General features: G+C 65.7%; 53 protein-coding genes, 10 tRNA genes and 1 other RNA gene (1 of these 64 running past the window's edge). 18 read left to right on the top strand and 46 right to left on the bottom strand.

The features are described from left to right. Positions 1-68 precede the first annotated feature (68 nt). From fabG to QRM89_RS02325, 5 genes are all read right to left on the bottom strand, one after another. Entirely contained in the window at positions 69-812 is a 744-nt protein-coding gene (gene fabG / locus QRM89_RS02345) for a 3-oxoacyl-ACP reductase FabG (protein ID WP_225041682.1), read from the bottom strand. A 78-nt stretch (positions 813-890) separates the two neighbouring features. Then, positions 891-1,835, bottom strand: a complete 945-nt coding sequence (gene fabD / locus QRM89_RS02340) for an ACP S-malonyltransferase (protein WP_285447184.1) — start codon at positions 1,833-1,835, stop codon at positions 891-893. A gap of 642 nt (positions 1,836-2,477) precedes the next feature. Further along, positions 2,478-3,455: a beta-ketoacyl-ACP synthase III gene (locus QRM89_RS02335; RefSeq protein WP_042595038.1), complete on the bottom strand. Its 978-nt coding sequence runs from the start codon at positions 3,453-3,455 to the stop codon at positions 2,478-2,480. 89 nt (positions 3,456-3,544) lie between these two features. Then, positions 3,545-3,739, bottom strand: coding sequence for a 50S ribosomal protein L32 (gene rpmF / locus QRM89_RS02330; RefSeq protein ID WP_010368401.1), 195 nt, complete (start codon positions 3,737-3,739; stop codon positions 3,545-3,547). Between the two features lie 96 nt (positions 3,740-3,835). Further along, positions 3,836-4,345 (bottom strand): YceD family protein, encoded by a 510-nt coding sequence (locus tag QRM89_RS02325; RefSeq protein WP_011036217.1) that lies wholly within the window; start codon positions 4,343-4,345, stop codon positions 3,836-3,838. 111 nt (positions 4,346-4,456) lie between these two features. Here QRM89_RS02325 and QRM89_RS02320 point away from each other — a divergent pair, with 111 nt between their 5' ends. Further along, positions 4,457-5,035 carry a nucleoside triphosphate pyrophosphatase gene (locus QRM89_RS02320; protein ID WP_076036262.1) on the top strand — a complete coding sequence of 193 codons (579 nt, stop codon included), beginning with the start codon at positions 4,457-4,459 and terminating at the stop codon, positions 5,033-5,035. A 7-nt stretch (positions 5,036-5,042) separates the two neighbouring features. On the opposite strand, the gene QRM89_RS02315 is transcribed toward QRM89_RS02320, so the two are convergent. Together QRM89_RS02315 and QRM89_RS02310 are read right to left on the bottom strand one after the other, a co-directional pair. Next, positions 5,043-6,314: a hypothetical protein gene (locus tag QRM89_RS02315; RefSeq protein WP_285447183.1), complete on the bottom strand. Its 1,272-nt coding sequence runs from the start codon at positions 6,312-6,314 to the stop codon at positions 5,043-5,045. A gap of 30 nt (positions 6,315-6,344) precedes the next feature. Continuing rightward, positions 6,345-8,189 (bottom strand): glycosyltransferase family 39 protein, encoded by a 1,845-nt coding sequence (locus QRM89_RS02310; RefSeq protein WP_285447182.1) that lies wholly within the window; start codon positions 8,187-8,189, stop codon positions 6,345-6,347. 36 nt (positions 8,190-8,225) lie between these two features. On the opposite strand from QRM89_RS02310, the gene QRM89_RS02305 reads away from it, so the two are divergent. The 4 genes from QRM89_RS02305 to QRM89_RS02290 are packed head-to-tail and all read left to right on the top strand — an operon-like array spanning position 8,226 to position 12,615. Next, positions 8,226-9,179, top strand: a complete 954-nt coding sequence (locus tag QRM89_RS02305) for a MoxR family ATPase (protein ID WP_285447181.1) — start codon at positions 8,226-8,228, stop codon at positions 9,177-9,179. A gap of 4 nt (positions 9,180-9,183) precedes the next feature. Then, on the top strand, positions 9,184-10,140 hold the full coding sequence (locus tag QRM89_RS02300) for a DUF58 domain-containing protein (RefSeq protein WP_042595035.1): 957 nt from the start codon (positions 9,184-9,186) through the stop codon (positions 10,138-10,140). Continuing rightward, the gene (locus QRM89_RS02295) at positions 10,133-12,082 is read left to right on the top strand and encodes a DUF3488 and transglutaminase-like domain-containing protein (RefSeq protein WP_285447180.1); all 1,950 of its coding nucleotides are present in this window, start codon (positions 10,133-10,135) and stop codon (positions 12,080-12,082) included. The genes QRM89_RS02300 and QRM89_RS02295 overlap by 8 nt, the downstream gene beginning before the upstream one ends. Beyond that, on the top strand, positions 12,079-12,615 hold the full coding sequence (locus QRM89_RS02290; protein ID WP_042595033.1) for a Slp family lipoprotein: 537 nt from the start codon (positions 12,079-12,081) through the stop codon (positions 12,613-12,615). The genes QRM89_RS02295 and QRM89_RS02290 overlap by 4 nt, the downstream gene beginning before the upstream one ends. Before the next feature lie 103 nt (positions 12,616-12,718). Here QRM89_RS02290 and QRM89_RS02285 read toward each other — a convergent pair whose 3' ends face one another. The 13 genes from QRM89_RS02285 to QRM89_RS02225 form a co-directional block, all read right to left on the bottom strand. Then, the gene (locus QRM89_RS02285; protein WP_042595032.1) at positions 12,719-13,069 is read right to left on the bottom strand and encodes a histidine triad nucleotide-binding protein; all 351 of its coding nucleotides are present in this window, start codon (positions 13,067-13,069) and stop codon (positions 12,719-12,721) included. 105 nt (positions 13,070-13,174) lie between these two features. Continuing rightward, positions 13,175-13,768: a recombination mediator RecR gene (gene recR, locus QRM89_RS02280; RefSeq protein ID WP_076036268.1), complete on the bottom strand. Its 594-nt coding sequence runs from the start codon at positions 13,766-13,768 to the stop codon at positions 13,175-13,177. A gap of 97 nt (positions 13,769-13,865) precedes the next feature. After that, positions 13,866-14,186, bottom strand: a complete 321-nt coding sequence (locus QRM89_RS02275; RefSeq protein ID WP_285447179.1) for a YbaB/EbfC family nucleoid-associated protein — start codon at positions 14,184-14,186, stop codon at positions 13,866-13,868. Between the two features lie 6 nt (positions 14,187-14,192). Then, complete coding sequence (dnaX, locus tag QRM89_RS02270; protein ID WP_285447178.1) at positions 14,193-16,154, bottom strand: DNA polymerase III subunit gamma/tau; 1,962 nt, start codon at positions 16,152-16,154, stop codon at positions 14,193-14,195. A 178-nt stretch (positions 16,155-16,332) separates the two neighbouring features. After that, positions 16,333-16,429, bottom strand: an RNA gene (ffs, locus tag QRM89_RS02265) — signal recognition particle sRNA small type. Positions 16,430-16,510: 81 nt separating this feature from the next. Further along, positions 16,511-16,603: transfer RNA gene (locus QRM89_RS02260), tRNA-Ser, on the bottom strand. A gap of 200 nt (positions 16,604-16,803) precedes the next feature. Beyond that, positions 16,804-17,247: a molybdenum cofactor biosynthesis protein MoaE gene (locus tag QRM89_RS02255; RefSeq protein ID WP_285447177.1), complete on the bottom strand. Its 444-nt coding sequence runs from the start codon at positions 17,245-17,247 to the stop codon at positions 16,804-16,806. Further along, positions 17,244-17,489: a MoaD/ThiS family protein gene (locus tag QRM89_RS02250; RefSeq protein ID WP_012439072.1), complete on the bottom strand. Its 246-nt coding sequence runs from the start codon at positions 17,487-17,489 to the stop codon at positions 17,244-17,246. Before QRM89_RS02250 ends, QRM89_RS02255 begins: the two co-directional genes overlap by 4 nt. Beyond that, complete coding sequence (moaC, locus tag QRM89_RS02245; protein WP_042595029.1) at positions 17,486-17,983, bottom strand: cyclic pyranopterin monophosphate synthase MoaC; 498 nt, start codon at positions 17,981-17,983, stop codon at positions 17,486-17,488. Before moaC ends, QRM89_RS02250 begins: the two co-directional genes overlap by 4 nt. Positions 17,984-18,007: 24 nt before the next feature. Then, complete coding sequence (locus QRM89_RS02240; RefSeq protein ID WP_285447176.1) at positions 18,008-18,388, bottom strand: nuclear transport factor 2 family protein; 381 nt, start codon at positions 18,386-18,388, stop codon at positions 18,008-18,010. After that, entirely contained in the window at positions 18,385-19,416 is a 1,032-nt protein-coding gene (gene moaA, locus QRM89_RS02235) for a GTP 3',8-cyclase MoaA (protein WP_274339868.1), read from the bottom strand. Before moaA ends, QRM89_RS02240 begins: the two co-directional genes overlap by 4 nt. Further along, positions 19,416-20,168, bottom strand: coding sequence for an MBL fold metallo-hydrolase (locus QRM89_RS02230; RefSeq protein ID WP_011036198.1), 753 nt, complete (start codon positions 20,166-20,168; stop codon positions 19,416-19,418). The genes moaA and QRM89_RS02230 overlap by 1 nt, the downstream gene beginning before the upstream one ends. Further along, complete coding sequence (locus tag QRM89_RS02225) at positions 20,168-20,917, bottom strand: 3-deoxy-D-manno-octulosonic acid kinase (protein WP_011036197.1); 750 nt, start codon at positions 20,915-20,917, stop codon at positions 20,168-20,170. Before QRM89_RS02225 ends, QRM89_RS02230 begins: the two co-directional genes overlap by 1 nt. 20 nt (positions 20,918-20,937) lie before the next feature. Between QRM89_RS02225 and QRM89_RS02220 the strand changes: the two genes are divergently transcribed. Next, entirely contained in the window at positions 20,938-21,984 is a 1,047-nt protein-coding gene (locus QRM89_RS02220) for a glycosyltransferase family 9 protein (RefSeq protein ID WP_103699578.1), read from the top strand. Between the two features lie 52 nt (positions 21,985-22,036). On the opposite strand, the gene QRM89_RS02215 is transcribed toward QRM89_RS02220, so the two are convergent. Beyond that, positions 22,037-22,441: a DUF6165 family protein gene (locus QRM89_RS02215; protein ID WP_011036195.1), complete on the bottom strand. Its 405-nt coding sequence runs from the start codon at positions 22,439-22,441 to the stop codon at positions 22,037-22,039. Between the two features lie 310 nt (positions 22,442-22,751). After that, positions 22,752-22,842, bottom strand: a tRNA-Ser gene (locus tag QRM89_RS02210). Between the two features lie 197 nt (positions 22,843-23,039). On the opposite strand from QRM89_RS02210, the gene QRM89_RS02205 reads away from it, so the two are divergent. Beyond that, positions 23,040-23,744, top strand: coding sequence for a PP2C family serine/threonine-protein phosphatase (locus tag QRM89_RS02205; RefSeq protein WP_014506874.1), 705 nt, complete (start codon positions 23,040-23,042; stop codon positions 23,742-23,744). A gap of 31 nt (positions 23,745-23,775) precedes the next feature. On the opposite strand, the gene dnaQ is transcribed toward QRM89_RS02205, so the two are convergent. The 3 genes from dnaQ to QRM89_RS02190 are packed head-to-tail and all read right to left on the bottom strand — an operon-like array spanning position 23,776 to position 25,656. Beyond that, the gene (dnaQ, locus tag QRM89_RS02200; protein WP_285447175.1) at positions 23,776-24,513 is read right to left on the bottom strand and encodes a DNA polymerase III subunit epsilon; all 738 of its coding nucleotides are present in this window, start codon (positions 24,511-24,513) and stop codon (positions 23,776-23,778) included. An 8-nt stretch (positions 24,514-24,521) separates the two neighbouring features. After that, entirely contained in the window at positions 24,522-24,974 is a 453-nt protein-coding gene (gene rnhA, locus QRM89_RS02195; protein ID WP_011036192.1) for a ribonuclease HI, read from the bottom strand. Between the two features lie 25 nt (positions 24,975-24,999). After that, on the bottom strand, positions 25,000-25,656 hold the full coding sequence (locus QRM89_RS02190; RefSeq protein WP_285447174.1) for a hypothetical protein: 657 nt from the start codon (positions 25,654-25,656) through the stop codon (positions 25,000-25,002). Between the two features lie 12 nt (positions 25,657-25,668). On the opposite strand from QRM89_RS02190, the gene gloB reads away from it, so the two are divergent. After that, the gene (gene gloB / locus QRM89_RS02185) at positions 25,669-26,436 is read left to right on the top strand and encodes a hydroxyacylglutathione hydrolase (RefSeq protein ID WP_103699575.1); all 768 of its coding nucleotides are present in this window, start codon (positions 25,669-25,671) and stop codon (positions 26,434-26,436) included. Then, positions 26,433-27,599, top strand: a complete 1,167-nt coding sequence (locus QRM89_RS02180; RefSeq protein WP_285447173.1) for a lytic transglycosylase domain-containing protein — start codon at positions 26,433-26,435, stop codon at positions 27,597-27,599. Before gloB ends, QRM89_RS02180 begins: the two co-directional genes overlap by 4 nt. A gap of 1,473 nt (positions 27,600-29,072) precedes the next feature. Here the strand turns inward: QRM89_RS02180 and QRM89_RS02175 are convergent. The 14 genes from QRM89_RS02175 to QRM89_RS02110 form a co-directional block, all read right to left on the bottom strand. After that, positions 29,073-31,043: a peptidyl-prolyl cis-trans isomerase gene (locus QRM89_RS02175; RefSeq protein ID WP_285447172.1), complete on the bottom strand. Its 1,971-nt coding sequence runs from the start codon at positions 31,041-31,043 to the stop codon at positions 29,073-29,075. 165 nt (positions 31,044-31,208) lie between these two features. After that, positions 31,209-31,285: transfer RNA gene (locus QRM89_RS02170), tRNA-Asp, on the bottom strand. 96 nt (positions 31,286-31,381) lie between these two features. After that, a tRNA-Asp gene (locus QRM89_RS02165) sits at positions 31,382-31,458 on the bottom strand. Between the two features lie 29 nt (positions 31,459-31,487). Further along, positions 31,488-31,562: transfer RNA gene (locus tag QRM89_RS02160), tRNA-Val, on the bottom strand. Positions 31,563-31,573: 11 nt separating this feature from the next. Further along, entirely contained in the window at positions 31,574-31,846 is a 273-nt protein-coding gene (locus QRM89_RS02155) for an HU family DNA-binding protein (protein ID WP_002806049.1), read from the bottom strand. A gap of 214 nt (positions 31,847-32,060) precedes the next feature. Continuing rightward, the gene (gene lon / locus QRM89_RS02150; RefSeq protein ID WP_042595020.1) at positions 32,061-34,532 is read right to left on the bottom strand and encodes an endopeptidase La; all 2,472 of its coding nucleotides are present in this window, start codon (positions 34,530-34,532) and stop codon (positions 32,061-32,063) included. Positions 34,533-34,676: 144 nt separating this feature from the next. Beyond that, positions 34,677-35,963 carry an ATP-dependent Clp protease ATP-binding subunit ClpX gene (gene clpX, locus QRM89_RS02145; protein WP_042595019.1) on the bottom strand — a complete coding sequence of 429 codons (1,287 nt, stop codon included), beginning with the start codon at positions 35,961-35,963 and terminating at the stop codon, positions 34,677-34,679. Between the two features lie 125 nt (positions 35,964-36,088). Then, positions 36,089-36,715: an ATP-dependent Clp endopeptidase proteolytic subunit ClpP gene (gene clpP, locus QRM89_RS02140; protein ID WP_002806026.1), complete on the bottom strand. Its 627-nt coding sequence runs from the start codon at positions 36,713-36,715 to the stop codon at positions 36,089-36,091. Positions 36,716-36,809: 94 nt separating this feature from the next. Further along, a complete protein-coding gene (gene tig, locus QRM89_RS02135; protein ID WP_014506865.1) occupies positions 36,810-38,102 on the bottom strand; it encodes a trigger factor in 1,293 nt (430 codons plus the stop codon). Positions 38,103-38,288: 186 nt separating this feature from the next. Next, positions 38,289-38,373, bottom strand: a tRNA-Leu gene (locus tag QRM89_RS02130). Positions 38,374-38,450: 77 nt separating this feature from the next. After that, positions 38,451-38,526: transfer RNA gene (locus tag QRM89_RS02125), tRNA-Lys, on the bottom strand. A gap of 83 nt (positions 38,527-38,609) precedes the next feature. Next, positions 38,610-38,686 (bottom strand) — tRNA-His (locus QRM89_RS02120). 32 nt (positions 38,687-38,718) lie between these two features. Next, positions 38,719-38,795: transfer RNA gene (locus QRM89_RS02115), tRNA-Arg, on the bottom strand. Positions 38,796-38,838: 43 nt separating this feature from the next. Then, positions 38,839-38,915 (bottom strand) — tRNA-Pro (locus tag QRM89_RS02110). A gap of 163 nt (positions 38,916-39,078) precedes the next feature. Between QRM89_RS02110 and QRM89_RS02105 the strand changes: the two genes are divergently transcribed. Beyond that, on the top strand, positions 39,079-39,840 hold the full coding sequence (locus tag QRM89_RS02105) for a Bax inhibitor-1/YccA family protein (protein ID WP_115005529.1): 762 nt from the start codon (positions 39,079-39,081) through the stop codon (positions 39,838-39,840). A 144-nt stretch (positions 39,841-39,984) separates the two neighbouring features. On the opposite strand, the gene QRM89_RS02100 is transcribed toward QRM89_RS02105, so the two are convergent. The 3 genes from QRM89_RS02100 to grxC all read right to left on the bottom strand — a co-directional run bounded on the left by QRM89_RS02100 (position 39,985) and on the right by grxC (position 41,996). Next, positions 39,985-40,992 (bottom strand): isocitrate dehydrogenase, encoded by a 1,008-nt coding sequence (locus QRM89_RS02100; RefSeq protein ID WP_011036181.1) that lies wholly within the window; start codon positions 40,990-40,992, stop codon positions 39,985-39,987. A gap of 306 nt (positions 40,993-41,298) precedes the next feature. Beyond that, positions 41,299-41,694: a carboxymuconolactone decarboxylase family protein gene (locus tag QRM89_RS02095; protein ID WP_285447171.1), complete on the bottom strand. Its 396-nt coding sequence runs from the start codon at positions 41,692-41,694 to the stop codon at positions 41,299-41,301. Beyond that, positions 41,691-41,996: a glutaredoxin 3 gene (grxC, locus tag QRM89_RS02090; RefSeq protein ID WP_014506861.1), complete on the bottom strand. Its 306-nt coding sequence runs from the start codon at positions 41,994-41,996 to the stop codon at positions 41,691-41,693. Before grxC ends, QRM89_RS02095 begins: the two co-directional genes overlap by 4 nt. 150 nt (positions 41,997-42,146) lie before the next feature. On the opposite strand from grxC, the gene QRM89_RS02085 reads away from it, so the two are divergent. The 8 genes from QRM89_RS02085 (at position 42,147) to lpxH (ending at position 52,484) form a co-directional block, all read left to right on the top strand. Next, positions 42,147-43,793, top strand: a complete 1,647-nt coding sequence (locus QRM89_RS02085) for a M48 family metalloprotease (RefSeq protein ID WP_103699532.1) — start codon at positions 42,147-42,149, stop codon at positions 43,791-43,793. Positions 43,794-43,862: 69 nt separating this feature from the next. After that, a complete protein-coding gene (phoB, locus tag QRM89_RS02080; protein ID WP_011036177.1) occupies positions 43,863-44,552 on the top strand; it encodes a phosphate regulon transcriptional regulator PhoB in 690 nt (229 codons plus the stop codon). Between the two features lie 61 nt (positions 44,553-44,613). Next, positions 44,614-45,942, top strand: coding sequence for a phosphate regulon sensor histidine kinase PhoR (phoR, locus tag QRM89_RS02075; RefSeq protein ID WP_161960501.1), 1,329 nt, complete (start codon positions 44,614-44,616; stop codon positions 45,940-45,942). A gap of 130 nt (positions 45,943-46,072) precedes the next feature. Continuing rightward, complete coding sequence (ppk1, locus tag QRM89_RS02070; protein ID WP_011036175.1) at positions 46,073-48,175, top strand: polyphosphate kinase 1; 2,103 nt, start codon at positions 46,073-46,075, stop codon at positions 48,173-48,175. Between the two features lie 63 nt (positions 48,176-48,238). Next, a complete protein-coding gene (gene ppx, locus QRM89_RS02065; RefSeq protein ID WP_172666277.1) occupies positions 48,239-49,759 on the top strand; it encodes an exopolyphosphatase in 1,521 nt (506 codons plus the stop codon). 206 nt (positions 49,760-49,965) lie between these two features. After that, positions 49,966-51,102: a glycosyltransferase family 1 protein gene (locus QRM89_RS02060; protein WP_075286094.1), complete on the top strand. Its 1,137-nt coding sequence runs from the start codon at positions 49,966-49,968 to the stop codon at positions 51,100-51,102. Continuing rightward, complete coding sequence (locus tag QRM89_RS02055) at positions 51,083-51,631, top strand: phosphatase PAP2 family protein (protein ID WP_011036172.1); 549 nt, start codon at positions 51,083-51,085, stop codon at positions 51,629-51,631. Before QRM89_RS02060 ends, QRM89_RS02055 begins: the two co-directional genes overlap by 20 nt. Positions 51,632-51,740: 109 nt before the next feature. Further along, a complete protein-coding gene (gene lpxH, locus QRM89_RS02050) occupies positions 51,741-52,484 on the top strand; it encodes a UDP-2,3-diacylglucosamine diphosphatase (RefSeq protein WP_285447170.1) in 744 nt (247 codons plus the stop codon). 99 nt (positions 52,485-52,583) lie between these two features. Here lpxH and QRM89_RS02045 read toward each other — a convergent pair whose 3' ends face one another. The 4 genes from QRM89_RS02045 to purF form a co-directional block, all read right to left on the bottom strand. Further along, the gene (locus tag QRM89_RS02045; protein ID WP_259173435.1) at positions 52,584-53,012 is read right to left on the bottom strand and encodes a hypothetical protein; all 429 of its coding nucleotides are present in this window, start codon (positions 53,010-53,012) and stop codon (positions 52,584-52,586) included. 123 nt (positions 53,013-53,135) lie between these two features. After that, positions 53,136-54,389, bottom strand: a complete 1,254-nt coding sequence (locus tag QRM89_RS02040) for a zinc-dependent metalloprotease (protein ID WP_285447169.1) — start codon at positions 54,387-54,389, stop codon at positions 53,136-53,138. Between the two features lie 608 nt (positions 54,390-54,997). Beyond that, the gene (locus QRM89_RS02035) at positions 54,998-55,798 is read right to left on the bottom strand and encodes a ferritin-like domain-containing protein (RefSeq protein ID WP_285447168.1); all 801 of its coding nucleotides are present in this window, start codon (positions 55,796-55,798) and stop codon (positions 54,998-55,000) included. Between the two features lie 79 nt (positions 55,799-55,877). Beyond that, on the bottom strand, positions 55,878-56,000 hold the end of the coding sequence (purF, locus tag QRM89_RS02030) for an amidophosphoribosyltransferase (protein ID WP_011036167.1). 1,344 nt of this gene lie beyond the right edge of the window; 123 of the gene's 1,467 nt are visible here — the last part of the coding sequence; the start codon falls outside the window, past its right edge — the gene reads right to left on this strand; it ends in the stop codon at positions 55,878-55,880.

The raw sequence follows: 56,000 nt of genomic DNA, 5'->3' as shown, positions 1-56,000 counted from the left end.
GACCGGGCCTTGCATTGCATCACAAATCTCGGCCGATCAGCCACTTAGCGCCTCCCGGCGCCGCACGCTCACGGCATGTACATGCCGCCGTTGACGTGCAGGGTCTCACCAGTGATGTAACGGGCGGTCGGGCCAGCCAGGAATGCCACCGCATTGGCGATGTCGTCCGGCTGCCCCAGATGGCCCAGCGCGATCTGCTGCAGCAACGCCGTCTTGGCATCCTCCGGCAGCGCCTTGGTCATGTCGGTATCGATGAAGCCGGGCGCGACCACATTGACAGTGACCCCGCGCGAGCCGATTTCCTTGGCCAGCGACTTGGAGAACGCAATGATGCCGGCCTTGGCCGCCGCGTAGTTGGTCTGCCCCGGATTACCGGTCACACCCACCACCGAGGCGATGTTGATGATGCGGCCCTTGCGCGCTTTCATCATGCCGCGCATCACCGCCTTGGATGTCCGGAAGACACTGGTCAGGTTGGTGTCGATGATCGCCTGCCAATCGTCTTCCTTCATCCGCATCAGCAGGTTGTCGCGGGTGATGCCGGCGTTGTTGACCAGGATCGAGACCGCACCGAACTCCTTGCCGATCGCATCGATCAAGGCATCGACCGCGGCTGCATCGGTGACATTGAGCTCCCGGCCGTGGCCGCCGTTGGGAGCCAGGCGCTCGCCGATGGCAGCGGCCCCGGAGGCGGAGGTGGCCGTGCCGATCACCGTGGCGCCCTGGGCGGCCAGCGTATCGGCGATGGCCGCGCCAATGCCGCGGCTGGCACCGGTGACCAGAGCGATCTCGCCCTGCAATGGCTTGCTCATGTTGCTGTTCCTCGAGAGGGGACGTCGCAACCGCGGTTGCGAGCGTCGAGGGCCGGCATCACCGGCAAATCGGTCAACTCAGTGCGCCCACGCATCCAGCGCGCCGGCATAATCGGCCGGGGTCGCGAGCGAACGGGCATCCAGGCTCTTGTCGATACGCTTGATCAGCCCGCTCAGCACCTTGCCCGGGCCGCATTCGGCGATCCGGGTAATGCCCTGCGCGGCCAGCGCCTGCACGCAGCCGGTCCACTGCACCGGCAGATACAGCTGCTCGACCAGGGCCTGGCGGATCGCCTCGTGGCCGGCGTGCACCTGCGCGTCGACGTTCTGCACCACCGAAATCTGCGGCGTGTGCCAGGTCAACCCGGCCATCGCTTCACCCAACTGGTTGGCCGCCTCGCGCATCAGCGGGGTGTGCGACGGCACGCTCACCGCCAGCTTGACCGCCTTGCGCACGCCGCGCTCGGCCAGCAACGCCAGCGCGCGATCCACCGCCGCCGCATCGCCACCGATCACGATCTGACCGGGCGAATTGAAGTTGGCCGGCACCACCACCTGACTGCCCGAGGCCTCGACACAGACCTCGCGCACCAACGCGTCCTCGGCGCCCAATACCGCGGCCATCGCGCCGACGCCGGCGGGCGCCGCGGCCTGCATGAACTGCCCGCGCAGCCGCACCAGGTGGGCACCGTCGTGCAGCGACAAGGCGCCGGCAGCGACCAGCGCGGTGTACTCGCCAAGGCTATGGCCGGCCAGCACCGCCGGTCGTTCGCCGCGCTGCGCGTTCCACAGGCGCCACACCGCCACACCGGCGGCCAGCAACGCCGGCTGGGTGTATTCGGTGCGGTTGAGCATCTCTTCCGGGCCGCCCTGCGACAGGGCCCACAGATCGACGCCGGCGCCATCGGAGGCCTCGACGAAGGTCTCGCGGATCTGCGGATGCAGTTCGGCAAGTTCAGCCAGCATGCCCAGGGACTGCGAGCCCTGGCCGGGAAACACGAAAGCGAGCGTAGATTCGGTCACGCGTTGCTGCCTACAAAAATCGAGCCGGGATGATACGTGCGAAATCGCCCGGCCGTCTGTACTGACGCGTATGCAAGACGCCAACGGCCGCGCCGCACAGGCGTCTGGCGGTAGGGTCTGAGCAGGTCAATGTCGCCGTTGAGGAGCCAGTCCAGGCACGGCATCGACAGCTTCAACGCGGTGGTCGCGTAGATCGCCGGGCGCGCTCTGGCGCGTCAGCTGGGCGTGGAGGAGAGGCGGGTCAGATGCGCGAAACGCGCGGTTACTTGACCAGCGGGCGCAGGCAGTCCGCACACGAACGCGCTGTCGCTAAGCACCAGTGGCGTGCCCCTGACAACGCTCTACCGCGCCTGCCCGCAGGCCGTCACCCGCAACACCTTGACCGCCTGAGCCCGCAGCGCGCTGCGCCGGCTACATTCCTCGCAGGCACCGCATCACCGCCACGCCGCGGCGGTGGAGGCAGGACATCCAGGCCCCAGTGGCGTGCGAGAACGTTGCGTGTGTCGATCAAGACTGCGCGGCGGCTGCACTGCGTCAGGGAGACTCACTGACACATCAGCCCGCAATGGCAAGGCTCTTTGCACCAACAGAACCTCAAGCGCAAAAAGACACCGCCGGCAAACGCGGCAGTGCCTGCGCAGATCAGTAGCGCAGCAGCGCCGAGCCCCAGGTAAATCCGCCACCGAAGGCTTCCAGCAGTAGCAACTGCCCACGCTGCACGCGACCGGAGCGAACCGCTTCGTCCAGCGCGAGCGGCACCGAAGCCGACGAAGTATTGCCATGCCGGTCGACGGTGACCACCACCTGCTCCATCGGCAGATCCAGCCGCTTGGCGGTGGCTTCGATGATGCGCAGATTGGCCTGATGCGGGATCAGCCAGTCCAGGTCGTGCTTGTCCAGGCCATTGGCGGCGAGGGTTTCATCGACCACCGAGTCCAGCGCCTTGACGGCGTACTTGAACACGTCGTTGCCCTTCATCAGCAACGCGCCACCGCCGTTCTTGCCTTCGCCGAAGCCAACCGACACACCGACCGGATCCCACAGCAATTCCTTCTTGCTGCCATCGGCATGCAGATGGGTGCTGAGGATGCCGGTGTCTTCGTCGGCCTTGAGCACGACCGCGCCCGCACCGTCGCCAAACAGCACGCAGGTGGTGCGATCGGTCCAGTCGACGATCCGGGTCAGCGTTTCGGCGCCAACCACCAGCACGGTCTTGGCGTCGCCACTGCGAACGAACTTGTCGGCCACGCTGAGCGCGTAGACGAAGCCCGAGCAGGCCGCGTTGACGTCGAATGCACCGCAGCCGACATTGCCCAGCCGCGCCTGCAACAGGCACGCAGTGGACGGGAAAATCAGGTCCGGGGTGGTAGTGCCGACAACGATCAGGTCGATCTCGTCGGCGGTGACACCGGCCGCTTCCATCGCCTTCAGCGAGGCGAAGTACGCCAGATCGCTGGTGGTCTGGTCGTCGGCAACGATGTGACGTTCACGGATGCCGGTACGCGAGCGGATCCATTCATCGCTGGTGTCGACGATCTTGGACATATCGTCGTTGGTCAACACCTTTTCGGGCAAATAGCTACCCGTGCCCGCGATTCTGGAGTAGATCCGCTTGCTCATACTGTTCCTTGGTGCAAGAGCCGCGGTGATTGGCGGCTCCGGAAGTATCGAGGGTCACCCGCCTGCAAAACTGCGGCGGGTGCCACGGATCAATCTTCTTGGACGGCCGACGACTTGGTCGTGATCACCTTCTTGCCGCGGTAGTAACCGTCAGCGGTGATGTGGTGGCGCAGATGGATCTCGCCGCTGGTCGGGTCGGTCGACAGCTGCTTGGCGGTCAGGGCATCGTGCGAACGACGCTGGCCGCGGCGGGACGGGGTGACTCGGGATTTCTGCACAGCCATGGGATTGCTCCAAACTTAAGTTCGATAACTTTTCTGTTGAGTCGAACAGGACTGTACGCCCGCGCCGACCTGTGTTTCCGCCCTTAACAGCGGCGGTTACTGTTTCTTCAACGCCGCCAGCGCCGCGAACGGACTGGCCTTGTCTTGCTCTTCCTGGGTCGGAACCCACTCGGCCTCGACTGCCTCGCTCCCCGGCGCCATCGGCACCACGGGAACCGCCAGCACCAGCTCGTCCTCCACCAGGTCCACTGCCCGCAGCATGCCGTCGTCGGGCACCAGCAAAGCTTCGTAGTCGGGCGGCAACGCGGCCTCATCGGCCTCGTCGCGGATCAAGCCGAGTCGCTGCCTGATCTGCACCGGATACAGAAAACGCTGCAGGCTGCGCTGGCATTCCAGCGGCAGCGCGACATCGATACTGAGTTCGACATAGGCGACCTTCAACAGATCGTCCTGATCGAACTGAAGCGAATAGACACATTCGCCCTCGGTATCAACCAGGCTTCCCTGAAGACGGGTCATCGCAGATAGCGGGATGCGGCCGTCGAAGCGCCTGCGCGCTGCGACCATCCGCCAAGCATCCAGCATTTCGGGCACGTTCGCGGACATAAGCCGCAGAATGTTAAAGACCCGCCGGGGCCATGTCAAATCTGCCGCCACTGGGATTGTGGCCCGGCGCCTGGGCCGGCAGACTCCCCTGCCTTCCCTCGCGGTGCGCCCATGATGCCACGCCTACTCCTGGCCTCCACGTCTGCCTACCGTCGCGAGCTGCTGGGCCGCCTGCACCTGGACTTCGACACCGCCCGCCCCGAGGTGGACGAGCACGCCCTGCCCGGCGAAACGCCGCAGGCGCTTGCGACCCGGCTGGCCAGCGAGAAGGCGCGCGCCGTGGCGGTGCGCTTCCCGGATGCCTGGGTGATCGGCTCGGACCAGGTCGCCGACCTGGACGGCGAGGCACTTGGCAAGCCGGGCACGCTGGAGCAGGCGCGCGCCCAGCTGACGCGCATGTCCGGCCGCACGGTGCGCTTCCAGACCGCCGTCAGCCTGATCGGCCCTGACGGGTTTGCCGCGCACGCGCTGGACCTTACCGACGTCCAGGTGCGGATCCTGCAGCCGCAGGAGATCGAACATTACCTGGCTGCCGAACCGGCGCTGGATTGTGCCGGCAGCTTCAAATGCGAGGGCCTGGGCATCACCTTGTTCGACGCAATCCGCAGCAACGACCCTACCGCCCTGGTCGGCCTGCCGCTGATCGCAGTGGCGCGGTTGCTGCGGCAGGCGGGATTTTCGCTGCCTTGAAGCTGCCTCAGCCCGCCTGGCGCAGCGTGCAAAACTGATACGGATAGACGGTTTGCCCAATGCGTGAGAGCAACGTGCGGCACTGCGCCGGATCCAGCGTCAGCCCGTACGCAACCAGGCGCTGCTGCGCCGCGTCGCGAATGGCCCGATCGGCCGCCGCGATATCCAGCTCCCTGGCCTTGGGCACGACCAACAGGCAGCGGCCGGGCGTGGAAGCAGCCAGCTCGGCGCGCAGACCCCGGGCGATCAGCCAACGCAGGCGTGCGCAGTCCGACTGCGCATCCCACCCGAACTGCTGCGCCCAGCGATTCATGCGATCCACTCGCATCTGCTGTTTGTCGCGCGCCGCACCGAGCATCGCGTAAACCTGCGGGCGTTCGGCCACCAGGGTGCGCACGCGCGCCCGATACGCATCGGTCTCGCTGATGTTGGTTGCGACCCCGATGTAACGGGCCTGCTGCGGCAATAGGGTGACGCGCCATGACTGCGGCTCATCGCCGACCAGCAAGACCGTTGCCCGTGCCGGATCGATGATCTGCGGTTGCGTGACCTCAAACGCAGCGCGCGCCCAGGGCTCGTGCCCCCAATCCTTCCAGCCGGCCACCGCCACCAGCGCGCACAGCCCGATCAACCACGCAGCCTTGTGATCGGCACGTTGCGCAAACGCATGCCGGCAACAGATCCACAGCACCACCGGCGCCAGCAATTCCAGCACAACCAGATAGCGGTGGATGCTGAAGATGGCCTGCCACAACACATAGGCCGTGGCCACGAACACCAGCACCACAGTGGCCGAGCGGTCCAGCCCAACCCCGGCAACCCGGCGACGCAGCACAGCGCGCGCAGCCACGATCAGTACCAGCGCATACAGCACGGCCCACAGTGCCTGCACCAATCCCAGGTCGCCGATACGTTGCGGCTTCAACGTAAACAGCAGCGGCCAGAGCAGGTGTTCGCCGAGATTGCGCGGCAGCCAGCGCGTGTCGGCGATCGACACAGGCGCGGCCAACGGGGATTTGAACAGCCCGTTGAACTGCGGGAATAACGGGTTGCCCAGGTGTTGCCAGACCTGCCAGTACCACGGCCCGGCCACCAGCACGAACACACCGCCCGCGACGACGATCACGATGCCCAGCGCCAGCAGCCGTGCCCGCAGGCGCGCGCCATCGCACATCAGCGCGGGCACCAGCGCGAGGGCGTAGAGCGCATTGGTCAACTTGAACGCGACCGCCAGACCCAGCAACGCGCCCGCACACGCCCATAGAAGGTGTCGGGACAATCGGTACTCATCGCGTAGGCCAGTATCCGGTCAGGGGGCGGGAACGGTGAATGGCTGCTCCCACCAGTCCTCGACGCTGCCGTCGTGGCCGTGCAGGCGCAAACCCAACCAATGCGTGCCGGGCGTCAGCGCGCGCGCGTCCAACGTGGCAGTGAAGCCGACGCGGGGATGTTGCGGGTCGGTGGAGATTTTCCAGTACGGGCGCACATCCAGGGTGGCGCCGTAGTCGGCGCGTCCAGCGGGGCGACCATCGACCAGCAGCTCGACACGTGACAGGCCCACGCCGTCCTTGAAGGCCCAGCCACGCACCTGGATGGTGGCCGTGGCGGCAACGCCAGGCAGCGGCGTATCGATCCACGCCATCGCAGGCGCGATGCAGGGGCCGGGCTGGCGTTGCGCCGGCAGTGCGAACAGCAGGAAGCGCTGGTAGCCGTGGTCGGTGGAGACCACCTTGGGCGGCGGCAGCGGCCCGACCATGGCGCAGATGGCGTGGTAACGCGTGAGCAGATCGCGGTAGCGCTGATCGCTGGGCGAGAGCACCAGCAGGCGCGGGCCGCTGCGTTCGCCATGGCTGAGCAGCCCCCACTGGGCCAGTTGCGCCGAGCGGCCATGTTTGTCGTTCAGATCAGCCTGCAGCACTTCGATCTGTGCATCGTGCAATTGGAAGCCGAGCTCGGCGCCTACCTTGAAGTTTTCCGCCAGCACGCGGGTGCCGGGCGGCAGCTGCGCGAGTTCGGTCTTGACCGCGCGCGCCAGGTCTTTCCAGCCGGCAAAATTGCGCGGGTAGTATTTTTCGCCCGCCGCTTGCGCACGGATCGCCGGCACCGACACCGCCAGGTAATAGCTGTAGGCGCCCAACATGCCGAGCAGCGCGATCAGCCAGGTGGCACGCCGCAGCGGGCGTGGCCAGCGCATCAGGATCACCGGCGCGGCGACCAGCAGGGCGAGATAGCCCGGCAACGGCCAGTGGAAGCTGATCCGCTCGGCATCGCTGAAGAACCCCAGCACGAAGATCGCCAGCGTGGAAATGCCGCCCAGCAGGCCGAAGTAGCGCCACTGCGCACGCGAGCCGCCACTCCCGGCACGGGTGCCGGCCAGGCTGACCTTGACCATCGCCCAAGCCAGCAATGGCGTCACCAGCGCGGCCTGGATCAGCAAAAACCACAGCCCGGTGATCTGGAATGTCCACGGATGCCGGTCTACCAGCTGAAAGCGCAGGCCCGCCTCGTCATGGTCGGTGTTCCAGAACAACAGCGGCAGCCAGCTCATGGCGCCTACCGTCAGCGCCATCCAGATGCGTGGGTCGCGCAAGACCGCACGCCCCTGCGGAATGCACAGCAATGCAATGCAGCCCACCCCGATCACACCGACAAAGCGGTAGTGGCTCAGTGCACCGATGACCAGGCCGATGGCGAGCTCCAGCGCGCTGGTGGCATCGACCTCGCGCAACAGCCGCGCGCCCGCATCCATGCACAGCACCGCTGCCAATGCCATGGGCACGTCGGGCACCGCCAGGATGCCAAGCGTGGCCGACAGCGGCATCAGCAAGGTCAGGCTGCCGGCCTGCCAGCCCAGTGTGGAGCCGAACCAGCGCGTGGCGATGTGCGCAACCAGCCACGGCAGCAGCGCAGCGATGGCCAGAAACGGCAACCGCAGCGCCAGTAAATGGTGCCCGCCAAGTTCCACGCCCAGGCGCGTCAGCCACGCGGTCATGCCCGGCAGATCCGAGTACGCCGCCGCCAGATGCTGGCCTTCCTGCCAGTAAAACGCCTCGTCCACGAACAGCGGCAGACGCGCGGCAATCAATAGCTTGACGGCCGTCGCCAGTGTCCACAGGATCACGAAGGTGCGATGTGCGCGTTGGTCCCCTGGCATTGCCCTGTGCACTCTTCTTCCACCTACGGATTTGTGATGTCGACACCGCTGCGTTCCACGGAAATGCTAACCGATGCGCTGCGCCAATCGCTGCGGCGCGCACAGGACCAGGTCAATTCGCTGTTGCTAGGCAAGGCGCAGGAAGTGCGGCTGGCGTTCGTGGCGCTGCTGTCCGGGGGACATCTGTTGATCGAGGACCTGCCCGGCCTGGGCAAGACCACCCTCGCCCACGCCATGGCGTCCAGCCTGGGCCTGGGGTTCCAGCGCGTGCAGTTCACCTCCGACCTATTGCCGGCCGATGTGCTGGGCGTGTCGGTCTACGACGCAGCCTCGCGGCAGTTCCAGTTTCATCCCGGCCCGGTGTTCACCAACGTGCTGCTGGCCGACGAGATCAACCGCGCGCCGCCGCGCACGCAGAGCTCGCTGCTCGAAGCAATGGCCGAGCAGCAGGTCACCCTGGACGGGGTGACACATGCGCTGCCGGAGCCGTTCTTCGTGATCGCCACGCAAAACCCGGTTGATCTGTCGGGCACCTTCCCGCTACCGGATTCGCAACTGGACCGCTTCCTGCTGCGGCTCAGCCTGGGCTACCCCAGTGCCGATGCCGAACGGGCGCTGCTGTCGGGTGTGGATCGCCGCGAGTTGATCGCCCAGGCCGCACCGCAGTTGAGCGATGCCGATGTCGTGGCGCTGCGCGCGGGGGTCAACCACATCCATACCAGCGACGCCTTGATCACCTATGTGCAGGCGCTGCTGCTGCGTAGCCGTCAGCACGCCGGCGTGCGCGTGGGCCTGTCGCCGCGTGCGGGGATTGCGCTGTTGCGCGCAGCCAAGGCCTACGCCCTGCTGCTGGGGCGCGAGCATGTGCTGCCGGAAGACGTGCAGGCGCTGTTCGTGGCGGTCGCCGGGCACCGCCTGGTGCCGGAAGCTGAATCATCGTCCGGGCCGGCGCTGTCCAAGGCGTTGCTGCACAGCGTGCCGGTGGACTGAGCACGTGCGTGCGCACCTGCGTGGCATGGGCCGACGGCTCAGCCTGCTGGCCCGCCCGCGCGGGCCGGAAGCCTTGCCGATCGTGCTGGATCGGCGCCGGATCTATGTGTTGCCCACGCGGTTTGGCCTGTTTCTGGCGGCCTTGCTGATGGCCATGCTGCTCGGCGCGCTGAACTACAACAACAACCCGGCGTTGTTGCTGGCGCTGCTGCTGGCCACCGCCGGCATCGCCAGCAGCATCGTGGCGCACCTGCAATTGTCGGCACTGCGGATCGAAGCGGTCTCCGCCGAACCGGTGGTGGCCGGCGAGCCGCTGCGCATGCGGGTGTCGTTGGCCCGCCGCGACACCCGCGCCCGCCGCGGATTGCGCCTGGATCATCTGGAGCACAGCGGTTTTTGCTCGCTCACCGACTACGACAACGCGGACGTGGATCTGCTGGTGCCCACCGTGCGTCGCGGCTGGCAGGACATCGAGCGCATTCGGCTCTCCAGCACCCAACCGCTGGGGCTGGTGCGCGCCTGGTCATGGGTCTGGCCGGAAACACCGCTGCTGGCCTACCCGGCCCCGGAAGCGCACGGCCCGGCGCTGCCCGATGGCGCCGGCTCGCCCAATCAGACCCGTCTGCATGCACAAGGCGAGGAACTGCACCAACTGCGTCCGTACCGGGCCGGCGACGCACCTCGGACGATTTCGTGGAAGCACTCGGCGCGCCGCGATGCGCTGCTGGTGCGCGAATACGAGCAGCCGCTGGGCGTGGAAGTCACCCTCGACTGGCGCAGCCTCAGCGCGCTGCCCTACGAACGCCGCATCGCGCGGCTGACGCGCTGGGTCAACCTTGCCGAACGCGATGGCCGCCGCTATCGGCTGCTGCTGCCGGGCCAGCCGCCGCTCGGTCCTGCGCACGGCCCGTCGCACCATCATCTGTGCCTGCGTGCGTTGGCGCTACTACCGCATGACTGAGCCTACCGCCCCGATCACCCAGGCCAGCCGCGGCTGGGTACTGGCCACCACCTGGCTGGCGCTGGCGCCACTGCTGCTGCAGTTGCCCGGCCTGCTCGCCGGCACCATCGCCGTCGCCGCGCTGCTGGTTGGCGTGATGAGCTGGCGCGGCAGCCTGATGGCACCGGTCCGGTTGCTGTTGGTCATCGCAATGCTGGCGGCGGTGTACTGGCAGATCGGAATGCGCTTCGGGCGCGACACCGGCTGCGCGGTGCTGGCGGCGATGCTGGCGATCAAGGCCTCCGAATTACGCACCCTGCGCGATGCGCGCAGCCTGCTCGGCTTTGCGTTGTTCGCACCGTTTGCCGCATTCCTGCTGGACCAGGGCCCGGCCACCATGGGCCTGGCGTTGCTCGCGGTGCTGAGTGCGCTGCTGTGCATGCAGCGCCTGGCCGACGAGGAACACCGCACCGGCACGCCAGGGCTGCGCCTGCAATTGCGCAGCATCGGCAAGCTGGTGGCCATTGGCGTGCCGCTGGCCCTGGCCACGTTCTGGCTGCTACCACGTTTGAGCTCGCCGCTATGGGGCGTGCCGGAGCGGGCGCTGTCGCGGCCCGGCCTGTCGGACAACATGTCCCCGGGTGAGTGGATCGACCTGATGGCCGATGACAGCCCCGCCCTGCGCGTGCAATTCAACGGCAAGGCGCCGCCACCGGAGCAGCGGTACTGGCGCGGCCCGGTGATGTGGGACTTCGATGGCCGCACCTGGCAGCGCGCGCGCTGGACCGGCCGCGCGCAACCGGCCGCCTTCGCCGCCGGGCCGGCAACGTATCGCTACCGCCTGGACTACGAGCCCACCGACCGCCGCCAGCTGGTCGCGCTGGATCTGCCGGTGCAAGGCGTTGCGAACGCCGAGCTGTCGCCCGATTACGAATTGTTCGCGCAACGGCCGTTGAGTGCCCTCACCCGCTGGGACCTGCAGTCCGCACCACCGGCACGCTTCGACACCGATCTACCGGCGCCGCTGCGCGCACGCGCATTGGCGCTGCCACCCGGCTTCAATCCACGCACCATCGCCCTGGCCCGCCAGTGGCGTGCCGAAGCGGGTCGTGACGATGCCGCAGTGGTGCAGCGCGCGCTGCAATGGATCACGCGCGAATTCGCCTACACGCTCGACACCCCGCTGCTCGGGCGCAACAGCGTCGATGAGTTTCTGTTCCAGCAGAAGGCCGGTTTCTGCGAACACTTCAGCTCGTCGTTTGTGGTGCTGATGCGCGCGGCCGGCATCCCTGCACGCGTGGTCACCGGCTATGCCGGCGGCACCTACAACGGGCTGGGCAATTACTGGGTCGTGCGGCGCATGGATGCGCATGCGTGGAGCGAGGTGTGGCTGGCCGGCCGTGGCTGGGTGCGCGTGGATCCCACCGCCGGCGTGGCACCGGAACGCATCTACGACACGCTGGAGGATCGCCTGCAGGCCGATGGCGGCGGTGGTGGCCAGCTGGGCACCTGGGACAGGCTGGGCGAGGTCAGCGACTGGCTGCGTCGCGGCTGGAACGAGCTGGTGCTGTCCTTCGATGCCGACCGCCAGCAGCGGCTGCTGCAACCGTTCGGCATCGACCGCCTGGACACCAACCAGCTCGCGGCCATTTTCGGCGTATTCGCGGTCAGCGCACTGGCCTGGATGGGGTGGCTGCTGGCGCGCGGCGAACGCGAACGCGACCCGCTGCTGCGCGCCTGGCACCGGCTCGGGCGCCGTTACCGCAAGCTCGGCCTAGCCCGCGAACCGCACGAACCGGCCACCACCTGGGCGCAACGTGTGGCACAGCACGATCCCCACACGACACTGTTGGCACTCAGCCAACGTTTCGCTGCGGCGCGCTACGCTGGCGCTGATTCGGACAGCGCCTCTCTCATCAAAGATCTGCAGCAGCATCGCCCGCGAACCGGAGCTTCCTCATGAGTACCCGTTTTCTTCTTCCAGTCATCGCTGTCCTCGGGCTCGCTGCCTGTGCCACGGCGCCCAAGCCGTTGCAGGGCCAGTTCCCCACGGTCAGCCCGAGCGACTCGACCGCCAGTGCCCAGGTCGGCACCTCGGTGCGCTGGGGCGGCAAGATCATCCAGACCAAACCGGCCCAGGGCCAGACCTGCTTCGAGCTGATCTCGCGCCCGCTCAACGCCAGCGGCCGCCCGGACCGTAGCGCGGTGGATGCCAGCGATGGCCGCTTCCTCGCCTGCCGCGCGGGCTTCTACGACCCGGCGGTATTCGAGCCAGGCCGCGAAGTGACCTTCATCGGCAAGATCGAAGGCTACGAAACCACCAAGATCGGCGAGTACGACTACAAGCTGCCCAAGGTGGCCGCCGATGTGGTTTATCTGTGGCCGCAGGTGCGCGAGGTCGATGTGGTGCCGGCCTACCCGTACGGCCCCTGGGGCGACCCGTGGGGTCCGTGGGGCCCGCGCTGGGGCGGCGGTTGGGGCCGCGGTTGGTGGTAACCAGCCACTGCTGAGATGACACAAGAACGCCGCTCGCAGGGAGCGGCGTTTTTGTGTGTGGCGTCCGCTGTCACAGGATCACCCTACGCATATGTCACATCGATCACGGCGTACCGAAACGCCCCAGCGGCGCACCGGCCAGCAGATGCAGATGGATATGGAACACCGTCTGCCCAGCATGCTCGCGGCAGTTCATGACAATGCGGTAGCCGTCCTGCGCCAGCCCTTGTTCGCGCGCATATGCCGCGGCCGCCAGCGCCAACTTGCCGACCAGCAACGCCTGCTCAGGCGGCACATCGTCCAGGGTCGGGATCGCATGCACCTTGGGAATGAAGAGCACATGCACCGGCGCCTGCGGTGCGATGTCTTCGAATCCCAGCACCTCGTCGTCTTCATAGACGATGGTGGCGGGAATTTCGCGACGAATGATCTTGCCGAAAATGGTGTCGGTCATAAGTTGGGGATTGGGGATTGGTCATTTGGGATTGGCAGAAGCTTACCCGCGCACGTCGCGTTCTGCTTTTCCGAATCCCCAATCCCGATTCCCCAATCCCTGCCGTCAAAGCACCTCACTACGCGTGCCGAAGGCATGCGACAAGGTGCCGCGATCCACGTACTCCAACTCGCCGCCCAGCGGCATGCCTTGTGCGAGCCGGCTGGGGCGCACGCTGTGTTGGCGGGCCAGTTGCGCCAGGTAATGCGCGGTGGCCTCGCCCTCGACGGTGGCGTTGGTGGCGATGATCATTTCGGTGACCTCGCCCGCCGCCAGACGCTCGGCCAGGCGGTCCAGCCCCAACTCACGCGGGCCGATACCATCCAGCGGCGACAAACGCCCCTGCAGGATGAAATACACCCCGCGGTAGCCGGTGGCGTGCTCGATCGCCAGGCGATCGGCGGGCGATTCCACCACACACAGCTGCTGCCGGTCACGGGCGGAATTGGCGCAGATCGCGCACACCTCCGACTCGGTGAAGTCGCGGCATTGCACGCAATGGCCCACCTTCTCCACCGCATTGGCCAACGCCGCCGCCAGCCGCCGCCCACCCTCGCGCTCACGCTCGAGCACGTGGTACGCCATGCGCTGCGCCGACTTCTGACCCACACCGGGCAGCACCCGGAAGGCTTCGATCAGTTGTTCTAGAAGGGAGGACATTGGAAGGCCGGGATTGGGGATTCGGTAGTCGGGATTCGCAAAGGCCAAGCGGTCTCGCTTTCACCAATCCCGAATCCCGACTCCCGAATCCCTTCGCTCAGAACGGCAGCTTCATGCCCGGCGGCAACTGCATGCCGGCAGTGGCCGAGCCCATGCGGTCCTTGGATTCGGCATCGATCTTGTTGGAGGCATCGTTGAAGGCGGCGGCGATCAGATCCTCGGCCATCTCCTGGTCGGAGAGGATGCTCGGATCGATCCGCACCTTGCGGCACTCCTTGGAACCGGTGAGCGTTACGCTGACCATGCCACCGCCGGCAGTGCCGGTGACTTCCAGCTTGGCCAGTTCTTCCTGGGCGCGCTGCAGGTTTTCCTGCATCTTCTGCGCCTGCTGCATCAGTTGGGCAATATTTCCACGCATGCGGGGTTACTCGTCGTAAGGGCGGATGGAATCGGGAACGACCCGCGCGCCCTGCTGCTGAATCAGCTGCTGCACATTCGGGTCGTTCATGAAGGCGGTTTCGGCCGCACTCTGGCGCTCGCCTTTCTGGCGATTGGCACGCTCGTGCAGGGTCTCGACATCGGCGCTGCCGGTCTCGATCACGATGCGCGGCGTGTTGCCCAACTCTGGCGCCAGCGCCTGGGCAAGATTGGCGATGGAACGGTCGGAATTGAGATATTCAAAGCCCGGCGCCAGCGCCAGGCGCAGCACGCCGTCGCGATGGCCGATGAAGGCCGCATTGGCAGCGAGCTGGCGCGAGGGGCCATTCAAACCGCTGCGCGTGACCAGCTCCAGCCATTGCTCGGCATCGGCGATGTGTCCGTCGTCGAACGCAGCGGCCGGCGGTGTCACCGGCGCGGGCGCGGACGGCGGGGCCACAGGCACCACCGCATCCATGGCAGCAGGCGCCGCGTCGTCGGCCACGGTCGCAGGCGGCGCCATGGCCGCTTCCGGCGCCATCAACGGCACAGCAGCAGGCGCCTCGGCAGCGGCACGTTGCGGTGCAGCCTGTGCACGCACCGGTGCGTCGTCCACCGCCCACGGCGGTGTGTCATCCGTGCGCGCAGGCGGCGCTGACGGCGCAGGTTCGGCGGCAGGCGTGGGCAACACCACCACCGGCGATGGCGCGGCAGCGACGGGGGGCGCGGACACCACGGGGGCTGGGCTGATGTCGGCCGCCTTGGCCGATGTCGCCGCCCGTGCAGGTGCGGCGGCCGCAGGCGCCGCCTGCACGCCGGTGGCCGTTCCACGCGTGTTGCTGCCAGCGCTAGCGCCACGTCCATCGTCGCCGCTGCCTGCCGGCACCGCGGCAGCCGGCCGGAAGGCGAGCATGCGCAGCACGGCCATTTCAAACCCGGCGCGCGGACTCGGCGCCAGGTACAGATCGCGGCGCCCGTTAAGCGCCATCTGGTACCAGAGCTGCACCACTTCCGGCCGCAGCTGCGCGGCAAAGCCGGTCGGGTCGATGCCATCGCCCACGAACGCCACCGACGGCACCAGCTGCTGCACCTGGATGCGATGCAAGGCCTCCGCCAGCGCCTCCAGCACGCCGCTCCAGTCGGGCGAGAATTCCGCCAACGCGGCAACCACCTTTAACAACTGCGCGCCGTCCCCATCGGACAGCGCCTGCAGCATCGCACCGACCTGGGTGCGGTCGACCGTGCCCAGCATGGTGCGCACCACGTCTTCGCGCAGCGCACCGCCGGCATAGGCGATGGCCTGGTCGAGCAAGGACAGCCCGTCACGCAGCGAGCCATCGGCCGCCTTGGACAACTGCACGATCGCCGACGGGTCCGACTCGATCTCCTCGGCCGCCAGGATGCGGGTCATCTGCCCTTGGATCTGGTCTTCGTCCAGCCGCTTGAGGTTGAACTGCAGGCAGCGCGACAGCACCGTCACCGGCAGCTTTTGCGGGTCGGTGGTGGCCAGCAGGAATTTCACGTGCTCCGGCGGCTCTTCCAGCGTCTTCAGCAGCGCATTGAACGCGGCCTTGGAGAGCATGTGCACCTCGTCGATCAGGTAGACCTTGAACTTGCCGCGCGAGGGCATGTACTGCGCGTTTTCGATCACTTCGCGCACATCGTCCACGCCGGTGTTGGACGCGGCGTCGATCTCCAGCAGGTCGATATAACGCCCGGCATCGATATCCAGACAGGCCGGGCACGTGCCGCACGGATCGGCACTGGTGCCGGTCTCGCAGTTCAGCGATTTGGCGAAGATGCGCGCGATGGTGGTCTTGCCAACGCCGCGGGTGCCGGTGAACAGGAACGCGTGGTGCACGCGGCCACTGTCGAGCGCATTGCTGAGCGCGCGGACCACGTGTTCCTGGCCAACGAGTTCGGCAAAACGCTTCGGGCGCCACTTACGGGCGAGAACGAGATAGGACATCGGGAAACCAGCGAACGTTGAACCGATATTGTGCCACGCCGCGCACTCTTGATCGTTCAGGGACGGGCCGTCGGCCGCAGCCACGCACCGGCCGGATCGACGGCGGCGCATTGCCGGCAGCGTGACGCGCACGCAGCGCCAACTGTCGCTGCGGCATCGGACCTGAAGGGGGGTGGTGTCCCCGCCGGTTGACCTCGGCGCCCGCATCAATCGATACCGTTGCTGCCTTCCGGCCCTGGCGGGATTTTCGATCTAGCGTCGCGAGGGACCGACGGGGCCACCATAAGACGTGGGCCACCGGCGTGGCCCTGGATGTCGGCAACGTGCACAAGCGCGCAACGCAAACATCATGAAACTGGCGGAGAGAGGGGGATTCGAACCCCCGAAGCGCGGTTTAGACGCTTACACACTTTCCAGGCGTGCTCCTTCAACCACTCGGACACCTCTCCGTGCCTGTCGGGCGGCCTGGCCGTCGACAGAAGCGGAATTCTAGCTGTCGCGCGCGGCTTTAACAAGGTGAGTCTTGGCGCGGCCCGCAGAGGGCGCGACAGAATTGCGGTGCCGCACAGGAACCCGCCCGCGCGGGCACCTGTCGATTCAAACACCAGCCGCGCTCGCCTGGCAGATGCACCGCAGGTGAGGCATTGCCTTACTGCGACTCCGGATGCAGCCAGCCGGCATCGCCTTCCAGGTAGTGCTCGTGCTTCCAGATCGGCACGCGCGCCTTGACCTCGTCGATGATGAAGCGGCACGCCTCGAATGCGGCGCCACGGTGCGCCGCGCTGACGCCAACCCACACCGCCATTTCGCCGATGCCCAGCTCGCCCACGCGATGCACGCACTGCGCCTGCAGGATGGAGAACCGCGTCATCGCCTCGTCTAGCACACGCTGCCCTTCGGCCTGTGCGAGCGCGGCATAGGCTTCGTAGCGCAGCCCTGCAACGCTGCGGCCATCGTTACGGTTGCGCACCCAACCCTCGAAGCTCGCAAACGCACCAGCGCGCGGGTGCTCCAGTGCCTGCCGCAACGCTTCCACCTGCAGGGGCGCGTCCGACAGCCCGAAGCTCGGCCTGATCTGCTCATGCATGCTCAACCTCCAGAGACCGGCGGAATGAAGACCACTTCGCTGCCATCGCGCAGCGGGTCGTCCCAGCGCGCGAATGCGCCGTCCACGGCCACGCGTAATTGCGCCGGCGTCCAGCGCAGCCCGTGCCGCGCATCCAGCTCCGCATACACGCCGCGCAAATCGGCAGCATCCGAGTGCACTTGCTCGCTGGCAATGCCGGCAGCCTCGCGCAAGCTGGCGAAATACAACACGGTGATGGTGGCGCTCATCGCGCAGCTCCGATATCGCGCTTGCCGCCGCGTTTGGACAACAATTTGGTCGGGCCGATCCGCATGCTGTGCGAGAGCGCCTTGCACATGTCGTAGACCGTCAACGCCGCCACGCTGGCGCCGGTCAGTGCTTCCATCTCCACGCCCGTGCGGTGTACGCAGCGCACCGTGCAGACGATCTGCAGCACCTGCGCGCCCGCCCAATCGATCTCGAAGCGGCAGCCATCGATGGGCAGCGGATGGCAGAACGGAATCAGCTCGTGTGTGCGCTTGACCGCCATGGTGCCGGCGATCACCGCCGTCTCCACGATGCCGCCCTTGGCGCTGCGCAAGCCGTTGGCGCGCAGTTGCGCTGCCACGGCAGCAGGAAAGTGCACGCGGCTCTCCGCGGTGGCACTGCGTGCGGTGACCTGCTTGTCCGAGACGTCCACCATGGTGGGCAGCCCGGCGTCGTCCAGGTGGGTGAGGCGTGCGGAAGTGGTCTTTGCTGGCATGGGAAACGACACGGGAACAGAACGTCAGGATGCGGGATTGTCGGTGAACGGGGTAGCTTGATGGAACAGCATCCGCCAGCGCGCACCATCCAGGCGCCATAGCGAACTGCGCAGAGCACACCGCACCACGCCGTCGGCGTGCACGCGGGTGCGATAGCGCAGCTGCGCAAGCTGTGGGACCAGCAGCACGCAGCTGAAGTCGTCGGTCACGTAATCGGCAACCACCGCACTGGTGGTCAATGCCGCGATGACCTCCGCGCGCGTGTAGCACCGGCCCGACGCACCGAACTCGACGAACGCGGGATCCAGCAACGTCTCCAGTTCGGCCGCCGCGCCACGCACCTGTGGATCGAGCAGACGCAGCTCCAAGTCGCGCAACTGCGTCAGCAGCGCAGCGGCGCTCACCCGCCGATCAGGAACATCTCGACCGGCTTGCGACGCCGGGAGGTGGATGCGCGCACTTCGCTATAGCGGTCCGCACGCACGCTCCAGCGCTGGCGCAGATGCGTGGCCAGGCCCTGCTCGCCCTCGGCCAGTGCCGGCTTGAGGTCATGCCCCTGACTGGCAAACAGGCAGGTGTACAGGTGCCCATCGGCAGAGACGCGCGCACGCTGGCAATCGCCGCAAAACGGCACGCTGACCGAACTGACAAAGCCCACCTCGCCCAGCCCGTCGGCAAATGCGTGCCGCTGCGCCACTTCGCCGGTGTAGTTGGCATCCAGCGGCGCCAACGGCCATCGCGCATGGATCCGGTCGCGCAACTGCGCGGAGGTCACCACCGCCTCGGGCCGCCAGCCATTGCAGCTGCCCACATCCATGAATTCGATGAAACGCAACACATGCCCGGTGCCACGGAAGTGCTCGACCAACGGCAGCACCTGGTCTTCGTTGACGTCGCGCTGCACCACGCAATTGATCTTCAGGCGATCAAATCCGGCCTGCTCGGCCGCGGCGATGCCGGCCAGCACCTGGTCGATCTCGCCACGCCCGCCGCTCATCTGGCGGAACAGCGCAGGCTCCAGCGCATCCATGCTCACGGTGATGCGGCGCAGCCCGGCCTGGCGCAGGGCCACGGCCTGGCGCGCCAGCAGCGCTCCATTGGTGGTCAGCGCCAGATCCTCGATGCCCTCGATCGCCGCCAGGCGCTCGATCAGCACCGGCAGGTTCTTGCGCAACAACGGCTCGCCGCCGGTCAGGCGCAGCTTGGTCACGCCCACCGCCACGAAGGCGCGCACCAGGGTTTCCAACTGGTCAAAGCTCAGCCGCTGGTCAGCGTCCAGCCCGTAATCGTCCGGCACGCGGTCGGCCGGCATGCAGTAGCCACAGCGAAAATTGCAGGCCTCGATCACCGACAAGCGCAGGTCGCGCAGCGGCCGGCCGTAGCGGTCCTGCATCGGTGCGGCGCTCAGGTCCGGCAGCATCAGGGCACCCATCAGCGCGGCGCCATGGCGGCAGTGGGTGTTGCCAGCGCAAGCACCTGGCCAGGTACAGCCACGCGATGGCCGCGTGCCCGCAGCACGTCGCCGTCGGCGTTGCTGGCGTAGTGATACAGCCACATGCGGCTCAACAGGTCCTGCGGGTATTCCCGCTCCAGGTCATCCACACCAGTATGCGACGGGTTGCCGTGAACGCCGCAGTCATGCGCGATGAGCTCGCTGTCATCGGCATAGCGCGCCAGCATCTCCGGGATCGGCCGGGTGTCGCCGGTCCAGACCAATGCACCCTGCAGGCGCAGCCCGTAGGCGGTCTCCGGCCAGTGGTGGCGCACCGGGAACACTTCCAGGCGCACACCGTCGTGCCAGAAGGCCTCGCCCACCGGCACCAGCTGAAATGCATCCCAAAAGTTCGCACCACCCTCGGCCAGCACGTTCGGGTAGTCGGCCAGCCGCCGCTGCAGCAGCGGCACCACCGGCGCCGGCACGTACAGGCGGGTGCGGCCACGGCGTTCGGAGAAATAGCTGTCCACGAACAAGCGCTCCAGCCCGCCCACGTGGTCCAAATGCACGTGGGTGATGAAGACCGCCTGTGGCATCTGGCCGTAATGGGCCTGATAGCTGGTGAGCCCTTCGCTGCCGCAGTCGATGGTCAGCCACGGCGCACCGCCACGCTCCAGCGTGGCCATCGGCGACCCCAGCGCCACGGCCGACGCATTGCCGACCCCCTGCACCCGCAGTGCCCACTCCATCAGTAGCCCCGGCCCCAGGCCAGCTCGTAGGCGCGGTGCAGGCGCTCGTAGTCCTTGTCCACGTCTTCGCGGGTGCGGTTGCCGCGCAGCTTCAGCAGCGAACGATGCAGGCGGGCCAGGTTGCGCTCGCGCCAGCGAGTGGCCGGAATACGCAGCACGCCGCGGTCGAAATCGATCAGCCAGCCATGCCCGCCGGCATCGAACAGGATGTTGTGCGCATTGAGATCGGCGTGATCCAGGCCGGCGCGGTGGAAGCGCGCGATCAGCCGCCCGGTGTCTTCCCACGGCGCGCCGCGGCCAGCCACCTGTGCATGGTCGGCCAGCGACCGCACGTTCTCCAGCCGCTCCATCAACAACGCAGCACGGTAGCCCAAACCTTCGCGCAGATAGCAGGCCGCCAACGGGCGCGGCACCGGCAGCTTGCGCTTGAGCAGCTCACGCATCAGCCGGAATTCGGCAAAGCTGCGCGTGCGCCCGGCGCCTTTCCAGAGATATTGGTCGCGACTTACACGTGCGGCCATGCCGCCGCGCCGGTATTGGCGCAGCACGCTGTGGCCAAACGGGGCATCCACGAACCACGCGCCACCGCGCCCGCCCTCGTCTACCGGACGCGCCCTGTCGCCCCAACGCTGTGGCGAGAACAGCCCGGCATCGGCTTGCCGCAGCCGTTCGCGGTCGAACAGAATGGCGCCGTACCCGCGGCCTTCGCGGTACGGCGTCAGCGCTTCAGTGGCGTCGAAAGAAACCATCCATCGAGTCTAACAACACCATGGCTTCTACGCCTGCTTCGTTATGCCTGCTGCGCCTGTCCGCCCTGGGCGACGTCACCCACGTGGTGCCGCTGGTGCACACCTTGCAGGCGGGCTTTCCGCAGGCGCAGTTGCACTGGATCATCGACAAGGCCGGGCTCAAATTGCTCGACGGCCTGCCCGGCGTGCACTTCCATGCCTACGACAAACGCAGCGGCTTGGCCGGCATGCGCGCAGTGCGCCAAGCGCTGGCCGCGCATGGTCACTTCGATGCCTTGCTGCAGATGCAGGTCGCATTTCGCGCCAACGTGCTGTCGGCGTTCGTGCCGGCGCGCCGGCGCATAGGCTACGACCGCAGCCGCTCGAAGGACCTGCACGGCCTGTTCGTCAACGAGCGCATCGCCGACCGACCGGGCATCCACGTGCTGGACGCCATCGGCAGCTTCGCCGAGCCACTGGGACTGCGCCAGACCGAGGTGCGCTGGAACCTGCCGGTGCCCGCCGACGCACACGCGTGGGCACAGGCGCAATGGCAAGACGATGGGCGCCCGGTGTTGATGATCTCGCCGTGTTCCAGCCACGTGCGGCGCAACTGGTACCCGGACCGGCACGCTGCGCTGGCCGACCATGCTGCCACGCAGGGCTGGCGGGTAGTGCTGTGCGGCGGCCGTAGCGAGCTGGAGCGCAGCACAGCCGATGCCATCATCGCGGCGGCGCGCACGCCGGTACTGGATCTGGTCGGCAAGGACACGCTCAAGCAGTTGCCTGCCCTGCTCGCCCGCGCCGCGCTGGTGGTCACACCGGATTCGGGGCCGATGCATATCGCCAACGCGATGGGCACCAAGGTGCTCGGCCTGCATGCCGCCAGCAACCCGCGACGCAGCGGCCCGTATTCGGATGTGCGCTATTGCGTGGATCGCTACGACGCTGCCGCACGCAAGCACCTGGGCAAGCCGGCCGCGCAGCTCAAGTGGGGCACCAAGATCGAGTTCGACGACGTGATGACCTTGATCAGCGTCGACGATGCCATCGCCGCGTTCGAGCGCTATCGCGCAGATCACGCCTGACCCATCGGTCAGCCTCGGCGCGCCTGCAACACGCGCCGACGATCAGCCCGCATCAGGCGCCGCTGGCGCGGTAGTCCTGGTAGGACTTCTCTTCCACGTACGAAGAACCCAACGCCAGATTGATCTCCTTCTTGATGCGCGCGCGCTCGTCGTTCTCGATATAGACACTGCGCGCCAGCTGCACGAAGGCATCGTCGAAGGACTGCGCCTGTTCCTTGAGGCGAATGTCGTCCTCGATCACCCACAACCGCTCGTTGACCGCTTTCAGCTCCGCGCGCAGGCGAACGATGTCGTGGCCGGCGGCCGGATGCGCCATCCAGCTGGTTTCCAGCGCCGACAGCTCATTGCGCACGTTGGCCAACTTGGCCGCGTCCTGCATGCGCTCGGACTTGATCTGCAGAATCGCGATCTTGTCGAGCAGCTCACCAAAGGACACCGGCACCAGGATCTCGGACATGACAGACCTCCAACAGAAGAATCGGCAATTGTAGGCATCGCGCCGGCGGGCTGCGACCCGAAAACAAAAAGCCCCCTTGCGGGGGCTGATGTAGCGATGACGCAGAGTGCGCACGAACCAAAACGATACTGGCACAACGCATCGCCTCAATCTGGCGGAGAGGGGGGGATTCACTCGGCACTACGTGCCTTCGCCCTTTGGGCGGCTTCGCCGTGCAGACGGCGATGCCGTCTGTCGAACCCGGGGCTTCTCACCCCCCAATGACGCCGGCGAAACTCACGCGGCACTGGCACATCTGCGCGCCTCAATCTGGCGGAGAGGGGGGGATTCGAACCCCCGAGGCGCTATAAACGCCTGCCTGATTTCGAGTCAGGTACATTCAACCGCTCTGCCACCTCTCCAGATGGTCCCCGGTGTCCCGGGGCCGTGCATCATACGGGCACACGCGGTTTGCCACAAGCGGGCGCGGCCTGCCACCGAGACCGCAGTGCCGGGGCCGGCGTGAACATCCGCCGCGGCCATTGCACCCCATCGGTTGCCCGCCGCCTGCGGGGCCGCGATGATGGTGCGGCACCTCTCATCCTGGCGACCCCGCACCATGCTCGAATTCGGACACCTCACCCACGTGGGCCTGCGCCGTGACCTCAACGAGGATACGTACTACGGCGACAGCGAGCTGGGGCTGTGGCTGGTGGCAGACGGCATGGGCGGCCATGCCTGCGGCGAGGTGGCCAGTGCGTTGGCGCGCGAAACCATCGTGCGCGAAGTACGTGCCGGTACGCCGCTGGCCCAGGCGGTGCGCATCGCCGACGAGGAAATCATCAAGACCTCGCGCCGCTGCAACGACACCTTGCCGATGGGCACCACCGTGGTGGCCGCGCGCGTGCTCGGGCAGCGTTTCGAAGTGGCCTGGGTGGGCGACAGCCGCGCCTACCTGTGGCGTGACGGTCGGCTGGCGCAGCTGAGCCAGGACCACAGTTATGTGCAGGAACTGATCGCCCAGGGCACATTGACCAGCGAGCAGGCGCGCGCGCATCCGCATCGCAATGTCGTCACCCAGGCGCTCGGCGTCACCGACCCGGCCCATCTCAATGTCGCCACCATGCAGGGCGAGCTCAAGTCGGGCATGCAGCTGCTGTTATGCAGCGATGGGTTGACCGAAGAAGTGGACGACACCGCGATCGCCGCAACGCTGTCGCAGGCCGATTGCAGTGCCCAGGAATGCGTGGAATGCCTGGTCGCCGCCGCACTCGATGGCGGCGGCTCGGACAACATCACCGCCATCCTGGTGCGCAGTCACTGACCGCGCGAGCATCAGGTCCTTCAGCGTCGCCTTAGCTGGCGACCGCGACCTCGTCCAACTCCGGCGCATCCCACAGCGCACGCCCGGCCTTCTTGCGCAGCCGCTCCAGACGCGCCTCGTGCGCCTGCAGCTCCGACGCGGTCACCACCACGCGTGGGCGCGGCAACAACAGCGACGGATCGAACGCGATCATGCCCTCGCCGCCTTCGGCATGCTGGCCGGCATCCATCGCGCCGAAGCCGATCTCTTCCTGCCCGGAGGTCAGCGCGATGTAGACATCGGCCAGGATCTGCGCATCGAGCAAGGCCCCATGCAACTGCCGGTGCGAGTTGTCCACGCCCAGCCGTTTGCACAATGCGTCCAGCGAGTTGCGCTGACCGGGATAACGCTCGCGCGCCATCATCAAGGTATCGACCACGGTGGCGCGATCGACGATGCGGCCGAACTGATCGCCCAGCAGCGACAGTTCGTTGTCCAGGAAACCCAGGTCGAACGCGGCGTTGTGGATGATCAGTTCGGCGCCGTCGATGTAGGCCAGGAACTCCTCCACCACTTCAGCAAACACCGGCTTGTCTGCCAGAAATTCCAGAGTCAGCCCGGTGACTTCCTGCGCGCCGGGCTCGAAGTCGCAGTCCGGCCGCAGATAACGATGGAAGTTGTTACCGCTCGGGCGGCGCTCCAGCAGTTCCACCGCACCGATTTCGACGACGCGGTTGCCCTTGCGCCATTCCAGGCCGGTGGTTTCGGTATCGAGAATGATCTGACGCATGCGTCCTCTTACGATGTTGCGAGGCCACCGCGCTGGGCGATGGCCTGATTGCGGGCAAGCACGTCGACGCGCTCGTTGTCCGGGTCGCCATTGTGGCCTTTCACCCAGCGCCATTCGATGCTGTGGCGCTGGGTGGCCGCATGCAGCCGCTCCCACAGCTCGCGGTTCTTGACCGGGTCGCCGCCGGAGGTCTTCCAGCCGCGCCGCACCCAGCCAGGCATCCACTCGGTGATGCCCTGGCGGACGTATTGCGAATCGGTATGCAGCAGGATCTGGCACGGCTCGGTGAGCGTTTCCAGCGCCATGATCGCCGCCATCAGCTCCATGCGGTTGTTGGTGGAATTGGCTTCGCCGCCGGCCAGTTCCTTCTCGCGACCGTTGTAGCGCAGCAAGGCGGCCCAGCCGCCCGGCCCGGGATTGCCGAGGCAGGAGCCGTCGGTATGGACTTCAATGGATTTCATCAGGACCTAATTTGGATTGGCGATGTCAGATCGTGGCCACAGGCTGCGGCCAACGCGACGGCAGGGCGATCGGTGTCGGACCGATCGGCGCTGCGGCACGCTTTTCCACTTCGAGGAGATACACCGCACGCCAGGGCGCACGGCTCGGATCGGTGGAGCCGCGGCCGGGGCCCCAGATCGGCCCCAGATACCGCTCCTTGTCCACGCATTGCAGCCCGGCCCGCTGCGCCAGCAGCCGCCACCGATCCGGGCGCAGCGCCACCGGGCCACGACGCGCCCAGCGGAACCGGTACGGGCTCAGCGGATTGAGCGTGAACAACCACAGCCGCCCGCCCGGCATCAGCACCCGCTCGCATTCGGCCAGGAACTCCGCCGCGCCGTTGACCACTGCGTGTTGCACCACGATGGCCTGCAGGCTCTCGGCCGGCAACGGGAACGGCAGCGCACAGCGCGCGTCGCCGCCAAAGCGGCTACCGCTGCGATACAGCCGCAAGCCACGCCCCTGCAGGGCGTCGCGCGGTGGCAGATCGGTGGTCGGAGTGACCCACAGCCAAGGCTGCGACGGGCGCGTCTGCATCGCCGCGAGCGCCAATTGGCGCTCCAGCTGGAGCAGGCTGCGGCCTCCACCCGTTTCAAACCAGGATGAGACACCAGCTTGACGGGAGAACGGCGTGGCAGGCATGGTCCCAATTCTATGCGACTCACCGCCCTGCCCGCATTCGACGACAACTACATCTGGGCCCTGGTCGCCGATGATGGCCGTGCAGTGATCGTCGACCCTGGCCAGGCAGCGCCGGTGCTGGAGGCCGCGCAACGTGAGGGCTTCACTCCGGTGGCCGCCCTGCTGACCCACCACCATGCCGACCATATCGGCGGCGTGGCGGAGCTGCAGCAGCATTTTCCGGCGCTGGAACTGTACGGGCCGGACGACGAACGCATGCCTGCGGCCACCCGCCACGTCGCCCACGGCGACACTGTGACGGCCCTGGGCATCGACTTTGCGGTACTGGAAGTCCCCGGCCATACCCGCAGCCATGTCGCCTATGTGGGTGACGGGCACCTGTTTAGTGGTGATACCCTGTTCAGCCTAGGCTGTGGGCGGATGTTCGAAGGTACGCCCCCACAGATGTTCGACGCCCTGCAGCGCCTGGCCTCCCTGCCAGGCGAGACGCTTGTGTGTTGCGGCCACGAGTACACCTTGGCCAATGCGGCCTTCGCGCTGCACGTCGATCCCACCAACGCTGCCTTGCAGCGCCGTCAACAGGAAGCCCAGGCAATGCGTCATGCAGCCCGTCCTACCCTGCCGATTTCGCTCAAGAGTGAACTGGCCACCAATCCGTTCCTGCGTCTGCATACTCCCGAAATTCGCGCCGCGGTCGCCGCGCACGCAAGCATTTCGATAACGAGCGATGTAGACGTATTTGCCGAACTTCGGCGCTGGAAAGACGTATTTCGCGCATGAGGCGCCTGCTTCTGGGTGTGTTGGCCGCGCTGTCGGCCGCCGCACCGGTCGCCGGCTCCGCCAGCGAGCCAAGCACCTCTGCCACCGTCAGCAGCCCAGCACCGGCCGTACGCAACGGCCGGGATATCTTTGCCTCCTTCCTGGAAGGACGTGCCGACCCGGGCTGCGATACCGAGCACAGCGATCGGCGTTGGGAGCAGCACTTCTCCCGCGCCCCGGCCCGCCTGGCAGATGATGGGCAGGACGTTCTCCCGCTGTTCGGCTACGTGGTCGACCAGCTGCGCGAAGCCGACATGCCTACCGAATTCGCGCTGATTCCCTTCGTGGAAAGCGGCTACCGGCCCGGCGCACGCAACGGCAGCGGCCCGGCAGGCCTGTGGCAGTTCATCGCCACTACCGCCCGCAATCACCACGTGCCGGTCGGCGCCCAGTACGACGGCCGCCTGTCGGCGGTGGATTCCACCACCGCGGCAGTGCGCTATCTCAAAACCCTATACGGCATGTTCGGCGGCGACTGGCGACTGGCGCTCATGGCCTACAACGCTGGCGAATACCGAGTTTTGCAGGCCATGCGCAGCGCTGGCATGAATGCGCAGAACGCCCGGCCGGCCGAGTTGCCGGGCATGTCCAGGGTCACCTACGAATACGTGGAAAAGCTGCACGCGTTGGCGTGCGTGCTTGACCATGCGCAGGAGCAAGGGACCTTGATGACGTCGCTGGATCGCCCGGTACCGGTGCTGACCGAGCACGCATTGCCGGCCGGCACCAGCCTCACCACCTGGGCTGGGCAGCGCGCCCTGGAACCGCAGCTGCTTGCCCGCCTCAATCCGGCAGTGGCCAGCGCCCGTGCAGCGCCGCGCGGCGTGCATGTGCTGGCGCCGATCGCGCCGGCACAACCCGGGTCCGCTGGCGCCGTTGTCGCCCTAGCCGATCGCGGCCCCCCTGCAGATGCGGATGACGGCAGTGCCACCACTGCGGTGGCCAGCGTCCAGACCTCCAAGCGCAACAGCGCGCGCACGCATACCGTGCGTAATGGCGAGTCCGCGTGGGCCATCGCCAAGCGGTACGGAATCACGGTCACCACGCTGCTTGCCAGCAATGGCCTGGACAAGCGCGCGGTGTTGAAGCCGGGCATGGTGCTGTCGTTCGAAGATTCGCCCTGAGCCATCAGCCGCGCTTGCGGTGACTCGCCGGTAATTGCTCGACGTGCACTGCGCGACTGCACAGCTGCAGCATTTTCCGGGCATCGCGTTTGAGAGCCTGCGGCGACAAGGCGCTTTGCGCGGCCCCGCTATTCCTTGAGCAATTATTTGCCTGCGGCCGAGCTTTCCTGAGCAGTGATCTGTCGTCGGGAGAACGCGCCCGAGGGGCCGATGCGTGCAAAGTTGCTCACACTGGCCGGGGCGTGACGCTTGGCTTGGGGCGCCCACCCCAGCACATGGGGAACAAAGCACGGAGCACACCAAGTGCTAGGTTTTCGCTCATGCGTCGCGAGGTTCTTTGTCTAGGTAGCAGCCACCAAAGCTGCTTTCGCGGACGCACGTCGATACTGTGACGCTACGCTGGCGCGCTGTACGCGGCGCGCGTGTCTAACTCGCTCCGCTCATGCACGCATCCAGTTCTTTCCCAGGAGAGGCACAGGAGGCGGATGAGATTTCGGCGTCTGTACTTTTGAGTGGTGACGAGCGGTTGGGCACCCTCCACTGCAGCAGGAGTGCGAAGCGTGAAGCAGGCAAGTGCAGAGCTTTCGCGCCTACGGCGCGAGTTCCTTTTGTCTTGGCAAAAGGAACCAAAACCGCTGTCGCCGACGCAATCCGGTGCGGTGAAGCTGCACCGGTGCCCTGCACTCCTCGCCACACGCGGCACGGCGCCCAAACTCGCTGCGCTCAGACAAGGGCGCCTCTTCGGCCTCGCGCAGCTGCGGTGCTCGGCTCGCTTTAAGGCGACTGGGTGAAGCAAGAGCAAGAGCAAACGGCAAGGCAGGAGCAGAGCCTGTGGTGTAGCGGCGGCAAATCGGCGTCGATTAGCAGAGCAAATGCATGCAAAACCAGATCTACAGCGACAGCGACAGCGACAGCGACAGCGACAGCGAGATTCACACGTCATGTGAGCCTTCGCCGATATATCCGATCGGCCGGTTTGTTTGAGCACGAACATCTATCGCCAGGAGTCAGCAATCACATAGGCTGCTCTCCACTTCGCGTACTCGGCGGATGCAAATTAAACCAACGGTCGTGGCCACTACGCAGGTGAATCGCCAAACGGTGCTCTGCGCCACTCCGTCGTCAGGCTAGACCCACGCACTGCTGCAGAACTCATTTCATCTGTACACCGCGCACAGGGCTAGCGACAGTTCGGCGACGCTGGTCCGCCACAATCGCGGTCACCCGTCGGCACACAAGCGGGCTCCGGTGCTCCGCCTAGCGCACCAGGAGTTGAGACCAATCGAGCAGCTTCTGCACGCTTGCTCATTACCACCTCCAGCAGATCGCTACAGCGCACGGTCGTACCACGCGCCTGCCCACAACCCTCGCGCTCACCAAACAACAGACCATCAAGCCACGGCGGCGCCGTATCTCGGCCAAAGAAAAGCCCGGTCATGCCGGGCTTTTCCATTTCCGCGATGTCAGAAGGGCTTACAGCTGCGCTTCTTCGATCTGGATCTTGTAGCGCTTGCGCATTTCCTTGACGTAGGCCTGCGCTGCATTGCCGCCGTCGATCTGGCTCAGCTGCTCGCGCAGCATGGTCTGCTGCTCGGTCGGCATCTGCTTGAGATCGCCCGGGGTCGACTTGCTCACCACGAACACCGCATACCGGCCGCCAGTGAGCTCAACCTTGCCAACCGACGGCTTGCCTTCGGTCGGGCGCGGGGCGCTGAAGATCGCGCGATTGGCGGCGGGCGTCGGCACCGGCGCGGTGCGCGGCAGCCCCGGAATCGGCGTGACCTGCAGCTTTTCCGCTGCCGCCAGCGATTGCAGGGTTTCACCCTTCTGCACACGCGCCAGCAGCGCGTCGGCCGCAGCCACCGCAGATTTCTTGGTGCGGTCCGCATGCACTGCGGCAATCACCTTCTCGCGCACCTTGTCCAGAGGCAACGCCTGCTCGGCGGTGTGATTGGTCACCCGCAACACCACGCTGTGATTGGGCGCAATGGTGATCGGGTCGCTCACCGTACCGTCCTGCACCAGCGTCTCGGAGAACGCCGACCGCAGCACCGCCGGGTTGGCGGCAATGCCGCTGGCATCAGCGCGCGAGAACGGGCCCAGCGTCTGCACCGGCAGGCCAACCTGCTTGGCCGCCGGCTCCAGCGCGGTGGGATTCTTGTAGACCTGGTCGACGAGCTTGCCGCTCAAGTCGGCAAACGCCTTGTCGGCGTCGGCCTTGAGCTGCTCGGCAGCCAATTGGTCACGCACCTGCTCGAACGACTTGCCCTGTCCGCCCTTGACCTCACGCAACTGAATCACGTGGTAGCCAAACTCGGTCTTGATCGGGCCGACCACATCGCCTGCCTTCATCGCGAACAGCGCGTCTTCGAACGGCTTGACCATCGTGCCCTTCTCGACCCAGCCCAGATCGCCACCGGCGTCCTTGGAACCCGGGTCCTGCGAGTTGGCCTTGGCCAGCGCAGCAAAGTCCGCGCCCGGCTGCTTGGCCTCGGCAGCCAGCTTGGCCGCTTTTTCTTCGGCGGCCTTCTGCGCAGCGGCATCGCTGCCGGCACTGATCAGGATGTGCGATGCCAGACGCTGATCCGGCTCGACAAACCGTGCCTTCTCTTCTTCATAGCGTTTACGCAGCGTTGCTTCGTCGGCCGCGGTGGCGGGCGGCAAGGTAGCTGCATTGAGCTCGACGTATTCGATCGTCACAGTTTCCGGCTGGCGGAAATCCTGCGGATGCCCGTCGTACCACTGCTTGATCTGTGCATCGCTGACCGGCGCGGTATCGGCGGTCGGCTCCGGCAGCATCGCCAACTCGACATCGCGCGTCTCGCCCATCAAGGTGAGCAGGCGCTCGAATTCACTCTTGGTCGCAAAGCCCGATTCGGCCACCGCCTGCGGAATCACCGACTGCTGCAAGCTATCGCGCACCAACGCATCGAACTGCGCAGGCGTGCGCGGCGGGGTACCCTGCGCAAGCGCTGCGCGGTACTGGTCGGGGCTGAACTTGCCATCGATCTGGAAGGCCGCAATATTGGCGATGTAATCGCGCACGGTGGCATCACCGATCACGATTCCCGCATCTTCCGCACCCAAACGCACGACCTGCTCGTCGACCAGCTGATCGAGCACCTGCAATTTGTTCTCGCGCGATTCGAACTGACGCGGGTCGAAATTTTCGCCCTGGCGCTGACGTTCCTGCATACGCGCCTGCTCGAAGCGGGCACGGAAATCCTGCGTGCTGATCTCATGGTGCTGCCACAGCAGCGAGACCGGCCACCATGACGGTGCGGACTTCCACCACGTCGGGGGCGCCTGCACCTTGGCCACGTTGTTGGCGCCAATGCCGCCAAGGTAGCTGTTGTCGATGACGAACAGGAACGGAATCATCAGCAACCCCAGGATGGCGGTAGCGATCCAGCCTGACGTCTTGTCGCGAAGTTTCTGCAGCATTGGCAAATCACGGCCTGTGGGCGAGCCGCGCAGTGTAACGCGCTTCGCAGCCGGGCACCCAGCCCGACACCACCGTAGCGCCAGCCGCTTGTCCGGTTGCCAACGGAACGCAGTGACCTCGGCCAAAAAAAAGCCCCCGACACAAGGCCGAGGGCTTGGAAAAACTGGCGGAGCGGACGGGACTCGAACCCGCGACCTCCGGCGTGACAGGCCAGCATTCTAACCAGCTGAACTACCGCTCCGCTTTAAACTTGGACATCTTCTCTCCACGACATCCGCGCAATGCAAATGCTGTGGAGAAAACGAAGCCCCCAATCGCTCAGGGGCTTCGGTGTAACTGGCGGAGCGGACGGGACTCGAACCCGCGACCTCCGGCGTGACAGGCCAGCATTCTAACCAGCTGAACTACCGCTCCGCGCTTGAAACTTTTGCCTGGTGCTTATCTGGTGGGTGCTGAGGGTTTCGAACCCCCGACCCTCTCCGTGTAAGGGAGACGCTCTACCGCTGAGCTAAGCACCCTAGCGAGTCGATTAGTTTACTGCATCCTTCAGGGCTTTGCCAGCCTTGAATGCAGGATTCTTCGAAGCAGCGATCTTGATGCTGTCGCCCGTCTTCGGATTGCGGCCGGTACGCTCAGCGCGCTCGCGGACCTGGAAGGTGCCGAAGCCAACGAGGGTGACAGCGTCGCCCTTCTTCAGCGCCTTGGTGATTTCGCTCACAACCGCGTCGACAGCACGGCCGGCTTCAGCCTTGGAGATGTCAGCAGCAGCGGCAACGCCATCGATCAATTCGGTTTTATTCATTCTTGAAACTCCCTTTGCGGCAGATGCCGCGGAATCGACAATCGGCGCTCTTGCCGTTAGCGAAGAACCCGACACAAGTGGTATCGCGTGACGCATCACATTTTGCCGCGCCCACGAGTCGTGCATTTATACCAGCGCACCCAAGCGCGCGCAAGCCAAAACCCAATAACGACGCGGGTTTTGGCCTGTTTTGCCTAGGTTTAAACAGCGCACTTTAATGCTTGACGCGGGTACCCGGTGTGGTACGCGACTTGCCGCGCACCGCTACACGCGAGGCAGTCTTGCGTGCTTTTTCCTTGCCGGCTTTCTTCGGCGCCAACGGGCGCTCCAGGGCCAGATCCAGCACTTCGTCGATCCACTTCACCGGCACGATCTCCAGATCGCGCGTGACGTTGGCCGGGATGTCCGCCAGGTCCTTGCGGTTCTCATCGGGGATCAACACGGTACGGATACCGCCGCGCAATGCCGCCAGCAATTTCTCCTTCAAGCCGCCGATCGCAGAGACGCGGCCGCGCAAGGTGATTTCGCCGGTCATCGCTACGTCCGCACGGATCGGCACCTTTGTCAGGATCGACACCAGCGAGGTCACCATCGCGATACCTGCACTGGGGCCATCCTTCGGCGTGGCACCGTCGGGCACATGCACGTGCACGTCCTGCTTCTGCAGGAAATCCACATCGATGCCCAGCCGCTCGGCACGCGAGCGCACCACCGACAAGGCCGCCGATGCCGACTCCTTCATCACGTTGCCCAGCTGACCGGTGAGGATCAGGTTGCCCTTGCCCGGCACCAGCGTGGACTCGATCTGCAGCAGTTCGCCACCGACCTCGGTCCATGCCAGGCCCGTCACCAAGCCAATCTCGTTCTCTTCTTCTGCACGCCCGAAATCGAAGCGACGCACGCCCAGATACTTGTCCAGGTTTTTGGATGTCACCGTCACCAGCGCCTTGGGCTTGGCCTTCTTTGCGACCGCCTTCTTGGCCGCCGGCTGCGGGCCAGCCAGTGCGATTTCCTTGACCACCTTGCGGCAGATCTTGGCCACTTCGCGCTCGAGGTTACGCACGCCCGACTCACGCGTGTAGTAACGCACCACGTCCTGGATGGCATCGCTGCCGATCTCGATCTCTTCCGGCTTCAAGCCGTTGGCCTTGATCTGCTTGGGCACCAGATAGCGCATGGCGATATTGAGCTTTTCATCCTCGGTATAGCCGGGGATGCGGATCACTTCCATGCGGTCCAGCAGCGGGCCGGGGATATTGAGCGAGTTGGAGGTAGCAACGAACATCACCTCCGACAGGTCCAGATCCACTTCAAGATAGTGGTCGTTGAAGGTGTGGTTCTGCTCCGGGTCGAGCACTTCCAGCAGCGCCGATGACGGATCGCCACGGAAGTCCATCGACATCTTGTCGATCTCATCCAGCAGGAACAGCGGGTTCTTGCTGCCGACCTTATTGAGGTTCTGCACCAGGCGGCCCGGCATCGAACCGACATAGGTCCGGCGATGACCACGGATCTCGGCCTCGTCGCGCACGCCGCCCAGGCTCATCCGCACGAACTTACGGTTGGTCGCCTTGGCGATCGACTGACCCAGCGACGTCTTACCCACACCCGGCGGGCCGACCAGGCACAGGATCGGGCCCTTCATCTGCTTCACGCGCGACTGCACGGCCAAGTACTCAAGGATGCGTTCCTTGACCTTGTCCAGACCGTAGTGATCGGCATCCAGCGTATCCTGCGCAACTTTGAGATCCTTGCGAACCTTGGTGCGCTTCTTCCACGGCACGCCGAGCAACCAATCAAGATAGTTGCGCACGACCGCAGCTTCGGCAGACATCGGCGACATCTGCTTGAGCTTGTTGAGTTCGGCCTTCGCCTTGGTCTCGACCGGCTTGGGCATGCCGGCCTCGGCGATCTTGCGGGCGAGTTCTTCCAGTTCGCCGGGCGCGTCGTCCAGATCACCCAGTTCCTTCTGGATCGCCTTCATCTGTTCGTTGAGGTAGTACTCGCGCTGGCTCTTTTCCATCTGCGACTTGACGCGGCCGCGAATGCGCTTTTCCAGCTGTTGCACGTCGATCTCGCCATCGACCAGGCCGACCAGCAGTTCCAGCCGGTCGCCGATCTCGGTGATTTCGAGCAGGCGTTGCTTATCCGCCAAACGCACGCCGATGTGCGCGGCGATGGTGTCGGCCAGACGTCCGGGCTCGTCAATGCCGGCCAGGGTCTGCAGCAATTCCGGCGGCAGCTTGCGGTTGGTCTTGACGTACTGTTCGAACAGCGACATCAGCGAACGCGCGATCGCCTCCAGCTCACGCGGCTCGCGTGCATCGCTGGCTTCCACTTCGGTGCCGCGGCCCTGCAAGGCGCCGTCCTGTTCCGCCACCTTGTCGACGGTGACGCGCGACAGCCCTTCGACCAGCACCTTGATCGTGCCATCGGGCAGCTTGAGCAGTTGCAGCACCTGGGCGAGCGTGCCGACCGTGTACAGGTCGCCCGCTGCCGGGTCGTCGGTCTCGGCCGACTTTTGCGCAACCAGCAGGATGCGCTTGTCCGCCTCCATGGCTTTTTCCAACGCGCGCATCGACTTGTCACGGCCGACGAACAGCGGAATCACCATGTGCGGAAACACCACCACGTCGCGCAGCGGCAACACTGGCAGATCGAGAATTTCTGGTTGGGACTGGGCCATGGGGCGCTCCGCGGGATCGAGGAATTGGGGCGTAAAAAAAGCCGATGGCCCCGTTATGGGGCCATCGGCGAGGTGTTGCAAGTAGCGGTCGGAAACCCTTTAGCCGCCAGCGAGGCCAAGGCCTGCCGGCATCGCCGCGAGGCCTCAGTCGCCAGACGCGGCCTTGGCCGGCGCCGGCTGTGCCTGGTAGATCAGATACGGCTCGGACTTGTGTTCGATCACCGATTCGTCCACCACCACCTTGCTCACGTTTTCCTGTGACGGCAGCTCGTACATCGTGTCCAGCAGCACCGATTCCACGATGGTGCGCAGGCCACGTGCGCCGGTCTTGCGCTTGAGCGCCTTCTTGGCGATCGCCGAAAGCGCATCCGGGCGGAACTCCAGCTCCACGCTTTCCATCTCGAACAGCTTCTTGAACTGCTTGGTGATGGCGTTCTTCGGCTCGGTCAGGATCTTGATCAGCGCCGGCTCATCGAGTTCCTCGAGCGTGGCGACCACCGGCAGGCGGCCGACGAACTCGGGGATCAAGCCGAACTTGATCAGATCTTCCGGCTCGACTTCGGCCAGGATCTTGCCGACCTCCTGCTTGCGCTCGCTGCTCTTGACCTTGGCGCCGAAGCCGATACCACCGGCATCGTTGGAACGCGCCTGGATCACCTTGTCCAGCCCGGCAAACGCGCCGCCGCAGATGAACAGGATATTCTTGGTATCGACCTGCAGGAATTCCTGCTGCGGATGCTTACGCCCACCCTGCGGCGGCACCGAGGCCACCGTGCCTTCGATCAGCTTCAGCAATGCCTGCTGCACGCCTTCGCCAGACACGTCGCGGGTGATCGACGGGTTTTCGCTCTTGCGCGAAATCTTGTCGATTTCATCGATGTAGACGATGCCCTGCTGCGCTTTCTCGACGTCGTAGTCGCACTTCTGCAGCAGCTTCTGGATGATGTTTTCCACGTCCTCGCCGACATAACCGGCTTCGGTCAGCGTGGTGGCATCGGCAATCGTGAACGGCACATTGAGCAGGCGCGCCAGCGTTTCGGCCAGCAGCGTCTTGCCCGAGCCGGTCGGGCCGACCAGCAGGATGTTGGACTTGGCAAGTTCGACATCGTCGTTCTTGCTCCGGCTCTCGATCCGCTTGTAGTGGTTGTACACCGCCACCGCGAGCGTGCGCTTGGCGCGCAGCTGACCGATCACATACTGGTCCAGCACCTCAAGGATCTCGCGCGGCTTGGGCAGGCTGGAACGTGCCGACTGCGCCTTCTCTTCGAGTTCCTCGCGAATGATGTCGTTGCACAGCTCCACGCACTCATCGCAAATGAATACGCTGGGACCGGCAATCAGCTTGCGGACCTCATGCTGACTCTTACCGCAGAACGAGCAGTAGAGAATCTTGTTGCTGTCGCCGGAACGACCTTGGCGGTCTTCGCTCATGCTTCTGTTACCCAGTTACCCCACCCGATGCACGGGGGTTCGATTTCGAGAATAGCACAGGGTCGGGAGGACATTCGTCCAGCCCGACCCTGCCAGTTTTTCCAGCAATTTCAGGCGTCTGCGACTCAAGACGGCTGGATCGACTCTTCCGGACGACGTTCCAGCACCTGATCCACCAGGCCATAAGCCTGTGCATCGACCGCGCTCTTGAAGTTGTCGCGCTCGGTGTCGCGCGCGATGGTTTCCAGCGACTGGCCGGTGTGCTTGGCGAGGATCTCGTTCAAGCGCGAACGCAAGGTCAGGATCTCGCGGGCATGGATGTCGATATCGGTCGCCTGGCCCTGGAAGCCGCCCAGCGGCTGATGGATCATCACGCGCGAATTCGGCAGCGCATAGCGCTTGCCGGCCGCACCGGATGCCAGCAGCAGCGCGCCCATCGAGGCAGCCTGACCGACGCAGATCGTGCTCACGTCCGGCTTGATGTACTGCATGGTGTCGTAGATCGCCATGCCGGCGGTGACCACGCCACCGGGCGAATTGATGTAGATGCTGATGTCCTTTTCCGGGTTGTCCGCTTCCAGAAACAGCAACTGCGCCACGATCACGTTGGCCATATGGTCGTCGATCGGACCGACCAGGAAGATCAGACGCTCCTTCAGCAGACGCGAGTAGATGTCATACGCACGCTCGCCACGGCTGGTCTGCTCGACCACCATGGGCACCAGGTTCAGGGCTTTAGTCACAATGCTCATCAGTCTTCCTGTTGTGGCAGCGGCCTGTGCCGATGCCCGTGTGTGAGATCCGCACCCTGGCGAACCGGGTGCGGGCTCGTACCACGCGGTCGCGTTAAACGCGAATCGCGTCCTGGAACGAAAGCGACTGCTCGGTGTGCTTGGCGCGCTCGGCGATCCAGTCGATCACCTGCTCCTCCATCACACGGCTCTGCAGCCCACTCATCAGTTGGGGGTCGTTGCGGTACATCTCAATGACCTGTTCCGGCTCTTCGTAGGTCGAGGCGATCAGACGCAGCGTTTCGCTGACACGCTTGGATTCCAGGCGCAGCTCGTTGCGACGTGCGACTTCGCCCACCAGCAGGCCTACCAGCACGCGCTTGGCAGCAGCGTCCATGAACCCCTGGTGCGCATCGGCCGGGATCTCGCCCGGGTTACGGCCGCTGCGACGCATCTGGTCGACCTGTTGTGCCAGCATCGAACGGGCCTCGTTCTCGACCAGGCGCGGCGGCATTTCCACGTGCGCGTAGGCGGCGATCAGCTGCTCGCCCACTTCACGGCGCAGACGGTTCATCAACGCACCCTTGAGCTCGCGCTCCAGATTGGTGCGGATGTCGGCGCGGAACTGCTCGGCATCGCCACTCTTCACGCCGAAGCTCTTGATGAACTCCTTGTTGACTTCCGGCAGCACCGGCTCGGACACCTCGACCGCCTTGACGTGCACCTGCACGGTCTTGCCAGCCAGCTGCGGTACGCGCCAGTCCGCCGGGAAATCGATGCTCAGGGTCTTGTCTTCGCCCTTGGACAGGCCTTCAAGGCCCTTTTCGATCTGGTCGAACATCACGCCCGAGCCCAGCACGCTGCTGCCGGTCTCCACGCCTTCGGCGGGCAGACGCTCGTCGCCGGCCTGCGACCAGGTCTCCAGCGCGACCAGATCACCGACCTGCGCGCCGCGCTCGACCGGGTTCCAGGTGCGGCGCTGCAGACGCAGGTTCTCGATCATCTGGTCGATGTCGGCATCGGTGACTTCAGCGGTGTGACGCACCACCGACAGGTTGGTCACGTCGATGTCGCCGAAATCCGGCACCACTTCGAAGGTGGCAACGAAATCGAAATCGCTCTCGCCCTGGTCGATGCGCGGGTTGCCGGCCAGACGCAGCGAGTGCTCGCGCACCGCCGAGTCGAAAGTCTCACGCAACAGGCCTTCCATCGCCTCGGCACGCACCTGCTGACCGAAGCGCTGCTCGATGACCTTGGTCGGCACCTTGCCGGGCCGGAAGCCCTTGATGCGCGTGGTCCGCGCCAGTTCGCGCAGGCGACCACCAACATGCGTCTCCAGGCGCTCCTGCGGCAGGGTGAAGGTCAGACGGCGTTCCAGATTGCCGGTGGATTCGATCGATGCTTGCATGTTGACTCCTGCCACCGACAGCACACGGCGTCGGCACGAGATGGAAGAGACGGGTTGACGGATGGCGAGAAAGCCGCCGAGCCTTGTAGTTTCGCCGATAACGGCGGCCGCTGCCAGCGGCATGCGAAGAACGGGCTGCGCTGCGGGGGGCATAAAACGGCCGGAACACTCACGGCCGCGCTGCACTGGTGCGAAAGGGGGGACTCGAACCCCCACGCCTTGCGGCGTCAGAACCTAAATCTGGTGCGTCTACCAATTCCGCCACTTTCGCGAGGCTGCACGTGCAGGTGCATTGTTGCAGGGATGCCTGCAAAGAAAAAGGCATCCGCACTGCGGATGCCTTTTAATTGGTGGGCCGTCAAGGATTCGAACCTTGGACCTATTGATTAAGAGTCAACTGCTCTACCAACTGAGCTAACGGCCCTGAAACTGGTCGCACATTGTATGCGCGTTTTTGCTTCGTTGCAACACCCCGCGACGCATCGGGTCAAACTTTCCTTCAATCAGTGGGGTGGCTGAGGGGACTCGAACCCCCGACATCTGGAATCACAATCCAGTACTCTAACCAGCTGAGCTACAGCCACCACTGAAAACCTACTTCCTACCGCACCGCCGATGGCGCGCCCGACAGGACTCGAACCTGTAACCGCCGGCTTAGAAGGCCGGTGCTCTATCCGGTTGAGCTACGGGCGCCCGGACCGAACTTCGCATTCCCACGCCGCCAAAGAGCTCAGAGTGGTCGGGGTAGAGGGATTCGAACCCCCGACATCCTGCTCCCAAAGCAGGCGCGCTACCAGACTGCGCTATACCCCGGCGGGACCTTTCAATCCCGAAGGCTCGAAAGGTCGGCTATTTTGGGAACGATTGACGCCGCTGTCAATCACCACGCGCAAAATCGATCATACCGGTATCCTGACGCCTGCAGTCATTCACCTCGCACGCCGGCTCGGCGGGCACAACCTTCATGGAGAACATCATGCGTAGCGGCAACCCTGCCCTTCGGGAATCCACGTTCCTCGACCTCGGCTCCGGCTCGGTGGTCACCCGCGACGGTCAGGCAATGACCCTCAACGGCACCGTCAACAAGACCGGCCTGTTGTTGCTGATGGCGGTAGTGACCGCCGCGTTTGCGTGGTCGCAGTCGGTGGGCGCCGACGGCATGCCGCTGCCGGCCGCCAAGCTGTACATGATCGCCGGCGCCATCGGCGGGCTGGTGTTCGCACTGGCGACCTCGTTCAAGCCGACCTGGGCACCGGTCACCGCGCCGCTGTATGCGCTGGTGGAAGGCTTCTTCCTCGGTTCGATTTCCGCCGTGTACGAGGCACGCTTCAACGGCATCGTGTTCCAGGCCGTGCTGCTGACCTTCGGCACACTGTTCGCGCTGCTGTTCGCGTACCGCAGCGGGATGATCAAGGCCACCGAGAACTTCAAGCTGGGCGTGGTCGCGGCGACCGGCGGTATCGCGCTGGTGTACCTGGCGACGATCGTGCTGGGCCTGTTTGGCGTGCGTATCCCCTTCATTCACGACTCGGGCCTGATCGGTATCGGCTTCAGCCTGTTCGTGGTGGTGGTGGCGGCACTGAACCTGGTGCTGGACTTCGACTTCATCGAGAGCGGCGTGGAGCACGGTGCGCCCAAGCACATGGAGTGGTACGGCGCGTTCGGCCTGATGGTGACGCTGGTGTGGCTGTACATCGAGTTCCTGCGCCTGCTGTCGAAGTTGCAGTCGCGCAACTGAGGCGGGAATTGGGAATCGGGAGTGGGGAATCGCAACAGCGATCCCTTGGCCTGATGACTTGACACTGGCTTCAAGCAAACCGCTCGCAACAAAAAGAAAGGGCGCCGTCGGCGCCCTTTCTTTTTGTGCGATCTACCCGCGCGCTCAGAGGCGGCTGGCGATGGCCTTGGCAAAGCCCATGGTGTTGCCGGTGCCGCCCAGGTCGGGGGTCAGCGAGTCCTTGGCTTCCAGCGTGGCGACGATCGCTTCGCGCAGGCGCTCGGCGTTCTGCGGCTGACCGATGTGGTCCAGCATCTGCGCCGCGCCCAGCAGCAGCGCGCACGGGTTGGCCTTGCCCTGCCCTGCGATATCCGGCGCCGAGCCGTGCACGGCCTCGAAGATCGCCGCGTCGACACCGATGTTGGCGCCCGGAGCCAGGCCCAGGCCGCCGACCAGACCGGCGCACAGGTCGGAGATGATGTCGCCGAACAGGTTGGTGGTCACGATGATGTCGAACTGTTCCGGACGCATCACCAGCTGCATGCAGGTGTTGTCGACGATCATTTCCTGGAATTCGATTTCCGGGTACTGCGTGGCGACATCGCGGGCGACTTTCAGGAACAGGCCCGAGGTCGACTTGATGATGTTGGCCTTGTGCACCGCGGTGACCTTCTTGCGGCCGGTGGCGCGCGCCAGGTCGAAGGCGTAGCGCACGATGCGCTCGGAGCCCTTGCGGGTGACGCGGGCGCCGGACACGGCAACTTCGCCATCGGCCGAGACTTCCTGGCCTTCGCTCAGGTAGGCACCTTCGGTGTTCTCACGCACCGTGATCAGGTCCACGCCATCGGCGAAACGCGACTTGGTATTGGGGAACGACTTGGCCGGACGCACGTTGGCGTACAGGTCAAACTTGCGACGCATGGCGACGTTGATCGAGCTGAAACCCTCACCGACCGGCGTGGTCAGCGGGCTCTTCAGCGCCACCTTGTTCTTGGTGATCGAGGCCAGGGTGGACTCAGGCAGCAGATCGCCGTGCTTTTCCAGCGCGACCAGGCCGGCATCGGCGTATTCGTAGGTCAGGCCAGCCTGCAGCGCGTCGAGCACGAACAGCGTGGCATCCATGATCTCCGGGCCAATACCGTCGCCGCGGATGACCGTGATTGTCTGCGTCATAACGTTGGGTTTCCGAACTTGAAGGGGGGAGCGCCAGCCGGAAGCCCGGCTCACCGGCGCAAGGAGGTTTCACAGGCAATTATGCCCGATGCCGGTGAAGGCGCCCAAACCGACCTTGGTCTAAGAGCCGGGTGTGGCGTGGGGCTGTCGGGCAGGAGCGCGGCTACACAGCGACATCTGACCGGGGAGCGCCATGAGGCGAAGAAGGCAGCCCGGCGACGCTCAGGCCCGCACTATTGGCGCGCGCCCCAAAACGCAACACGCCGCCTCACCGGACGGCGCGTTGGGGCATGCGGGCGAGGCTGATCAGCCGTGGCTGTGTTCGGCCGGCGCGGGCGCACCGTCTTCCAGCTGGTCGAGGAAGTCCACTGCGCGGCGCAGGTGCGGGATCACGATCGAGCCGCCCACCACCAGGCCCACCGAGAAGGTTTCGAAGAACTCTTCGCGGGTGACACCGGCCTCCTTGCACTGCGCGACGTGGTAACTGATGCAGTCGTCACAGCGCAGCACCATGGAGGCGACCAGGCCCAGCAGCTCCTTGGTCTTCACGTCCAGCGCGCCGGCCTGGTAGGTCTGGGTGTCCAGGGCGAAAAAGCGCCGCACGACCTGATTGGGCTCCGCCAGGATGCGCTGGTTCATGCGCTGGCGGAAGTCGGTGAACTCGCGCAGGCGATCGGCGCTGCCGTCGTCGGAACCACTCATGCCTGACCGCCTGCGGCGGCGAACAGCGGTTCGAGCTTGCCGGCGCGGTGCATGGCCATCATGTCGTCATAGCCGCCCACATGGATGTCGCCGACAAAGATCTGCGGCACGCTGGTGCGCTTGGCCAGGGCCACCATCTTGTCGCGCTCGGCCGGATCCAGGTCGATGCGCACTTCGGTCCAGGTCTGGCCCTTGCTCTTGAGGAAGTTCTTGGCCGCCACGCAGTACGGGCAAATTGCGGTGGAATACAGGGTGATCTGCGGACCGGTGGCCGCCTGCTGCCCGGTGTGGTCTTGGCTCACGGGAAACTCCGTGGTTGGGTCTGTGGTCTGACATATGGTAACGGGCGACTGGAATTTCGAGGTCGTCACCGCAACACTGTGGATTAACTGCCGATTCACGCCAACGCGCCGCGCTGCCCGCATGCTCCGCGCACCACCTGGGAGTTCCTCTTGCGCCTGCTACCGCTCGCCACTGCCCTCACGCTGGCCGTCGCCATGGGCGTGGCGCCCGCGCAGGAGAATCGCCTGCCCGACATCGGCTCGTCGGCCGGCGAGCTGCTGACCCCGGCACGGCAGGCCGAGTACGGCAAGATGATGCTGGCTGAGCTGCGCAACTACGACTACGTACTGGACGACCCGCTGGTCACCGACTGGCTGCAGACCATGGGCACGCGGCTGGGCGCCAACAGCGACCAGCCGCAGCAGCCGTTTACGTTTTTCATGCTGCGCGACCGCCAGATCAACGCCTTCGCCACGCTGGGCGGCTATATCGCCGTCAACGCCGGCCTGGTGCTGACGGCCGAGCGCGAGGACGAAGTGGCGGCGGTGCTGTCGCATGAAATCGCCCACGTCACCCAACAGCACGTGCTGCGCGGGGTGGAACGCGCCCAGCGCGACCAGATCCCGATCCTGCTCGGCATGCTGGCCGCCGTGGTGGCTGCGCAACAGGCCGGCGGAAATTCCAGCGGCGACGCCACCATGGCCACGATCACCAGTGCCATGGGGCTGATGCAGCAGCGCCAGATCGACTACACCCGCTCCAACGAGTCCGAGGCCGACCGGCTGGGCATCCGCACGCTGGTGCGCAGCGGCTACGACGTGGACGCGATGGCCGGCTTTTTCGAGCGCATGTCGGTGGCGATGCGCGCCAACGAGGGCGGCTACAGCGCGCCGGACTTCCTGCAGACCCACCCGGTGACCACCACCCGCATCAGCGAGGCGAAGGCGCGCGCCGAGCAGATGAAGAAGAACACCGTGGTGCTGACCACCTCGGTGCCGGGCGGAACGCGCCAGGAGCGCGTGGACCCGTCCGACCCGTCGTTGTCCGAGCCACTGAGCCGCAACGGCAACGCGTTGCTGCCGTATGCGCTGCGCCTGCCGGTGGATGCATTGAGCCGTAGCAGCGACCAGCAGGGCTTCGACTGGGCCAAGGAGCGCCTGCGCGTGCTCAGCGCCAGCACGCCCGATAGCGCCATTCGCGAATACGAGAACCTGCGCCGCAGCGCCAAGCAGGGACTCACCGACGCGCAGCGCTATGGGCTGGCGCTGGCGCGGCTGCGCAACAGTGGCAGCCGCCCGGCCGAGCCGGTGGCCGAACTGACCAGCCTGCTTGAGGCGCATCCGGACAACCTGTGGCTGGCGCTGGGCCTGAGCGAGGCACAGGCACGCGTGGGCCCGCGCGAACAGGCCAACGCGCGCTTCGATGCGCTGCTGAAGCGGCTGCCCAACAATCGCGCAGTGGCGTTGACCTACGCCGGCGCGCTCAACGAGCAGGCCAGCAAGGAGGCCGGCCAGCGCGCGCGCCAGGTACTGGAGCCGCTGCTGTACCGCAGTGGCGAGGATCCGCTGCTGCAGCAGACCTATGCGCGCGCCTGCGAGCTGTCCGGCGACCAGGTGCGCGCCAGCGAGGCCTATGCGGAGTCGGCTTACCTCAATGGGCGCGCGGAACAGGCGCTGATCCAGCTGGAAGCGCTGAAAAAGAAGGATCTCGATTATGTGACACGGGCCCGCGTGGATGCGCGCATTGCCGCGATCACGCCCACCGTGCTGGAGCTGCGCCGGCAGGGAATTCGCGACCCCGACCTGTCACAGCGCTAGGGGTGTCACATGTGAGTCACAAAACCGTAGTCTACTGGCGACCATCCGAAGCCAGACGGTAAGCCCCGCGTGCAGAAACGCATCCTGATCGTCGATGACGAACCCGCAATCCGCGACATGGTCGCGTTCGCACTGCGCAAAGGCGAGTTCGAGCCCATCCACGCCGGTGACGCCCGCGAGGCGCAGACCGCCATCGCCGACCGCGTTCCTGATCTCATCCTGCTCGACTGGATGCTGCCCGGCACCAGCGGCCTGGACCTGGCGCGGCGCTGGCGCAAGGAATCGCTGACCCGCGAGATCCCGATCATCATGCTGACCGCGCGCGGCGAAGAGAACGATCGCGTCGGCGGCCTGGAGGCCGGCGTCGACGATTACGTGGTCAAGCCGTTCTCGGCCCGCGAATTGCTGGCACGCATCCGTGCGGTCATGCGGCGCACCCGTGAGGACGATGAAGACGGCAGCGTGGCCGTGGGCCGCCTGCGCATCGACGGTGCCGCGCACCGCGTGTTCGCCGGCGATGCACCGGTGCCGATCGGCCCCACCGAATACCGGCTGCTGCACTTCTTCATGACCCATCCTGAGCGCGTCTACACCCGCACCCAGCTGCTGGACCATGTGTGGGGCGGCAGTGTGTATGTGGAAGAGCGCACGATCGATGTGCATATCCGCCGCCTGCGCAAGACGCTGGAACCGTTCGGCCTGGAAAACATGGTGCAGACCGTGCGTGGATCGGGCTACCGTTTCTCCTCGGCCACCTGATGCCGGCCGCGCAGGCCGGCCCGGTCGCATGCCTACCTGACGCTCCGTGGTAACGCCTTCCATGCCCCAACATATCCGTTCCGCCTGGCTGAAGACGCTCGGCACCCTTGCGCTGTTGTTGGGCGCTGCCGTGCTGGCCGGCGTGCTGATCGGGCATGTCTGGATGGCGCTGACGCTTACCGCGCTGGGCGTGCTTGCCTGGCATTACTGGCGGTTGCGCCAGGTGCTGCGCCGCCTGACCGCCCGCCAGCGTGCCGAACCGGCCGCCGGTGTAGGCGCCTGGAACGAACTCGACCGGCTGCTGTATCGCAGCCAGGCCGAAATGCGCGCACGCAAGCGCCGTCTGATCGACATGTTGCGCACCTACCGCGCCGCCGCGCAGGCATTGCCCGATGCGGTGGTGGTGGTGGACCGCAACAGCCAGCGGGTGCAGTGGTTCAACAAGGCCGCGGCCGGCCTGCTCGGCCTGCATCATCCCGGCGATATGGGCGTGTCGGTGGTGGAGCGCTTACAGCCGTTGCCATTGGCCCACTGGCTGGCGGCCGGACGCAATGCCGAGCCGATGCTCGATGCCGCCTCGCCGGTGGACCCGGACCTGCGCCTCAACCTGCGGCTGATCCCGTATTCGGACGACTACTGGCTGCTGGTGGCGCGCGACGTCAGCAAGCTGCTGCGGCTGGAACAGGTGCGTCGCGACTTCGTGGCCAATGTCTCGCACGAACTGCGCACCCCGCTCACCGTGGTGCACGGCTATCTGGACATGCTCGACCCGGAAGACTTTCCGGATTCGGGCCCGATGCTGGCGGAGATGCGCAAGCAATCGCAGCGCATGGCGCAGCTGGTGGAAGACCTGTTGACGCTATCGCGCCTGGAATCGCAGGAAGAACTCGGCGAGGAACACGTGGCGATGGCACCGATGCTGTCCACGCTGCGCCGCGAAGCCGAAGCGCACAGCCAGGGCCGCCACACCGTGGAAGTGTTCGACGAAGCCGGCGTGGATCTGCTCGGTTCCAATAAGGAACTGCATAGCGCGTTTTCCAATCTGGTGACCAACGCGGTGCGCTATACGCCCGGCGGTGGCATGGTGACGATTCGCTTCGTGCGCGAGGGCGATGGCGCGGCACTGGCAGTGCGCGACACCGGCTACGGCATTCCCGCCTCGCACCTGCCGCGCATCACCGAACGTTTCTATCGTGTGTCCAGCAGCCGCTCGCGCGAGAGCGGCGGCACCGGGCTGGGTCTGTCGATCGTCAAACACATTCTGGGCCTGCATCAGGCGCGCCTGGATATCGAAAGCGAAGTGGGACGCGGCAGCGAATTCTCGTGCCATTTCGGTGCGGCACGTGTTGTGCAACGCGAACAGTCCCTGCCCTTGTCACGCTCGGCGTGATATGAAGGATGCGCGCGCCACGGCGCTGCGCACTGCACCGACGCAGCTGGGTGTAGCGCATGTTGCGCATGGCGCGCACCGCATCGCCGCCGCCCGCCTTACCTTGATGACCGCCTCGAAGACCGACTCCATGGGCCACGCCAAGCACTCCAAAGACCCCGCCCCCTCCGAGGACATCGGCAGCGATCCGCTGCGTGACCCGGCGCTGTATCTCAACCGGGAACTGTCGCAGCTGGATTTCAATTTCCGCGTGCTGGCGCAGGCGCTGGACGAACAGGTTCCGCTGTTGGAGCGGCTGCGCTTTTTGTGCATCTCCTGCACCAACCTGGACGAGTTCTTCGAGATCCGCGCGGCCACCGTGCGGCATGCGCAGGAATTCGGCCTGCCACCCGCACCCGATGGCATGAGCCCCACCGCCATCCTCAACGCGGTGCACGACCGCGCCGCCAAACTGGTGGATCAGCAGTACCACGTGTGGAACGACGTGCTTCGCCCGGCGATGGAACAGGCCGGGGTTGCGGTGCTGAGCCGCACCACCTGGAATTCGCGCCAGAAACGCTGGCTGCGCGCCTACTTCCGCAACGAGATCATGCCGGTGCTGTCGCCGCTGGGCCTGGACCCGGCACATCCGTTCCCGAAGATCCTCAACAAGACCTTGAACATCGTGGTGGTGCTCGAAGGCCAGGACGCGTTCGGGCGCGCCGGCCATCTGGCGATCGTGCGCGCGCCGCGCTCGCTGCCGCGCATCATCCAGCTGCCGGCCAGCCTGTCGCCGGACGGCGAGCAGAGCTTCGTGTTCCTGTCCTCGGTGCTGTCGGAGTTCGTGGACGAACTGTTCCCCGGCATGCAGGTCAAGGGCTCCTATCAGTTCCGCGTCACCCGCAATTCCGAGCTGGTGGTGGACGAAGAAGAAGTGGAAAACCTGGCGCTGGCGTTGCGCGACGAACTGGTCACGCGCGGCTACCGGCCCGCGGTGCGGCTGGAGATTGCGCACGATTGCCCGCCGGCGATCATGCGCACCCTGCTGCAGAATTTCGGCCTCAACGAAAACGCGGTGTATCGGATTGCCGGTCCAGTGAACCTGAGCCGCGTGACCCAGGTCTACGACCTGGTGCAACGGCCCGAGCTAAAATACCCGGCGTTCAATCCGCGCACCTTGCGCGACAACGTGGGCATCTTCGAGATCGTCAACAAGGGCGACGTGCTGCTGCATCACCCCTTCGATGCGTTCACTGCGGTGCTGGACGTGATCCGCCAGGCGGCGGTCGACCCGAACGTGCTGGCGATCAAGCAGACGCTGTACCGCACCGGCAAGGATTCGCTGATTGTCGATGCGTTGATCCTGGCCGCGCGCAACGGCAAGGACGTCACCGTGGTGGTGGAGCTGCGCGCGCGCTTCGACGAAGAAGCCAATCTGGGCCTGGCCGACAAGTTGCAGGAAGCCGGCGTGCAGGTGGTCTACGGCGTGGTCGGTTACAAGACCCACGCCAAGATGTTGCTGATCGTGCGCCGCGAAGGACGCAAGCTCAAACGCTACGTGCATCTGGGCACCGGCAACTACCACAGCGGCACCGCGCGCCTGTACACCGACCTGAGCCTGATCACCGCCGATGTGGAGATCGGCAACGATGTGCACATGCTGTTCCAGCAGCTCTCCGGCCTGGCGCCGCGCATGAAGCTGGAACAACTGCTGCAGTCGCCCTTCACCCTGCATACCGGCGTGCTGCAGCGGATCGAACGCGAGACGCGGCTGGCGCGCAACGGCCGGCCCGGGCGCATCATCGCCAAGATGAACGCACTCAACGAACCGCAGGTGGTGCGCGCGTTGTATACGGCCTCGCAGGCGGGCGTGCAGATCGACCTGATCGTGCGTGGCGCCTGCACCTTGCGCCCGGGCGTGCCGGGCGTGTCGGACAACATCCGCGTGCGCTCGATCGTGGGGCGTTTTCTGGAACATAGCCGTGTGTACTGGTTCGGCAATGACGGCGCGGCAGAGTTGTATTGCGCCAGCGCCGACTGGCTGGAGCGCAATCTGCTGCGCCGGGTGGAAACCTGCTTCCCGATCCTGGATCCGGACCTGGCCAAGCGCGTGTACCGCGAAGTGCTGCAGAACTACCTGGACGACAACGTCAACGCGTGGGAACTGGATGCCGAAGGCATCTATCACAAGCGCACGCCCGGGCCTGGCGAGCCGGCGCATTCGGCCCAGATGACCTTGCTCGATCGGGTCTGAGGCCAGACGGGCTGCCGCCTCTCACGGGGCTGGCGGCCCATCGGCTACCATGCGGCCATGCCAATGCCCTCCCCCACGATCCCGCCCCTGCGCGATGGCGATTTTCTTGCCGCCATCGACTTAGGATCCAACAGTTTCCACATGGTCATTGCGCGCTACCTGATGGGTCAGTTGCGCGTTGTCGACCGCCTGCGCGAAACCGTGCGCATGGCCGACGGCCTGGATGGCAAGGGCGGCATTTCCAACGAGGCGCGCCAGCGCGCGCTCGAGTGCCTGGCACGCTTCGGCCAACGTATCCGCGAAGTGCCCTCGCTGCGCGTGCGCGCGCTGGCCACCAACACCGTGCGCCAGCTGCGCTCGCCGCAGGCATTCCTGATGCCGGCCGAAACCGCGCTTGGCCATGCCATCGAAGTGGTCAGCGGGCGCGAGGAAGCGCGTCTGATCTATCTGGGCGTGGCGCATGCGCAACCACCCAAGCCCGATCAACGCCGGCTGGTGATCGACATCGGCGGTGGCTCCACGGAGTTCATCATCGGCCGCGGCTTCCAGACGCTGGAACGCGAAAGCCTGCAGGCCGGCTGTATTGCCAGTACGCGGCGGTTCTTTCCCGGCGGCAAGCTCTCCAAGAAAAAATGGAAAGATGCGCTGACCGAGATCGGCGCCGAGTTTCAGCAGTTCGCCGGCCAATACAAGGCGCTGGGCTGGCATGAAGCGATTGGCTCGTCCGGTACGCACAAGGCCATCGGCGAGATGTGCGCGGCGATGAAGCTGACCAAGGGCGCGATCACCGCCGAGGCGCTGCCGGCGCTGCGCGATGAGCTGCTCAAGGCCAAGCGCATCGAAGATATACAGTTGCCCGGCCTGGCGGCCGAGCGGCGGCCGATCATCGCCGGCGGCATTCTGGTGCTCGAAGCGGCCTTCCAGGCGCTGGGCTTGGAGAAGCTGATGGTCAGCAAGGCGGCGATGCGCGAAGGCATCCTGTACGACATGCTCGGCCGCGGCGGCGAGAACGACCCGCGCGACAGTTCGGTGGCGTCGTTGGTGCAGCGCTACGGCATCGACGAGGCGCAGGCACGGCGCGTGGAAGCCACCGCGTGCCGCCTGTTCGACCAGGTCTGCGAATCCTGGCAGCTCGATGGCGACGACGCGCAAGTGCTGCGCCGTGCCGCACGCCTGCACGAGCTGGGCCTGATGATCGCGCACAGCCAGTACCACGTGCACGGCAGCTACATCCTGGAACACTCGGATATCGCCGGGTTCTCGCGGCAGGAACAGCAGGTGCTGGCCGCGCTGGTGCGCACGCATCGCCGCAATGTGCCCAAGACCGCCTTCGACGCATTGCCCGACCGCTTGCTGCTGCCAACCCGGCGCAAGGCCGCGCTGCTGCGGTTGGCCGTGCTGCTGCACCGCGCCCATGAAACCGATCCGATCCCGACCCTGGAACTCACTGCCGACGACAACCGGCTGTCGCTGATCCTGTCGCAGGCCTGGATCGATTCGCGCCCGTTGCTGCGCGCCGACCTGATTGGCGAAGTGGAAGGGATGGCGGGTTTGGGCATCATGTTCCGGCCGTTTGTTACTTGAAGCCGGGATTAGGGATTGGGGGATTCGGGATTCGCTACCTGCTCTGATCGACTAGGTGGCGTCCGAACACTCTGCTCGACGTCGGTGTGTTTGCGCGAATCTCCAATCCCCACTGCCGAATCCCGGCCTCTGTCACCCCCGCGACTTCTTCGCGCAATACCGCTGCCATCGCGTTCCCGGAAGCTAGATCAAACGGGAGAACGACCATGCGCTACGCGATCGTTACCGAAACGTATCCACCCGAAGTCAACGGCGTTGCGCTCACCGTGCATGGCCTGGAAACCGGTCTGCGTGCGCGCGGCCACCAGGTCGATGTGGTGCGCCCGCGGCAAGCCGCAGACAGCACGCCGGCCGACACCGTGCTGGTGCGTGGCGCGTCGCTGCCACGCTATCCGGGGCTGAAGTTCGGGCTGCCGGCCACCCGGCGGCTCACCCGACATTGGGCAACCACGCAACCGGATGCGATCTACGTGGCCACGGAAGGCCCGTTGGGATGGTCGGCCATGCGCGCGGCGCGACGGCTTGGCATTCCGGTCGCCACCGGCTTCCACACCCGCTTCGACGAATACCTGCCCGACTACGGCGCGGCCTGGCTGCAAGGCACCGCGCTGCGCTGGATGCGGCGTTTCCACAACCAGGCCGAAGCCACGCTGGTTCCCACCCGCGAACTGCAGCAATTCCTGCGCGGCAGCGGTTTCGAGCGGGTGCAGTTGCTGGCGCGTGCGGTGGACAGCCTGCAGTTCGATCCGTCCCGCCGCGACCCCGCGTTGCGCGCCGAATGGGGGATCGAAGGCGAAGGCTTTGCGGCGATCTACGTAGGCCGGATTGCCAACGAGAAAAACCTGCCACTGGCGATCCGCGCGTTTCGCAAGCTGCAGCAGCTCCGCCCCAAGGCGCGCTTTGTGTGGGTGGGCGATGGCCCGGCGCGCGAGAAGATCGCTCACGAGAATCCGGACTTCATCTTTTGCGGCATCCAGCGCGGCGACGCGCTGGCGCGGCACTTCGCCAGCGGCGATCTGTTCCTGTTTCCCAGCCGCAGCGAGACCTTCGGCAACGTCACCCTGGAAGCGATGGCCAGCGGCGTGGCGACGGTGGCCTTCGATTACGGTGCGGCGCGCGAATACCTGCGCAATGGCCAGACCGGCGCCGCGGTGGAGGACGACGCTGCATTCGTGCAGGCCGCACTGACACTGACCGAAAACGACGACGTGCGCCAACGCATGGGCCATGCCGCCGCGCAGGCGATGAAGAAACTGCACCCGGACAACGTGGTGTCCGATTTCGAAGCACTGCTGCTGGGGATCACGGCGGCACGGGGGCGGTATGTCGTCGACGCGGCTTGAACTCCTGCACGGTCACGAAGCGCGCTGGTGCCGGCGGGCCAACCACTGGTGCCGCCGGCACCCGGTGCGGCGCAGCTTCGCGGCGATCAGCCGGCTGGGCGACGGGGTGTTCTGGTACAGCCTGATGGGCCTGCTGGTGCTGCTGGACGGAATGGACGGCGTGCGCGCTTCTGCGCACATGGCCGCCACCGGCGTGCTGGCGCTGACTCTCTACAAGACCCTCAAGCGCTGGACGCGCCGGCCGCGTCCGTATGCGGCGGATGTGCGCATCCGCGCCTGGGTGGCGCCTCTGGATGAATTCAGCTTTCCCTCCGGGCACACCCTGCACGCGGTGTCCTTCAGCATCGTCGCGCTGGCCTATTACCCCTGGCTGGCCCCGCTGCTGGTGCCGTTTTCTGCCGGCGTGGCGCTCTCGCGTGTGGTGCTGGGGCTGCACTATCCCAGTGACGTACTCGCCGCCACCGCGATTGGCATTGCGCTGGCCAGTCTCTCGTTGTGGTGGTTGCCGGTTCCCGCCTTGTTCGTCTGATGCGCGCCTTCCCGATCAGGGAACACCACACCGCGCAAGCATCGTCAGACCCGCAGCCAGCGATGCGTGAGGCGCTGATGCATCCGGGACGCTCCCGTACAATGGCGCGATGACGACCCTGTTCATCTCCGACCTGCATCTGGACCCGGCCCGGCCGGCGATCACCGAGCTGTTCCTGGATTTCCTGCGCACGCAGGTACCCGGCAGCGACGCGCTCTACATTCTTGGCGATCTGTTCGAGGCGTGGATCGGCGACGACACCCCGTCGACCGCCGCGGATGCGGTGGCCGAGGCCTTGCACGCGGTGGCCGTCACCGGTGTGCCGGTGTTCTTCATGCCCGGCAATCGCGACTTCCTGGTCGGTGCCGCCTACGCGCAACGCGCCGGCTTTCGCATCCTGCCCGACCCCACCGTCATCGATCTGTACGGGCAGCCGACGCTACTGATGCACGGCGACCTGCTGTGCACCGACGACACCGCCTACCAGGCCTTCCGCGCGCAAACGCGCGACCCGGCTTTCCAGGCACAGTTCCTGTCGCAACCGCTGGCCGCACGCGTGGCGTTCGCACAGCAGGCACGCGCAGCGAGCCAGGCGCGCCAGTCAGAACTCAAGCAAGGCGACCAGGCACAGTTCGAAACCGTCACCGACGTGGCGCCGGCCGAGGTAGACGCCACCTTCGTGCGCTACGGCCTGGACCGCATCATCCACGGCCACACCCACCGCCCGGCCATCCACACCGTGCAGGCCGGTGGCCGCACCTGCACACGCGTGGTGCTGGGCGATTGGTACGAACAAGGCTCGGTGTTGCGCGTGAACGCCGACGGCCTGGCGCTGGAACAGCTGGCGCTGTGATCTAGCGCGTCCGTTCGACGGCGCAGGCATGGCGCGGTGGCGGTGCCTGCACGCTGTGTAGTGGGCTTCACTACGTCTGCGCTGCTGATCGGCGCTGCATCACTGCGTGCTGCGCTGATGCTCGGCGTAGTCGACAAAATCCCCGTTGACCACGTCGTACCAGAGCAGGCGGCCATCGGCCTGCACGCGGAAGCGGTCGCGCACCGGACTGGTCTGCGGATCGCCCGGGCAGCCATCGCCGTGGCGTTCGTGCACGGCGAATTCAAAGGCACCCGATGCAGATGTTTGGTCGTCCTGCTCGGTCATGATGCTGATGCAGTCATCGGGATAAAAACGGTCGCGCTGCAGTTGTGTCTGCAGGCGTTGCAGCGCGCGTTCTTCCGCTGCGTTGCCCGCGCTGGCCGCAGCTGCGGGGGTGGTGACTGCAGGTTTAGCCGCGGATGCGGCAGGCTCGGCCGGTTGCTGCCGACAGCCGGCAACCGCCAGCACGGCCAGGCACAACACGCTGCAGGTCAGGGACTTGGACATGATCGCTCCGCTGGACATCACATGGCCGGCAACCACCGGCGGTGTGCCTAGTCTGCGCGATCAGCGTGCGCGGATATAGCGGCACTGCCCGGCACGCATGGTGCCGGGCAGGCTGGGCAGTGATCAGCGGAACGCGGCGATGTTGGCCTTGGTGTTGACCAGCACGCGTTGGTTGTCCGCGGTGCTGGCAGTGCCCATGGGCACGCCGTTGTAGCTGATGTTGGGATTGGACCAGTAGTTCAGGCGCGGGCAGCCGCTGGGACAGGCGTAGGCCATGATGGTGCGCCAGCTGTTGCCGTAGCGGTAGCCGTGGCCATACGCAAACGGCGAGGTGCTCGGGTCGGTGGCCGCATCGTGACGTGCACTCTGCAGGTGGCCGATTTCATGCGCAAAACTGTAGTAGCCGGTGGCGCAGTCCCAGTACACCGATGCAAACGCCGTGGCCGCCGTGGAGCCGATACCCGACGCCAGGCCGCAGTAGCTGCTGTTGTTCAACACGATCACGCCCACATCGGCGGTATAGGTGTTGCGGCTGGTGTGGATGCTATCCATGTAACCATCGTTGGTGACGCGGAAGCGCTGCAGATCGGTGGTGAAGTTACCGGTTTCCGCATAGCTGGTGGTTTCATAGCGCGCCAGCTGCAAGGTAATTCCCACATTGCTGTTGACGTAGCCCTGGTTGGCCTCGGCCACCGCCAGTTGCACCAGCGACTGCATGTTGCCGCCGTACGCAGTCACCGCCTGGTTGGTCGCCACCACCAGCACGCGGATGGTGGCCGGGCTGCCGGACGAAGCCTGCGCAGCGGTCACGCGGCCGTCGTTGGGCATGTCGAACTTGGGCAGCAGGCTGTATTCGGCCGGATGCTCCTGCGGCATGCGCTGCTCGTCCACCTGCACCAGCACATGGCGGCCATCGGCAAGCGGCCGCAGACGATAGAGCTTGCCGGCGTAGCGGATGGTGCCGGTGACGGTGTCGCCGCTCCGCACCAGGATCGCCGAGTTGAGCGGGTCCACGCCGGACAAGGTGCGTGCACGGGTGCCGGCACGCGGGCCGAGATTGCCGTACCAGATGCTGTCGCCGCCTTCCAACGCATCGACCTTTGCCTGGGTGGCGGTGATGGTCTGGCCATCTAGCTGCAGCTCGAGCAGTTTTTCCGCCGGCGCCACCGCGCCCGCATCGATCTGCACCACCTGTGCGTTTGCGGTGGATGGCGAGCTCAGTACGCGCTGTAACGAGGGTTCTGCCGTTGCGGTGGCTGCAGCGCTGCGGCTCAATGCCGGGCCGGTCTGGTACAGCGGCTTGCCTGCTGCTGCCGCCGAGCCAGCCAGGCACATGGCAATCAGACCGACCGTGGTGCACATCGACTTCGACTTCATCGTCTCTCTCTCCTAGACATGGAAGCAACGGGATGTGAAACACCGGGCCCCTGTCCCCGGGACGCCATTAGGGCGCGCCGATTAGGATGGAATGCAAGTTGTTACAACAGAAAATTACAGTTCTGTGATGTTTGACGTTGAATGGATGCGATTCCAGCACCGGTGTGGCGCGACGGAGTGCACATTCCGGTGGTAGGCGATGTCTTCCACTGGGTCTCAATCCGGCGTCGCGAGGGTGGCGGATGACTGCGCTTGGGCCTGATGAGACCTCGCTTTCGGTTGGCAGTGCTCACGCACGCGGACGTCCAAGCAATGTTGCGTTACGCGTGAAGGAAGGTAGTGACCGGCACTACCCTCGCGCTGCACCGAAAGCAGATTGTTTGAGATCCAAGAGCACGCTGGCCTACAGAGCCCGCTCTCCGTCGGATGGTGTTGCCTGGGCGTACACACGCTGGCCGACCGACAGAGCGCTCATCGAAGCATCCTAATCAGACAGCATGCTTCGCTACGTTGTGCGCACGGCATGCAGCGTCGGCAACGCGCTCCTTGTCGGCTCGTGCGGAGGGATGCAAACCGATAGTGCTCCGCGCTAACCACCGCGGCCCGCCTCAGCCAGCCTGCTCCACCAGGCTCGCCAATTCGTCTTCATCGAAGCCTGCCAGCAGACGCGCTTCGATATTGAACGGGCCATGCAGGTAGCCGCCGGCGTAGTCGCGCAACAGTTCCTTGAAGCGCGCGCGCGGCTCGATGCCGGCCTGCTCGCAATACCAGCGATACCAACGCGAACCCGCGGCGACGTGCGCCACTTCTTCGCGCAGGATGATCTCCAGCACCTGCGCAGTGGCGGTATCGCCCAGCGAGCGCAGTTTGTGGATCATGGCCGGCGTGACATCCAGCCCGCGCGCTTCCAGCACCCGCGGCACCAACGCCATGCGTGCCAGGCCGTCGTGCGCGGTTTTCTCGCACATCTCCCACAGCCCGTTGTGCGCGGTAAAGTCGCCGTAGTCGTGGCCGTGCGCGTGCAACCGCTCGCGCAGCAACATGAAATGACGTGACTCGTCATCGGCCACCGCCACCCAATCGGCATAGAACCCGTCCGGCACACCACGGAACCGGTACACCGCATCCCAGGCCAGATCGATGGCGTTGAGCTCGATGTGGGCGATGGCATGGATAAAGGCCGCGCGCCCCTCCGGCGTGCCCAGGCCGCGCCGCGGCAACTCGCGCGGATGGACCAGCAACGGGCGCGGCGGGCGGCCCGGCATACGAATGGGTTCAGGCGCATCGGCCTGGGCCGGCAGCGGCAAGCTGCCCGCGCGAAACGCTGCGGCGTATTGCTGGGTCAGCGCGACCTTTTCGACCGGATCACACGCCTGCAGGCAGGCGTGCGCGGCTTGCAACAGATCCATCGTCACTCCCTGCGGCGCGCAACCTTGCACTGGCTGCGGCGCGCGCACTCACACTGCCGCGTCACAGAGCCCTGAGTGATCAGGCGCGCCGGCGCTTCTTGGCATCGTCCGAACGCAGCTGCTGGATGCGCTCGAAATACCCTGGCTCGATACCGGTGATGTACTCGCCGTTGAAGCACGACGAATCGAACTGCTTGATGTC

Origin of the sequence: Xanthomonas sp. LMC-A-07, from assembly GCF_030208825.1 — a bacterium.
Classification (GTDB): Bacteria; Pseudomonadota; Gammaproteobacteria; order Xanthomonadales; family Xanthomonadaceae; genus Xanthomonas; species Xanthomonas campestris.
The sequence above is the reverse complement of the archived record's forward strand: the minus strand, read 5'-3'. Positions and strand labels throughout refer to the sequence as shown.

Coding starts and splice junctions, on each gene's coding strand:
- QRM89_RS02295 (WP_285447180.1), top strand. CDS start 10,133: ATGACTGAGCCTACCGCCCCGATCACCCAGGCCAGCCGCGGCTGGGTA.
- phoR (WP_161960501.1), top strand. CDS start 44,614: ATGCCCCAACATATCCGTTCCGCCTGGCTGAAGACGCTCGGCACCCTT.
- rnhA (WP_011036192.1), bottom strand. CDS start 24,974: ATGAAATCCATTGAAGTCCATACCGACGGCTCCTGCCTCGGCAATCCC.
- lon (WP_042595020.1), bottom strand. CDS start 34,532: ATGGCCCAGTCCCAACCAGAAATTCTCGATCTGCCAGTGTTGCCGCTG.
- QRM89_RS02055 (WP_011036172.1), top strand. CDS start 51,083: ATGTCGTCGACGCGGCTTGAACTCCTGCACGGTCACGAAGCGCGCTGG.
- QRM89_RS02290 (WP_042595033.1), top strand. CDS start 12,079: ATGAGTACCCGTTTTCTTCTTCCAGTCATCGCTGTCCTCGGGCTCGCT.
- gloB (WP_103699575.1), top strand. CDS start 25,669: ATGCGACTCACCGCCCTGCCCGCATTCGACGACAACTACATCTGGGCC.
- moaC (WP_042595029.1), bottom strand. CDS start 17,983: ATGCCAGCAAAGACCACTTCCGCACGCCTCACCCACCTGGACGACGCC.
- QRM89_RS02310 (WP_285447182.1), bottom strand. CDS start 8,189: ATGCCAGGGGACCAACGCGCACATCGCACCTTCGTGATCCTGTGGACA.
- dnaQ (WP_285447175.1), bottom strand. CDS start 24,513: ATGCGTCAGATCATTCTCGATACCGAAACCACCGGCCTGGAATGGCGC.
- QRM89_RS02105 (WP_115005529.1), top strand. CDS start 39,079: ATGCGTAGCGGCAACCCTGCCCTTCGGGAATCCACGTTCCTCGACCTC.
- recR (WP_076036268.1), bottom strand. CDS start 13,768: ATGTCCTCCCTTCTAGAACAACTGATCGAAGCCTTCCGGGTGCTGCCC.
- QRM89_RS02040 (WP_285447169.1), bottom strand. CDS start 54,389: ATGAAGTCGAAGTCGATGTGCACCACGGTCGGTCTGATTGCCATGTGC.
- QRM89_RS02100 (WP_011036181.1), bottom strand. CDS start 40,992: ATGACGCAGACAATCACGGTCATCCGCGGCGACGGTATTGGCCCGGAG.
- QRM89_RS02045 (WP_259173435.1), bottom strand. CDS start 53,012: ATGTCCAAGTCCCTGACCTGCAGCGTGTTGTGCCTGGCCGTGCTGGCG.
- fabG (WP_225041682.1), bottom strand. CDS start 812: ATGAGCAAGCCATTGCAGGGCGAGATCGCTCTGGTCACCGGTGCCAGC.
- QRM89_RS02220 (WP_103699578.1), top strand. CDS start 20,938: ATGGCTTCTACGCCTGCTTCGTTATGCCTGCTGCGCCTGTCCGCCCTG.
- QRM89_RS02225 (WP_011036197.1), bottom strand. CDS start 20,917: ATGGTTTCTTTCGACGCCACTGAAGCGCTGACGCCGTACCGCGAAGGC.
- QRM89_RS02325 (WP_011036217.1), bottom strand. CDS start 4,345: ATGTCCGCGAACGTGCCCGAAATGCTGGATGCTTGGCGGATGGTCGCA.
- rpmF (WP_010368401.1), bottom strand. CDS start 3,739: ATGGCTGTGCAGAAATCCCGAGTCACCCCGTCCCGCCGCGGCCAGCGT.
- QRM89_RS02275 (WP_285447179.1), bottom strand. CDS start 14,186: ATGCGTGGAAATATTGCCCAACTGATGCAGCAGGCGCAGAAGATGCAG.
- QRM89_RS02215 (WP_011036195.1), bottom strand. CDS start 22,441: ATGTCCGAGATCCTGGTGCCGGTGTCCTTTGGTGAGCTGCTCGACAAG.
- clpP (WP_002806026.1), bottom strand. CDS start 36,715: ATGAGCATTGTGACTAAAGCCCTGAACCTGGTGCCCATGGTGGTCGAG.
- QRM89_RS02250 (WP_012439072.1), bottom strand. CDS start 17,489: ATGAGCGCCACCATCACCGTGTTGTATTTCGCCAGCTTGCGCGAGGCT.
- ppx (WP_172666277.1), top strand. CDS start 48,239: ATGCCCTCCCCCACGATCCCGCCCCTGCGCGATGGCGATTTTCTTGCC.
- QRM89_RS02335 (WP_042595038.1), bottom strand. CDS start 3,455: ATGAGCAAGCGGATCTACTCCAGAATCGCGGGCACGGGTAGCTATTTG.
- dnaX (WP_285447178.1), bottom strand. CDS start 16,154: ATGTCCTATCTCGTTCTCGCCCGTAAGTGGCGCCCGAAGCGTTTTGCC.
- QRM89_RS02180 (WP_285447173.1), top strand. CDS start 26,433: ATGAGGCGCCTGCTTCTGGGTGTGTTGGCCGCGCTGTCGGCCGCCGCA.
- QRM89_RS02305 (WP_285447181.1), top strand. CDS start 8,226: ATGTCGACACCGCTGCGTTCCACGGAAATGCTAACCGATGCGCTGCGC.
- moaA (WP_274339868.1), bottom strand. CDS start 19,416: ATGGGTGCCCTGATGCTGCCGGACCTGAGCGCCGCACCGATGCAGGAC.
- QRM89_RS02175 (WP_285447172.1), bottom strand. CDS start 31,043: ATGCTGCAGAAACTTCGCGACAAGACGTCAGGCTGGATCGCTACCGCC.
- QRM89_RS02190 (WP_285447174.1), bottom strand. CDS start 25,656: ATGCCTGCCACGCCGTTCTCCCGTCAAGCTGGTGTCTCATCCTGGTTT.
- tig (WP_014506865.1), bottom strand. CDS start 38,102: ATGCAAGCATCGATCGAATCCACCGGCAATCTGGAACGCCGTCTGACC.
- ppk1 (WP_011036175.1), top strand. CDS start 46,073: ATGGGCCACGCCAAGCACTCCAAAGACCCCGCCCCCTCCGAGGACATC.
- QRM89_RS02230 (WP_011036198.1), bottom strand. CDS start 20,168: ATGGAGTGGGCACTGCGGGTGCAGGGGGTCGGCAATGCGTCGGCCGTG.
- QRM89_RS02320 (WP_076036262.1), top strand. CDS start 4,457: ATGATGCCACGCCTACTCCTGGCCTCCACGTCTGCCTACCGTCGCGAG.
- QRM89_RS02060 (WP_075286094.1), top strand. CDS start 49,966: ATGCGCTACGCGATCGTTACCGAAACGTATCCACCCGAAGTCAACGGC.
- QRM89_RS02205 (WP_014506874.1), top strand. CDS start 23,040: ATGCTCGAATTCGGACACCTCACCCACGTGGGCCTGCGCCGTGACCTC.
- QRM89_RS02095 (WP_285447171.1), bottom strand. CDS start 41,694: ATGAGTGGTTCCGACGACGGCAGCGCCGATCGCCTGCGCGAGTTCACC.
- QRM89_RS02035 (WP_285447168.1), bottom strand. CDS start 55,798: ATGGATCTGTTGCAAGCCGCGCACGCCTGCCTGCAGGCGTGTGATCCG.
- lpxH (WP_285447170.1), top strand. CDS start 51,741: ATGACGACCCTGTTCATCTCCGACCTGCATCTGGACCCGGCCCGGCCG.
- clpX (WP_042595019.1), bottom strand. CDS start 35,963: ATGAGCGAAGACCGCCAAGGTCGTTCCGGCGACAGCAACAAGATTCTC.
- QRM89_RS02285 (WP_042595032.1), bottom strand. CDS start 13,069: ATGACCGACACCATTTTCGGCAAGATCATTCGTCGCGAAATTCCCGCC.
- QRM89_RS02155 (WP_002806049.1), bottom strand. CDS start 31,846: ATGAATAAAACCGAATTGATCGATGGCGTTGCCGCTGCTGCTGACATC.